57 protein-coding genes (1 of these 57 only partly in view) are annotated in these 55,815 nt (G+C 59.2%); 24 read left to right on the top strand and 33 right to left on the bottom strand.

What is annotated here, in order from left to right; translation table 11 throughout:
• Nucleotides 1-258 precede the first annotated feature (258 nt).
• Nucleotides 259-1,095: an alpha/beta fold hydrolase gene (locus BLS26_RS23580; protein WP_092515008.1), complete on the bottom strand. Its 837-nt coding sequence runs from the start codon at nucleotides 1,093-1,095 to the stop codon at nucleotides 259-261.
• 140 nt (nucleotides 1,096-1,235) lie between these two features.
• On the opposite strand from BLS26_RS23580, the gene BLS26_RS23575 reads away from it, so the two are divergent.
• The 3 genes from BLS26_RS23575 to BLS26_RS23565 all read left to right on the top strand — a co-directional run bounded on the left by BLS26_RS23575 (nucleotide 1,236) and on the right by BLS26_RS23565 (nucleotide 4,242).
• Complete coding sequence (locus tag BLS26_RS23575; protein WP_092518455.1) at nucleotides 1,236-2,147, top strand: AraC family transcriptional regulator; 912 nt, start codon at nucleotides 1,236-1,238, stop codon at nucleotides 2,145-2,147.
• Between the two features lie 308 nt (nucleotides 2,148-2,455).
• Nucleotides 2,456-3,502 carry an NADP-dependent oxidoreductase gene (locus BLS26_RS23570; protein WP_092515007.1) on the top strand — a complete coding sequence of 349 codons (1,047 nt, stop codon included), beginning with the start codon at nucleotides 2,456-2,458 and terminating at the stop codon, nucleotides 3,500-3,502.
• On the top strand, nucleotides 3,499-4,242 hold the full coding sequence (locus BLS26_RS23565) for an SDR family NAD(P)-dependent oxidoreductase (protein WP_092515006.1): 744 nt from the start codon (nucleotides 3,499-3,501) through the stop codon (nucleotides 4,240-4,242). The genes BLS26_RS23570 and BLS26_RS23565 overlap by 4 nt, the downstream gene beginning before the upstream one ends.
• Nucleotides 4,243-4,355: 113 nt before the next feature.
• Here BLS26_RS23565 and BLS26_RS23560 read toward each other — a convergent pair whose 3' ends face one another.
• Together BLS26_RS23560 and BLS26_RS23555 are read right to left on the bottom strand one after the other, a co-directional pair.
• Complete coding sequence (locus BLS26_RS23560) at nucleotides 4,356-4,571, bottom strand: hypothetical protein (RefSeq protein ID WP_092515005.1); 216 nt, start codon at nucleotides 4,569-4,571, stop codon at nucleotides 4,356-4,358.
• 136 nt (nucleotides 4,572-4,707) lie between these two features.
• Complete coding sequence (locus BLS26_RS23555; RefSeq protein ID WP_092515004.1) at nucleotides 4,708-5,310, bottom strand: TetR/AcrR family transcriptional regulator; 603 nt, start codon at nucleotides 5,308-5,310, stop codon at nucleotides 4,708-4,710.
• A gap of 170 nt (nucleotides 5,311-5,480) precedes the next feature.
• Here BLS26_RS23555 and BLS26_RS23550 point away from each other — a divergent pair, with 170 nt between their 5' ends.
• From BLS26_RS23550 to BLS26_RS23525, 6 genes are all read left to right on the top strand, one after another.
• On the top strand, nucleotides 5,481-5,873 hold the full coding sequence (locus BLS26_RS23550) for a nuclear transport factor 2 family protein (protein ID WP_092515003.1): 393 nt from the start codon (nucleotides 5,481-5,483) through the stop codon (nucleotides 5,871-5,873).
• 524 nt (nucleotides 5,874-6,397) lie between these two features.
• On the top strand, nucleotides 6,398-7,183 hold the full coding sequence (locus tag BLS26_RS23545; protein ID WP_157676565.1) for an enoyl-CoA hydratase/isomerase family protein: 786 nt from the start codon (nucleotides 6,398-6,400) through the stop codon (nucleotides 7,181-7,183).
• Nucleotides 7,184-7,315: 132 nt separating this feature from the next.
• A complete protein-coding gene (locus tag BLS26_RS23540; RefSeq protein WP_092515000.1) occupies nucleotides 7,316-8,107 on the top strand; it encodes an SDR family NAD(P)-dependent oxidoreductase in 792 nt (263 codons plus the stop codon).
• Between the two features lie 276 nt (nucleotides 8,108-8,383).
• On the top strand, nucleotides 8,384-8,683 hold the full coding sequence (locus BLS26_RS23535) for a putative quinol monooxygenase (RefSeq protein ID WP_092514998.1): 300 nt from the start codon (nucleotides 8,384-8,386) through the stop codon (nucleotides 8,681-8,683).
• A gap of 7 nt (nucleotides 8,684-8,690) precedes the next feature.
• A complete protein-coding gene (locus tag BLS26_RS23530; RefSeq protein WP_092514996.1) occupies nucleotides 8,691-9,860 on the top strand; it encodes an OpgC domain-containing protein in 1,170 nt (389 codons plus the stop codon).
• Between the two features lie 43 nt (nucleotides 9,861-9,903).
• Nucleotides 9,904-10,641, top strand: coding sequence for an SDR family oxidoreductase (locus BLS26_RS23525; RefSeq protein WP_092514994.1), 738 nt, complete (start codon nucleotides 9,904-9,906; stop codon nucleotides 10,639-10,641).
• Nucleotides 10,642-10,725: 84 nt separating this feature from the next.
• Here the strand turns inward: BLS26_RS23525 and BLS26_RS23520 are convergent, their stop codons facing one another.
• Nucleotides 10,726-11,214, bottom strand: coding sequence for a helix-turn-helix domain-containing protein (locus tag BLS26_RS23520; RefSeq protein ID WP_197681271.1), 489 nt, complete (start codon nucleotides 11,212-11,214; stop codon nucleotides 10,726-10,728).
• A 343-nt stretch (nucleotides 11,215-11,557) separates the two neighbouring features.
• The gene (locus BLS26_RS23515; protein ID WP_157676564.1) at nucleotides 11,558-12,481 is read right to left on the bottom strand and encodes a helix-turn-helix transcriptional regulator; all 924 of its coding nucleotides are present in this window, start codon (nucleotides 12,479-12,481) and stop codon (nucleotides 11,558-11,560) included.
• 66 nt (nucleotides 12,482-12,547) lie between these two features.
• Here BLS26_RS23515 and BLS26_RS23510 point away from each other — a divergent pair, with 66 nt between their 5' ends.
• Complete coding sequence (locus tag BLS26_RS23510) at nucleotides 12,548-12,937, top strand: hypothetical protein (RefSeq protein WP_092514988.1); 390 nt, start codon at nucleotides 12,548-12,550, stop codon at nucleotides 12,935-12,937.
• Nucleotides 12,938-12,991: 54 nt separating this feature from the next.
• Here BLS26_RS23510 and BLS26_RS23505 read toward each other — a convergent pair whose 3' ends face one another.
• Nucleotides 12,992-13,693 carry a TetR/AcrR family transcriptional regulator gene (locus BLS26_RS23505; RefSeq protein ID WP_092514986.1) on the bottom strand — a complete coding sequence of 234 codons (702 nt, stop codon included), beginning with the start codon at nucleotides 13,691-13,693 and terminating at the stop codon, nucleotides 12,992-12,994.
• Between the two features lie 76 nt (nucleotides 13,694-13,769).
• Between BLS26_RS23505 and BLS26_RS23500 the strand changes: the two genes are divergently transcribed.
• The 3 genes from BLS26_RS23500 to BLS26_RS23490 all read left to right on the top strand — a co-directional run bounded on the left by BLS26_RS23500 (nucleotide 13,770) and on the right by BLS26_RS23490 (nucleotide 19,517).
• Nucleotides 13,770-15,926, top strand: a complete 2,157-nt coding sequence (locus tag BLS26_RS23500) for an alpha/beta hydrolase fold domain-containing protein (protein WP_092514984.1) — start codon at nucleotides 13,770-13,772, stop codon at nucleotides 15,924-15,926.
• Nucleotides 15,927-16,021: 95 nt separating this feature from the next.
• Nucleotides 16,022-17,206: an ABC transporter substrate-binding protein gene (locus BLS26_RS23495; RefSeq protein WP_092518453.1), complete on the top strand. Its 1,185-nt coding sequence runs from the start codon at nucleotides 16,022-16,024 to the stop codon at nucleotides 17,204-17,206.
• A 940-nt stretch (nucleotides 17,207-18,146) separates the two neighbouring features.
• Entirely contained in the window at nucleotides 18,147-19,517 is a 1,371-nt protein-coding gene (locus BLS26_RS23490) for an MFS transporter (RefSeq protein WP_244541664.1), read from the top strand.
• Between the two features lie 113 nt (nucleotides 19,518-19,630).
• Here the strand turns inward: BLS26_RS23490 and BLS26_RS23485 are convergent, their stop codons facing one another.
• The 9 genes from BLS26_RS23485 to BLS26_RS23445 form a co-directional block, all read right to left on the bottom strand.
• On the bottom strand, nucleotides 19,631-20,407 hold the full coding sequence (locus BLS26_RS23485) for an SDR family oxidoreductase (protein ID WP_092514980.1): 777 nt from the start codon (nucleotides 20,405-20,407) through the stop codon (nucleotides 19,631-19,633).
• Between the two features lie 44 nt (nucleotides 20,408-20,451).
• The gene (locus BLS26_RS23480) at nucleotides 20,452-21,654 is read right to left on the bottom strand and encodes a CaiB/BaiF CoA-transferase family protein (protein ID WP_092514978.1); all 1,203 of its coding nucleotides are present in this window, start codon (nucleotides 21,652-21,654) and stop codon (nucleotides 20,452-20,454) included.
• A 60-nt stretch (nucleotides 21,655-21,714) separates the two neighbouring features.
• Nucleotides 21,715-22,677 (bottom strand): 3-hydroxyacyl-CoA dehydrogenase NAD-binding domain-containing protein, encoded by a 963-nt coding sequence (locus tag BLS26_RS23475; protein WP_092514976.1) that lies wholly within the window; start codon nucleotides 22,675-22,677, stop codon nucleotides 21,715-21,717.
• A 9-nt stretch (nucleotides 22,678-22,686) separates the two neighbouring features.
• Nucleotides 22,687-23,451, bottom strand: coding sequence for an acetoacetate decarboxylase (locus tag BLS26_RS23470; protein WP_092518451.1), 765 nt, complete (start codon nucleotides 23,449-23,451; stop codon nucleotides 22,687-22,689).
• Between the two features lie 222 nt (nucleotides 23,452-23,673).
• A complete protein-coding gene (locus BLS26_RS23465) occupies nucleotides 23,674-24,096 on the bottom strand; it encodes a phasin family protein (protein WP_157676563.1) in 423 nt (140 codons plus the stop codon).
• Nucleotides 24,097-24,231: 135 nt separating this feature from the next.
• Nucleotides 24,232-25,878, bottom strand: coding sequence for a fatty acid--CoA ligase (locus tag BLS26_RS23460; protein ID WP_092514972.1), 1,647 nt, complete (start codon nucleotides 25,876-25,878; stop codon nucleotides 24,232-24,234).
• Nucleotides 25,879-25,897: 19 nt separating this feature from the next.
• Complete coding sequence (locus tag BLS26_RS23455; protein WP_092514970.1) at nucleotides 25,898-26,488, bottom strand: GNAT family N-acetyltransferase; 591 nt, start codon at nucleotides 26,486-26,488, stop codon at nucleotides 25,898-25,900.
• Entirely contained in the window at nucleotides 26,485-27,564 is a 1,080-nt protein-coding gene (locus BLS26_RS23450; protein WP_092514968.1) for an alpha/beta fold hydrolase, read from the bottom strand. Before BLS26_RS23450 ends, BLS26_RS23455 begins: the two co-directional genes overlap by 4 nt.
• 15 nt (nucleotides 27,565-27,579) lie before the next feature.
• The gene (locus BLS26_RS23445) at nucleotides 27,580-27,981 is read right to left on the bottom strand and encodes a hypothetical protein (protein WP_157676562.1); all 402 of its coding nucleotides are present in this window, start codon (nucleotides 27,979-27,981) and stop codon (nucleotides 27,580-27,582) included.
• Between the two features lie 200 nt (nucleotides 27,982-28,181).
• Between BLS26_RS23445 and BLS26_RS23440 the strand changes: the two genes are divergently transcribed.
• Nucleotides 28,182-29,465 (top strand): alpha/beta hydrolase, encoded by a 1,284-nt coding sequence (locus BLS26_RS23440; protein WP_092514957.1) that lies wholly within the window; start codon nucleotides 28,182-28,184, stop codon nucleotides 29,463-29,465.
• Nucleotides 29,466-29,590: 125 nt separating this feature from the next.
• Here the strand turns inward: BLS26_RS23440 and BLS26_RS23435 are convergent, their stop codons facing one another.
• Entirely contained in the window at nucleotides 29,591-30,226 is a 636-nt protein-coding gene (locus tag BLS26_RS23435; RefSeq protein WP_157676561.1) for a TetR/AcrR family transcriptional regulator, read from the bottom strand.
• Between the two features lie 323 nt (nucleotides 30,227-30,549).
• Here BLS26_RS23435 and BLS26_RS23430 point away from each other — a divergent pair, with 323 nt between their 5' ends.
• The 5 genes from BLS26_RS23430 (at nucleotide 30,550) to BLS26_RS23410 (ending at nucleotide 34,833) form a co-directional block, all read left to right on the top strand.
• On the top strand, nucleotides 30,550-31,677 hold the full coding sequence (locus BLS26_RS23430; RefSeq protein ID WP_092514953.1) for a Re/Si-specific NAD(P)(+) transhydrogenase subunit alpha: 1,128 nt from the start codon (nucleotides 30,550-30,552) through the stop codon (nucleotides 31,675-31,677).
• Nucleotides 31,678-31,688: 11 nt separating this feature from the next.
• A complete protein-coding gene (locus BLS26_RS23425) occupies nucleotides 31,689-32,006 on the top strand; it encodes a proton-translocating transhydrogenase family protein (protein ID WP_092514946.1) in 318 nt (105 codons plus the stop codon).
• 53 nt (nucleotides 32,007-32,059) lie between these two features.
• Complete coding sequence (locus BLS26_RS23420; RefSeq protein WP_092514944.1) at nucleotides 32,060-33,457, top strand: NAD(P)(+) transhydrogenase (Re/Si-specific) subunit beta; 1,398 nt, start codon at nucleotides 32,060-32,062, stop codon at nucleotides 33,455-33,457.
• A 192-nt stretch (nucleotides 33,458-33,649) separates the two neighbouring features.
• Nucleotides 33,650-34,198, top strand: a complete 549-nt coding sequence (ppa, locus tag BLS26_RS23415) for an inorganic diphosphatase (RefSeq protein WP_092514943.1) — start codon at nucleotides 33,650-33,652, stop codon at nucleotides 34,196-34,198.
• Between the two features lie 53 nt (nucleotides 34,199-34,251).
• Nucleotides 34,252-34,833 (top strand): adenylate kinase, encoded by a 582-nt coding sequence (locus BLS26_RS23410; protein ID WP_092514942.1) that lies wholly within the window; start codon nucleotides 34,252-34,254, stop codon nucleotides 34,831-34,833.
• Between the two features lie 525 nt (nucleotides 34,834-35,358).
• On the opposite strand, the gene gor is transcribed toward BLS26_RS23410, so the two are convergent.
• From gor to BLS26_RS23375, 7 genes are all read right to left on the bottom strand, one after another.
• The gene (gor, locus tag BLS26_RS23405; protein ID WP_092518449.1) at nucleotides 35,359-36,747 is read right to left on the bottom strand and encodes a glutathione-disulfide reductase; all 1,389 of its coding nucleotides are present in this window, start codon (nucleotides 36,745-36,747) and stop codon (nucleotides 35,359-35,361) included.
• Between the two features lie 158 nt (nucleotides 36,748-36,905).
• Entirely contained in the window at nucleotides 36,906-37,622 is a 717-nt protein-coding gene (locus BLS26_RS23400) for a glutathione binding-like protein (protein ID WP_092514941.1), read from the bottom strand.
• A gap of 262 nt (nucleotides 37,623-37,884) precedes the next feature.
• Entirely contained in the window at nucleotides 37,885-38,949 is a 1,065-nt protein-coding gene (locus BLS26_RS23395) for a mandelate racemase/muconate lactonizing enzyme family protein (RefSeq protein ID WP_092514940.1), read from the bottom strand.
• 37 nt (nucleotides 38,950-38,986) lie between these two features.
• Nucleotides 38,987-39,733, bottom strand: a complete 747-nt coding sequence (locus tag BLS26_RS23390; protein ID WP_092514939.1) for an SDR family oxidoreductase — start codon at nucleotides 39,731-39,733, stop codon at nucleotides 38,987-38,989.
• A 17-nt stretch (nucleotides 39,734-39,750) separates the two neighbouring features.
• A complete protein-coding gene (locus tag BLS26_RS23385; protein WP_092514938.1) occupies nucleotides 39,751-41,301 on the bottom strand; it encodes a sodium/solute symporter in 1,551 nt (516 codons plus the stop codon).
• Complete coding sequence (locus tag BLS26_RS23380) at nucleotides 41,298-41,558, bottom strand: DUF485 domain-containing protein (protein ID WP_092514936.1); 261 nt, start codon at nucleotides 41,556-41,558, stop codon at nucleotides 41,298-41,300. The genes BLS26_RS23385 and BLS26_RS23380 overlap by 4 nt, the downstream gene beginning before the upstream one ends.
• A 13-nt stretch (nucleotides 41,559-41,571) precedes the next feature.
• Nucleotides 41,572-42,627 carry a hypothetical protein gene (locus BLS26_RS23375; RefSeq protein ID WP_197681270.1) on the bottom strand — a complete coding sequence of 352 codons (1,056 nt, stop codon included), beginning with the start codon at nucleotides 42,625-42,627 and terminating at the stop codon, nucleotides 41,572-41,574.
• Nucleotides 42,628-42,807: 180 nt separating this feature from the next.
• Between BLS26_RS23375 and BLS26_RS23370 the strand changes: the two genes are divergently transcribed.
• From BLS26_RS23370 to BLS26_RS23355, 4 genes are all read left to right on the top strand, one after another.
• Nucleotides 42,808-43,359: a VOC family protein gene (locus tag BLS26_RS23370; RefSeq protein ID WP_092514934.1), complete on the top strand. Its 552-nt coding sequence runs from the start codon at nucleotides 42,808-42,810 to the stop codon at nucleotides 43,357-43,359.
• Entirely contained in the window at nucleotides 43,352-44,470 is a 1,119-nt protein-coding gene (locus BLS26_RS23365) for a S9 family peptidase (protein ID WP_092514932.1), read from the top strand. The genes BLS26_RS23370 and BLS26_RS23365 overlap by 8 nt, the downstream gene beginning before the upstream one ends.
• A gap of 56 nt (nucleotides 44,471-44,526) precedes the next feature.
• Nucleotides 44,527-45,186 (top strand): TetR/AcrR family transcriptional regulator, encoded by a 660-nt coding sequence (locus tag BLS26_RS23360; RefSeq protein ID WP_172804673.1) that lies wholly within the window; start codon nucleotides 44,527-44,529, stop codon nucleotides 45,184-45,186.
• 142 nt (nucleotides 45,187-45,328) lie between these two features.
• Nucleotides 45,329-46,123 carry a helix-turn-helix transcriptional regulator gene (locus BLS26_RS23355; RefSeq protein WP_092514930.1) on the top strand — a complete coding sequence of 265 codons (795 nt, stop codon included), beginning with the start codon at nucleotides 45,329-45,331 and terminating at the stop codon, nucleotides 46,121-46,123.
• Nucleotides 46,124-46,137: 14 nt separating this feature from the next.
• On the opposite strand, the gene BLS26_RS23350 is transcribed toward BLS26_RS23355, so the two are convergent.
• The 3 genes from BLS26_RS23350 to BLS26_RS23340 are packed head-to-tail and all read right to left on the bottom strand — an operon-like array spanning nucleotide 46,138 to nucleotide 49,018.
• Complete coding sequence (locus BLS26_RS23350; RefSeq protein ID WP_092514929.1) at nucleotides 46,138-47,088, bottom strand: MBL fold metallo-hydrolase; 951 nt, start codon at nucleotides 47,086-47,088, stop codon at nucleotides 46,138-46,140.
• A gap of 5 nt (nucleotides 47,089-47,093) precedes the next feature.
• Complete coding sequence (locus BLS26_RS23345; protein WP_092514928.1) at nucleotides 47,094-47,294, bottom strand: hypothetical protein; 201 nt, start codon at nucleotides 47,292-47,294, stop codon at nucleotides 47,094-47,096.
• Nucleotides 47,291-49,018, bottom strand: coding sequence for an FAD-dependent monooxygenase (locus BLS26_RS23340; RefSeq protein WP_092514927.1), 1,728 nt, complete (start codon nucleotides 49,016-49,018; stop codon nucleotides 47,291-47,293). Before BLS26_RS23340 ends, BLS26_RS23345 begins: the two co-directional genes overlap by 4 nt.
• Before the next feature lie 258 nt (nucleotides 49,019-49,276).
• Between BLS26_RS23340 and BLS26_RS23335 the strand changes: the two genes are divergently transcribed.
• Nucleotides 49,277-49,975: a glutathione S-transferase family protein gene (locus tag BLS26_RS23335; RefSeq protein WP_092514926.1), complete on the top strand. Its 699-nt coding sequence runs from the start codon at nucleotides 49,277-49,279 to the stop codon at nucleotides 49,973-49,975.
• A gap of 184 nt (nucleotides 49,976-50,159) precedes the next feature.
• On the opposite strand, the gene BLS26_RS23330 is transcribed toward BLS26_RS23335, so the two are convergent.
• From BLS26_RS23330 to BLS26_RS23300, 7 genes are all read right to left on the bottom strand, one after another.
• Nucleotides 50,160-50,825, bottom strand: a complete 666-nt coding sequence (locus tag BLS26_RS23330) for a glutathione S-transferase family protein (RefSeq protein ID WP_157676560.1) — start codon at nucleotides 50,823-50,825, stop codon at nucleotides 50,160-50,162.
• A gap of 9 nt (nucleotides 50,826-50,834) precedes the next feature.
• Nucleotides 50,835-51,815 (bottom strand): 3,4-dihydroxyphenylacetate 2,3-dioxygenase, encoded by a 981-nt coding sequence (hpaD, locus tag BLS26_RS23325; RefSeq protein WP_244541663.1) that lies wholly within the window; start codon nucleotides 51,813-51,815, stop codon nucleotides 50,835-50,837.
• 158 nt (nucleotides 51,816-51,973) lie between these two features.
• Entirely contained in the window at nucleotides 51,974-52,231 is a 258-nt protein-coding gene (locus BLS26_RS23320; RefSeq protein WP_092514923.1) for a DUF2798 domain-containing protein, read from the bottom strand.
• 157 nt (nucleotides 52,232-52,388) lie between these two features.
• Nucleotides 52,389-53,429, bottom strand: a complete 1,041-nt coding sequence (locus tag BLS26_RS23315; protein ID WP_092514921.1) for a carbon-nitrogen hydrolase family protein — start codon at nucleotides 53,427-53,429, stop codon at nucleotides 52,389-52,391.
• Nucleotides 53,430-53,634: 205 nt separating this feature from the next.
• Nucleotides 53,635-54,591, bottom strand: a complete 957-nt coding sequence (locus BLS26_RS23310) for a helix-turn-helix domain-containing protein (RefSeq protein ID WP_092514920.1) — start codon at nucleotides 54,589-54,591, stop codon at nucleotides 53,635-53,637.
• A gap of 223 nt (nucleotides 54,592-54,814) precedes the next feature.
• Nucleotides 54,815-55,261: a hypothetical protein gene (locus BLS26_RS36905; protein ID WP_244541662.1), complete on the bottom strand. Its 447-nt coding sequence runs from the start codon at nucleotides 55,259-55,261 to the stop codon at nucleotides 54,815-54,817.
• Nucleotides 55,262-55,683: 422 nt separating this feature from the next.
• Nucleotides 55,684-55,815 carry the final stretch of a DUF6616 family protein gene (locus BLS26_RS23300; RefSeq protein WP_092514919.1) on the bottom strand. Its footprint extends 222 nt past the window's final position, so 132 of the gene's 354 nt are visible here — the last part of the coding sequence; its start codon lies off the right edge, out of view — the gene reads right to left on this strand; the stop codon is at nucleotides 55,684-55,686.

Raw genomic sequence — 55,815 nt, 5'->3', positions numbered from 1 at the left:
GTGTCGCGTTCCTCATGCGCTCCGTGAACGAATTGCAATGCGACGGCCTGGATGAGCGCCTCAGTAGCTTCCATTACTCGCCTTTTGAAAGATGGTCCGTCTGTCATTTGGTCTACGGAACCGCCCCTATCGGGATGCCGGTCGTGGAAGCAATTGCGCGGATGCAGCCCGATCGCTTCGTCAAAGACAACACGATCATGGAGATCACCCGTGATCTGAAAGGTGTGACAGCAGTCCGGCAGGAACATCGCAACGGGACTAAAGAGCGCCGTAGTCGCTTGCAAGCCATCGTTCAATCTCGGCGGCATAGGCTTCCGGTGCATCCTCCCACACGAGGTGGCCACCATCGAGCTCAACATAGCGATTCCGCGGAAGGCGAGCCGCAAGAAATCGGCCATTCTCGGGCGGCACAATCGGGTCGTCTCGGCCAGCCAAAATCAGAACCGGGGTTTTGATTCCACCCATAATCCGCTCGAGGCGCGGCAAATCGCGGGGATAAGCGCGAACGAAATTGGTGGCATCTTCGAAGCGCTTCCCGGCGGAGGCCTGCCGGTAGTCATCGAGGACTGCCGGAGGGGGAGCAATTCGCGCCGATTGCGAGACGAATTCCGCTCCGATCGGAGCGCCATCGATCTCGGCAAACGCGCCGGGCTCGGAAGCGATTAGATCCTTCAACTGTCCTGCGGCGAGGTCTGGTTTGGTTGCACCACCGCCAACCACGAGACTCTCAAATAAGTCAGGCCTCTGCGCCGCCGCAAACAGCAGAGACGGCGTACCGATATCGGGACCAATCGCATGCATACGACTGATACCAAAGTGTACGGCAGTCCGGAGGATGAAATTAGCCATACCTTCGGGTGACATCACGTCAGGGCGACTGTCTGAGAGTCCGAAGCCCGGAAGATCGAGCGCAATTAGCGGGCTCCGGCGTCCGAGCACGGGAAGCAGATCACGAAAGGCGTAGAGGCTTTCCGGCCACGGGCTGGTGAGCAATATAGGAATGCCCTGGTTCGTTCCCGATCGAGCCAAGCGGATGCGCAAGCCGTCAATCACGGTGAGCTCTACTACCCCAACATCGGGGAGATCTTCATGCATGTCTGTTTCTCGCGTGCAAATGTTGGCTGCAACTTCTCGTCTTCATCGAACGGAGCAAACAATCGGAACACTTCCGAGAAAGATTGACCATGCGCATATGGGGCAATAACATAGCAAATCGTCTCACAGTGAACCCCATCATGGATGCATTGAACGACTGGATAAGGGCAATTCGGGCTGAGGGCGTGGTGCTAGTGCGTACCCGCGTAGCTGGCTCTTGGGGGTTCTCCGTCCCTCCGCGTGACGCAGTGGTGTTTCATTTCGTCGCGAATGGACATGCGTTCGTACGCCAACGTGACGCTGAAACAGTGGAATTGCGCTCCGGAGAGCTGGTTTTGTTTCCGCGGGGTAGTGCACATGAGGTGGCGCACTCTGCGCGCGGCAAGACAGTGCCGGTGGATGCATTTTTGGCCAAGCGGGACGGCGTTGCTGATAGGGATGCAAAGGCAACTACGCTGATCTGCGGTCAATACAACCTGGATCAGCACCTCGCACTTCCGGCCCTGCGCGCACTGCCACTGGCCGTATCGCTGCACGCTGGTATCGAGCCCGGACGTTCACCGTTGGGCGACACGCTACGTATGCTTAGCGACGAAGTGGAGACGCCTAATTTCGGCAATGAAATCGTGGTGCGGAGCCTGATAGCATCCTTGTTCGTCTATTTCATACGAGAGTGGGCTGAGGCATCGTCGTCCGGAGCGGGCGACTGGTTTTCGGCCATGGGCTCTCCGTCCCTTGCGCAAGCCCTCACGCGCATGCATGGGTCACCCAATTGCGCCTGGACAATAGAGGAGCTGGCGCGAGAAGCCGGTTTGTCGCGCGCCGCCTTCGCCCGCCACTTCACGGCCTTGATAGGCGAGCCACCGCATAGTTATCTAACGAGATGGCGCATGGGAATTGCCGCACAGTTACTCAAGGAAACCGATCTGCGGGTCGCTGAGATCGCTCCGCGTGTCGGCTACCAATCGGAATTTTCGTTCAGTCGCGCTTTCAAGTCGGTTCGGGGCATCTCGCCGATTCACTATCGCCGCGCGGCACCAAATCCTGGATAAGCGGCACCGAAAACAGGAGCAGTCGCGCGGCCGAACCGAGAATCCTACGGGTCCGCCACGTGCGTGAGCACCGATATCACCGTAGAACACGATCCGGAGCGGCGCGCAGCGGCTTTCCGAAAAGATCCCGCTCAAAAGCGGGGTGACGATTCATCCCAATCTCATCGCGGCGCCGCGCTTTCGATCAAATGCTCGAGGTGGGGCAAAATGAGACGAATTGCCATGCTATTGCGCCTTATGCTCATGGCTACTCTTCCAATCGATGGCTTCAATGACCAGAGGACAGAACACCAGAGAATTCGCAAACAATGGCAACGATCAAGGGACGTCAGATCGTGCTCGCGGCGCGTCCGCGAGGGACCCCTCGCCCGACCGATTTTCGGCTGGAGGATGTCACCCTCCGTGAGCCGAGCGAAGGCGAAGTCCTGCTGGCCACCGAATATCTTTCACTCGATCCCTACATGCGTGGGAGGATGGACGATCGCAAATCCTACTCCCCGCCGACTCCCATCAACGGTGTGATGGAAGGTGAGGTTATCGCCCGGGTCGAGCAGTCCCGCGATCCACGATATCGAGCGGGCGACCGCGTGGCGGCGCGGTTGGGCTGGTGCACCCACGCAGTTTCCGATGGCTCCGGCCTGACCCTGCTCGATGAACGGTTCACCCCGATCACGACAGCTCTTGGGGTGCTCGGCATGCCCGGACTCACCGCCTATGGGGGCCTGCTCACCATCGGCAAGCCCAAACCCGGCGAGACCGTCGTAGTGGCCGCGGCGAGCGGCCCGGTAGGCTCTCTCGTTGGACAGATCGCCAAGATCAAGGGCGCAAGAGCGATCGGGATTGCGGGAGGCGCCGCCAAATGCGCCTACCTGAAAGACGAACTCCGCTTTGATGCCGCCATCGACCATCGACTGCCTGGCTTCGCCGAAGACCTCGCTGCCGCCTGTCCGAACGGAATCGATGTCTATTTCGAACTCGTCGGGGGCGCTGTCTGGCAGGCGGTACTGCCGCTGCTAAACGAACATGCCCGCGTGCCTATCTGCGGCCTTGTCGCTCAATACAACGGTCTCGAAAGCGGCGACCGGCCGGATCGTCTTCCCGCTATGATTGGTGAAATCCTATCCCGCAGCCTGATGCTGCGCGGATTCATCTTTCGCGAGTTCTGGGATCAGCGCCCGGCCTTCCTGCATGAGGTGGGTGCATGGATCTCGAAGGGTCAAGTGCAATTTCGCGAGGATATTGTCCAGGGGTTCGCCAACGCGCCTAACGCCTTCATCGGGCTGCTCGAGGGCAGAAATTTCGGAAAGCTGATCGTCGACGTTGAGAGACCCGATCGAGAACGGAGAGGTGCATGAACAAGAAACCATCGGCGATCGTCGTCGGCGTTGGGGCTGAGCAGGGGCTGGGCGCCGCCCTCTGCCGCAAGTTTGCCGCGGAGCAGTACCACGTCTTCGTCGGCGGGCGGACCGCCGCGAAGCTCAGGCAAGTCGTCGGCAGCATCAAGGCAACCGGCGGCAGCGCCGAGCCAGTCGAGGTGGACGCCGCACGAGAAGAAAGCGTTATTTCTCTTTTCGATCGGGCTTTCACAGAAACAGATCACCTTGCTGCGCCAGACCTGGTCGTTTTCAATGCGGGCAATAACCAGCGCCTCGACTTCCGCGAGCTGTCGGCTGAGCTATTCGAGGACTTCTGGCGGGTGGGCTGCTTTGCAGGCTTTTTGATCGGGCGAGAAGCAGCACGTCGGCTCGTTCCATTGGGGCGTGGCACCGTGTTGTTTACAGGAGCATCCGGCAGCATCCGGGGCAAGCCAGGTTATGCTCACTTCGCCGCCGCGAAGGCGGGTCTGCGGATGATCAGTCAGAGTATGGCGCGCGAATTCGGACCATTCGGAATCCATGTCGCGCATGCGGTGATCGACGGCGGCATCAACGGCGATCGCCTGCGTACCTTGCAGCCTGCACGGGTCGCCGAGAAGGGTGAGACCGGCCTGCTCGGACCCGATGCAATCGCTGAGGCCTACTGGTGCGTCCATCGGCAACCCGCGACGGCTTGGACGCAAGAAATCGATCTGCGCCCGTCCGGCGAATCGTTCTAGTCGGTGCCGATGAACCGAACATCGAGAGGCATCCATTGAACAAAACTGCGAACTCAGGCCAGAACAGCCTCGTCACGATGTCCGGCGCGCCGCAATTTCTGTAGCGTCCCTTGCTACGGACGCATGAATGCAAAGTCCGCGTCGGGATCGCAGTTGTCGGCGAGAAAGCGTAACTCCGACTGCACGTCGGCCACGCTCCGCGTCTCCAGATAGGTGGAGACGACCAGGCCCAACAGCGATCGGCAGAGCGCGTCAGCATCCACGCCTTCGGCTTCGGCATCCGTGAGAGCCGCAGTAAAATGACGACTGGCGATGTCGGCCGCAGACATGTGTCCCCCTCCTCTACTGGATATATGTGCAGGTATCGTCCACTTACTGCTGCTACACCTGAACAAGCTCATCGGTCCAGCCCTGGCACATCATGCGACTGGGCTTGCCAACTTATGAAGTCGTCGCGAGTGCGAACTACCGAATCTGGGCCTCAATCAGCACTGTCGCTGTATCGATCAGTTCGCGTTTCAATCCATCGGGTCCGAGCGTAGCAGCGTGACCGTAAGCGCCGTTAATTAGCAGCGCAAGTTGATCTCCAAGTCGTTGGGGATTGCGCGCGCCAAGAGCGCGAGCGATCGCACGCAAACGTTCGCGCATTTCTCGCTTATTGGCGCAGGCAATGGCTGTGCCTGGGTGTTGGCGATCCGGGAATTCGTTGGCCAAGTTGATAAACGGGCAACCGCGGAATTGCGGGCTGGCGATCTGTTCGCCGATGCCTTCGAGCAAAGCCCTCACCTGTCGGGACGGTGTGTCAGCGTGACGCTCCAAAGTTTCGTCCCACCAGCGCCAAAACCGCTGATTCTCACTATCCGCAAAGGCCGCGATCAGTTCGTCTTTCGAGCTAAAAGTCCGATAGAGCGAGGACTTGGATACGCCGGCGTGCGCTATAACAGCGTCGATGCCGACGGCGCGGATTCCTTCCTGATAGAAGAGCTCGGTCGCTGTTTCGACCAGACGGGCTCGTGCGGAAGGTTCATCTCGCCGCGGCGCGCCTCGCCGTCTTTTTTTAATGCTCATGCTTGCGCTTTCTCTGCGGAGCCGGCCGCTTGACAAAAGAACAGATCAGTACCTATAAACGAACCGACCTGTACCTATAAAAGAACAGGTAAGTACCTAATTTGGGATCGCACCTTTACTGTGGCAAGGCGGGAGCTGGCAAGCCCTGGCCGTGAACGGAGCACTGTGACATGACAACCTCAAATTCGACCGAAGCCAACAAGACACTCGTTCTAGAGGGGCTCAAGGGCGTTTTCATCGAACGCGATCCCGCTGTGATCGATCGCGTCTTCAGTCCCGATTATCGCCAACACAACCCGCAGATTCCAAACGGTCCCGCAGCGATCAAGGCTTTGTTGGGAAACTTGTCGCGTGACTTCAAATACGAACCCGGCCTAGTGATGGCGGACGGTGATTATGTCAGTATTCATGGCCGTTATACGGGGTGGGGTCCGAAACCCATGATTGCGGTCGATATCTTCCGGGTCGCTGGCGGCAAGATTGTCGAACATTGGGACGTGATGCAGGAAGAGGTTCCGGCTGCGCAAAGCGCCAATGGAAACAGCATGTTCATTGGGTCGTGAGACGCGGCTGTTGCCTGCAAGGCATTCAGTATCGCTTCACGTTCAGCCTCGCATACACGTAATTCTTGTCACGTAAGCAAGCTCAGGCTTTCTCGAAATAGCTTAGCATTTAGCGGCCGGCAGAATGCAAGAACGCTGCCGGTCGCCGCGCCCTGTCACTTTTTCTTCTATCCGGCGATGCGCGGACATGTCGACGCCCGGCGTAGCGATGCAGCCCTGCCCGCCATCCTTCGGCGACGATCGAGCCGGCGAAACTTCAAAAAAGCGAAAACGCAACGGTTCGAAGCCGGCCTCTCGGTTGGGCCAATCGGCCTACGGCTAGGTCTGGCCAAAACTCAACGCAAGATCCGTTCAAAAATTTAGTCTTGTTATTAAACTTTATTTAGTCTTATTATTGAACTTAGAAGGGCGGGGCTTGCTCCGGCGAATTGCGCAAGGGCATGTCCCCTGCGCGCGGAAGCTTTGCTGTCGCGACGCGCTCGCTCATCGACGGGCGATCCTCAATAATCTTCAGGGAGTTACGAATGTCGATCGAGCAGGTACGCACCGCGCGCAAAGAGGGGCTTCTGATCGTTACGCTGGCAAATCCGGACGGCAACCGTATGAACCGCGCCGTGCTGCGCGGACTTCAGGAAGCTCTCGCGCAGGCCAGGAAACCCGATGTGCGCGCCGTTCTCGTGAGGGCGGAGGGAGCAGTTTTCTCCCTCGGAGCGGACGTCAACGAAATGCTGTCGGAACCCGGCGATGCGATGCTGTCCGCCGTCAGGGAATATGTCGAGCTAATACAGGCGATTGAAGCGCTTCCATTACCGACGATCGCTGCAGTTCATGGTGTATGCTCCTCCGGCGGATTGGAGTTTGCGCTCGCATTCGATCATCTTTGGGCAGCCGCAGGCACCAAGATCGGTTTTCTCGAGCCTCTGCTGGCGATTTTCCCACTAGCCGGCGGCGCGCAGCGTGTGGCTTCCCGAGCCGGTCACGTCCGGGCGTTCGAAATTGCGACGGCCGGCGCGCTCTACGATGTAGAGACGTTCGAGAAGTGGAACATCGTCAATCGCGTGTTAGCTGCCGATGTTCTCGAAAGTGAATCAGAAGCTTTCGCGACCCGGTTGGCGGCGGGCCCGACAAAGGCGTACGACGCCGTAAAGGCCATACTTCGCACATGGGAGAAGGAAGGCGTCAGGGCTGCCGACCGGACGACCCTTGAAATGGTCGGTCCGGTCATGGCGAGCAACGATGCGACTGGCGCAATCAAGTCCTTTGTCGCAAACGGGCCGAGCCGCTCGCCACGCGTTTTCTCCGGAACTTGAGAGCTCTCTGCGCAAGACCTGGCAGAACAGCTTCCAGCGCCGCACCTGCCATGTAGCGGTGATGTCGTAAGTCCGGCCGCCACGCGCCGATAATCCGCCGGACAGCCGGCTTTGCAGGATGAAGGATCCGCAATGATTACGAAAGAACTGTTCGATCTGAGTGGAAAGGTGGCGCTGATTACCGGAGGCTCGCGAGGCCTCGGCCTACAAATGGCGGAAGCCCTGGGGGATATGGGCGCAAAGGTCGCGATCAGCGCCCGCAAGCAGACCGAACTCGATAGTGCATCGTCCTATTTGGCGGCCAAGGGCGTCGAGGTCCTGACCATCGTCAATGATCTCAGCGATGCCGCCTCCAGACCTGATGAGCAGCTAGTGAGCAGCGTTCTGGATCGCTTCGGCGCGGTCGACATCCTGATCAATAATGCCGGAATGGTCTGGGGCGGCGCGGCGACAGATCTTACGCCCGAGAACTGGCGCAAGGTGATGGCATTGAACGTCGATGCCTGTTTCAGGGTCGCCCAGACCGTGGCACGGAAATCGATGATCCCGCGAAAGTCGGGCAAGATTATCAACATCTCCTCGATTGCGGGACTTGGCGGCCCCCGGCCGGACGGCGAGATTTTCGCGGTCGCCTACAACACTAGCAAAGGCGCGCTCATCACGCTGACCCAGGCGCTGGCGACCGAATGGGGCAAGTACAACATCAACGTCAACGCGCTATGCCCGGGTTATTTTCCGACCAAGCTGTCGGCCGGCCTGGCCAAGGCCGCGGCCGGGATCGCCAAGGTCACTCCGATCGGCCGGGTTGGCGGCGAGCATGACATTAAGGGGGCCGCGGTCTTCTTTGCATCCGAGGCCTCGCGCCATATCACCGGACAGGCGCTGGCGATCGATGGCGGCGGATCGGTGGTCATCCTGAATTGATGACCGATGACCGGACCCTTGCTGCAAGGAAGCCGTGTCCAAGCCTCCTAGGCCTGCCTCCATGCCTGTGAGGCATTTGCAATGTGCAATAATGGGATTAAACGTAGGTTCAATAATGCAACTAGCAGTGGAGCTTTCAGATACCGAGACTCCGCTGGCAAAAGCCGAAGTCGTCTGGTTGAAGAAAAATCGATCGTCCATCATCGACGATCCGGTGACTTCAGTCCGATCGGATCCGAAGCGCACTTGCCAACATAGGCTTGATCGGAGGATTTCGTGATTTACGTCATTGCCACGCTGACCGTAAAGCCTGAAAAGCGCGCCGAACTGATCGCCGGCGCGCAAGCCTGTGTTGCGGAAACCTGCAAGGAAGCCGGCAACATCGCCTACGACATGCATGAAAGCGTCACCGAGCCGACGAAGATGGTATTCGTCGAGAAATGGGAAAGCCATGAGGCGCTTCCTGCACACGAGGCCAGTGAGCACGTAAAGGTGTTCCTCCGTACCGTGGCCAAATGTCTCGCGGCTCCGCCAAGGATCGAAATCATCACGCCCGCAAAAGTCGACATCCGATAGATCCGTGATGCAAGTCTCACCCCAGGTCCAACTGCCCCCGCAAGGGCGCGACTATCGGCTCGATATGCTTCGCGGGATCGCGAACTGGGCCATCTTTCTCGATCACATTCCGAACAATGTGGTCAACTGGATCACGACACGGAACTACGGATTCGCGGACGCTGCCGATCTGTTTATTTTCATTTCGGGATACACCGTCGCGTTCGTCTATGGGCGAATGATGATCGGCCGCGGCTTCATCATTGCCGGCAGTCGCGTCTTCAAACGGGCTTGGCAAATTTACGTCGCACACCTCGTGTTGTTTGTCATCTATATCGCTGAGGTCGGTTATCTCGCGAAGAAATATAACGATCCGAAGTTGCTGGGCGAATTCAACGTAGCGGGCTTCATGCACGACCCCGCCGAAACGCTATATCAGGGTCTTATCCTAGCGTTCAAACCGGTCAACATGGACGTGTTGCCGCTCTATATCGTTCTGATGGTGGTGTTTCCGCCAGTGCTGTGGGCGCTGCTGCGCAAGCCGAACCTGACGCTGTTCGCGTCCCTTGCCCTGTATCTCGCGGCCCGCCATTTTGGCTGGAATCTGGCGGCCTATCCTGCAGGCTCCTGGTACTTCAATCCGTTCACCTGGCAGTTCCTTTTCACGATCGGCGCATGGTTTGCGCTGGGCGGCACCAGGCAGTCCATGCCGCTGGTGCAATCGCGCTGGCTTACGATCCCTGGCGCTGTGTATCTCCTGTTTGCGTTGTTCGTCACGCTGGGCGGACGCTTCCTGAACATGCAGGACATCCTGCCCCATTGGCTCTACGTCGCGTCTATTCCGAACGACAAGACCAACCTCGACCCGTCCCGCATCGTTCATTTCCTGATTGTCACGTTCTTCATCATCAGGTACGTGCCGCGTGATTGGGCCGGATTTGACCGACCGATCTTCCGGCCAATGATCCTTTGTGGGCAGCAGTCACTTGAGGTCTTCTGCTACGGCATCTTCCTTGCTGGCGCAGCACACATCATTCTTGTTGAAGTTTCGGACGCCATCTGGATGCAGGTGCTGGTGAGCGTCGTCGGGATCGCGTTGATGACAAGCCTGGCCTACTACCGCTCATGGTCGAAGAAGCTGGACAAGCCGGCTCAAAAGGCCCTCCCCGCGGCGTCTCCCAATATCGCCAATGCGTGACGATTGACCCGTCGAAGTATCGAGCTGCCAAAGGAGTGATGTCATGTCCGGAATAAAGGGTAAGGTCGTCGCGATCACCGGAGCGAGCAGCGGAATCGGTGAAGCCACTGCGCGTCACCTCGCTGCGCAGGGCGCCAAGGTGGTGTTGGGCGCGAGACGGGATGACAGGCTGAAGGCGGTCGCCGCAGAGCTCGAGAAGGCGGGCGGCGAGGCCGAGCCGCTGAAGCTTGACGTCACCAGGCGCGACGACGTCGCCGCGTTCGTCAAGCGGGCGCAGGACCGGTTCGGCCGGCTCGATGTTCTCGTCAGCAATGCGGGCCTGATGCCGCTTTCGTTGCTTGACGAGTTGAAGGTCGATGAATGGGACCGCATGATCGATGTCAACATCAGGGGCGTGCTTCACGGCATCGCGGCCGCATTGCCGGTCTTTCGCGCAGCCGGATCGGGTCATTTTGTTAACGTGTCATCGGTCTCCGGCCTGCAGGTAGCGCCGACCACGGCGGTCTATTCGGGCACCAAGTTCGCGGTCCGAGCGATTTCCGAGGGCCTCCGGCAGGAAGCCGGCAGCAAGATTCGCGTCACAACGATTTGCCCGGGGGCAGTGGAAACCGAACTCGCTGAAACCATCAGCAATCCCGATCTGAAGAAGCGAATCAATGCGTTTCAGGCGATCGCAATTCCACCCGCGACCATTGCCCGCGCGATCGCATTTGCCATCGAGCAGCCCGCAGATATCGACGTCAACGAAATCGTGGTTCGGCCCACCGCACAGTCAACATAGACACCAACAGTCGGTCTCGACGGCAGGCCTGGCGCTGATCCGATCGTTTCTTACGGTGTTGAGTGGAATGAAACTCCTGGAAGCTCAGACTTTCTTTGACCGCGAGATCGGACGCGTCGGCGATTTTTTGGCTTGGCGCGCCTTCAAGGTGAGATTGGCCAGTGTGAGCTTTCTTCCCCGTTCAGAGCGCACCTCAATGCGAGCAACGGGTGATTGGTCCCGGCCGTCCAACATGTTGGCTGGATAATTTCCTTTCGGAAACAGCCACCGATCCCCCCATTGCCGCAACGCAATGATTGTCGCAAATAGATCCTCGCCTTTCTCCGTCAAAACATATTCGTGACGTTTGGCATCACTGTGAACAGGCCGCCGCTCCAGAACGCCCCCATCTACGAGCTTTTTGAGACGGGTCGTTAGAAGATTGCGGGAGATTCCAATCCGCTTCTGAAAATCATCGAATCGGCGAATTCCGCCGAATGCTTCCCGCAGGATAAGGAGGCTCCCCCATTCCCCAATTAGATCAACAGAACGTGCCATCGGGCAATTGGCGTCGGCCCAGCTTTTTCGTTGCATGGGCGCATATTACGCGAGACCAAGCGCGAACATAAACTCTAAAATTTGGCCTACGATTCAATCATTTGCGTCTTGCAAGTTTAAGGTTGCAGGCTGTCTAGCTCGGTTTGGGCGTCTTTTCCTTTTTAGGAAGCGCAATGTCGAACCCCATGGTCAGCGAAAGACAGCGCGATCAGTCGGCGACAAGCATCTCTTCCTGGAGATCCTGAACTGCACCGCGGAGGCGTCGATATCGTCAGTCGCACACCACGAGTTCACCGGAACCCGGGGTAGCTCGCGCCGAAAGCTATCACTCGCCCATGCGGCCTGCCGTTGCGTCACGCGAGGACCCCACTGGCTGGCCTCAAGACGCGACGCTTCGACGAAACTCGGTCGGCGTCAGTCCAAACTTCCGACGAAAGGCGGTCGCGAGATGCTGTGGCTGGCTGAAGCCGCAATCCAAGGATATTTCCGTGACGTTCTTCCGGCTATCCCGCAAGTCGCGCGCGGCCCTTTCGAGACGCATATTTGTGAACATTTCATTTGGCCCGACACCGGTCGAAGCCCGAAACAGGCGTCTAAAATGTCGAGGACTCAGGCCCACCAGAGCCGCAATGCATTCCAACGTAATGTTCCTGGCTATACTAGCTTCCATAAATTCCATGACCTTGGAAATTTCAATCCTGGTTAGTCGCGTCGGCGATTCGCGCTGAAAATCATCGAACAGTCTGTGCAAGAGAACCAATGCCTGTATGGCCCACGACTCGATGTATAAGTTCGAGAGTTCGTCTGTTCGGGTCAGCTCGGCTCTCAAGCGCTTAACCGCCGCCGCCAACGCAGCATTGTCGAAACCAATCCGCGAATCGAGCCGTTGCAGCTTGAGGATTTCCTTTCCATTCCCGAGGAGCCGTTCCTTGTCAATAAATGCAACCCAGTACAAGCAACGGCCCGAAATTTCGACTTCTGTTTCAATGGTGCTGCAGGCCTCAACGAATGCGAGTCTTGTCGCCCCGTCCAACGGGCGATCGATCCGTCCGCCATCAAGTGCGCCGTGGCATGCAACAACGCCCTGCTCAAAATAGAAGAGAGCGTCTCGATCCTGCCTGTAGCGCCAATCGACCGATCCCGTGCCGCGCCGCTCGATCCACTCGATCGTCACAGCTGGCCCCGACAGTGCCTTCTTCTGAATGAGAGGCGCACCGACATCCCGGAAAAATTCATGTTTCTGCGTCCGGTTTGCGAACGAATTGTCCGCCTCACGAACGCAGCCCCGCGTTGCGTTTGCCATGCTGGTCCTCATAAGGCGTCGCTGACCGATAAGCGACCAGCTTATAACATTTGTGGAGGGGACCCAATGCCGATCATGGTCTGCGAGACCGCACAACGCTTAGAGTCGACGACGCGCAAGACACTCGCGAAATCCATTACCGAATCCGTGCATGATGTGATCGGTTCCGATCTCAACTTGATCAGCGTCGTTTTTCACGAACTTGGGCAGGACCAGATCTGGCTTGCCGGGCAGCCTTCACAAGACGTTTTGATCCTCTGCTATATTCGCGCGGGGCGTCCCATGGCGCTCAAGACCGAGCTGGCGCTGCGCGTGTCAGCCGCGTGGCACAAAGAAGTCGGAACGCCTGAGGACGCGATCGAAGTTGCCGTCATCGAAGCTCCCGCCGCCCAAACGGTCAGGGGCGGCCAGCGCCTTCCTGAGCCGCCGCACAGCAGCACGGCCGCGGTCGCTTGAACCATGGCTCGTCATGGCTCGTCCGGCAGCCGGCGCTGTGCGTCACGTTCGCGCTCATCCGGTCGGCGCCTTCGCTTCGCGCAGCTTCGTCAACGTCTGGCTGGAAAGAGGGCACGTCAGGGCGGCCTCGAGCGTATCGAGCATGTTCTCGATCGTGAAGGGCTGCCCCCACAGCCGGCTGTTCCTGGTGTTGTGGGATTCCAGCGCGGCTTCATGCGCGGAAAGGATCGAATTGGCATAGATCGTAAACATCGACAGGCGCTGCTCGATGATCGCGGCTGGCAGTGGCAGCATCAGCTTCAGATAATTGAAACAGGCGACATAGCCCGAGTTCCAGCGGTTGTTGAGCGCGGCACGCAGCGTCTTCGGATCGGACGCCTGAAGGTTCGAGGTGAAGCGGATATAGCCGCGCCAGCGTTCATCCTCGCCGAGTTCGATCACCGGCATCATCAGCACCAGCATCACCTCGCGGATACTCTTGGGTCCGCCGCGGGCCTCGATTTCGTCCAGCATATCCCTACGGCGCTGGTCGAGCACGGTGGCACCATCGACCACCATCTGGCGGATCAATTCCTCCTTGGAGCCAAAATGATAGTGCAGCGCCGCATTGTTGCGTTGTCCGGCGGCATTGACGATCTCCTGCAAGGTCACACCGTCCACGCCGCGGCGCGCGAACAGCATCTGCGCTGCCGCTTTAATCTGGTTCCTGGTTTCTTCCGAGGTCGCGCGCGCCCCCGGTCGTGACCTGCTTGACATCCAAATCACTCCTGTCCTAATTTAAGCGAAATCACTTAATTAAGTCCACTCAATAAAATTCGGGCGGAGACCATCCATGCGCGTACTCATTGCAGGCGGCGGCATCGGCGGACTGACTACTGCGATTGCGCTGCGCCATCAAGGCATCGAAGTCCTCGTGCTCGAACAGGCCAAGGTGCTGACCGAGATCGGCGCCGGCATCCAGATCGCCGCCAATGCGGCGATTGTGCTGCGCGAGCTCGGCGTGGAAACCGCCATTCGCGCGGTCGGCGTCAAGCCGCTATCCTACGATTATCGCGATCTGCGCAGCGGCAAGATGCTCTACCAGGCGCCGCTCGGCGACGAGGCGGCGGATCGCTATGGCGCGCCGATGTACAACATTCATCGCGCCGACCTGGTCCAGATCCTCTCCGAGGCCGTGCCGGTGGAGGCCAAGCGGTTTGGCGCCCGCGTCGCCGCGGTGTCGCAGGATGCCGACGGCGTCGACGTCACGCTGCAGGACGGCTCGACCGTGCACGGCGACGTGCTTGTCGGCTGCGACGGCATCCACTCAGTGGTGCGCCACCATCTGCGCGGCGAGGAGCAGAAGCATTTTGCCAACATCCTGATGTGGCGCTCGCTGATCCCCGCGGAGCAGCTTGAGGGCCTCAATCTGGAAGAGCGCGGCAATTACTGGTTTGGCCCCGGCCGCACGCTAATCACCTATTGGGTGCGGCCGAAGAACCTCTACAGCATTCTGGCCTCGGTGCCCGCGAGCGAAGTGACGCGTGAATCCTGGGACGAAAGCGGCGACATATCCGAGATGCTGCGCTCCTTCGACGATGCCGAGCCACGCGCCCGCGCGATGCTCGAGGAGTGCCGCAGTGTCTTCATCACCGGCATGTATTACCGCGACCCAATCGATAGCTGGAGCTCCGGCCGCATCACGCTGCTCGGCGATGCCGCGCATCCGATGGTGCCGTTCCTCGCCGCCGGTGCCGGCCAGAGCATCGAGGATGCCTGGACCCTTGCGCGCGTATTGGCGCGGCGCCAGGACGACGTGCCCGGCGCGCTCAAGGAGTATGAGCGCCGACGTTTGCCGCGCACGACGCGGATCCAGGCCGGCGCACGCGCGGTCGTGAAATTGATGCACGAGACGGAAGAGAACCGGCTACGCGATCGTAACGGCCGCTGGAAAGGAATGGCGCGGATCGATCCGCTGGCAGAAACGAGCTGGGGCCTGGCCTGGGATTATAATGTCGTGAAGTCGGTCGAGGGGCCGCCCGGCGAAGTTCTCAATGTCACCGGCTTGCGCGAAGGCAAGCGATTGCAACGCCCGGAGAGCCAACGCGCCCTCGATCTCTGGAAATTCGCGTTCCGCCCCGAGGACGTCGCGCGCGGCCATGACGGGCTGCGCGAAGCCTATGACCGCTTCCTCAGCACCAATTTTCCTTTGCCTGACGGCGTGAGTGCGGTCGAGGACGAGCTTGGCGACGTCAAGGCTTGGCGCGTCGCGGCACTGGATGCGCTGCGCGGCAATGTCGTGCTGCATTTCCATGGCGGCGGCTATCTGATCGGATCGGCGAAGGGTTCGCTCGAATATGCCAGCCGGCTGGCCGCGGCGGTCGACGGCACCTGCTACACCGTCGATTATCGGCTGGCGCCTGAACATCCCTATCCGGCGGCGATCGATGATGCGGTGGCGGCCTATCGCGCTTTGCTTACGCGCGGTATTCCCGCGAGCTCGATCATGGTCTCCGGCGAATCCGCCGGCGGAGGCTTGGCGCTGGCACTTGTACTGGCTCTGCGCAATGCCGGCGATCCCTTGCCGGGGGCGATCTTTGCCGCTGCGCCGTTCACGGATCTGACGCTGTCGGGACCGAGCATGCGCGCCTTCAACGGCGACGATCCCGCCGCCAACCGCGACCTGCTGACGTTCATGGGCGCGTCCTACTTCCAGGGCCACGAGCCGACCGATCCGCTGGTGTCGCCGCTGTTCGGCGACCTGGCCGGTCTACCTCCGCTGTTCGTCACGGCAAGCCAGGGCGAGGTGCTGCTCAGCGACGCCACGCGGCTCGCCGAACGCGCGGACAAGGCCGGCGTCGACGTGACGCTACGCATCGTCGAGGACTCCGTCCACGTCTACCCGATCTTCCCGTTCCTGCCCGAGACAAAGGCGACGATGGACGAAGTCGCGGCCTGGGCCCGCCGAAACTTGCGTCGGAACGATACGAGGACACAGGCCGCCGAATAGGTCGCGATGGGTACCGAAACGAGCGCGGAGCAAATCGCGCGGCAAGGGAGAATGCAATGAAGGTAGGACTCATACGGGCGGCCGTCACGGCCGCAATGCTGACGGCTGCCGGCACGGTCGCGCCTGCGCAAACGCAAGGCATTTCCGACGGCACGGTCAAGATCGGTGTCCTCACCGACATGGCCGGCCTGTTCTCCGATATCGCCGGCGCCGGCGCGGTCACCGCAGCGCAGATGGCGATCGATGATTTCGTCGAGAACGAGAAGCCCTCGTTCAAGGTCGAGTTGGTCTCGGCCGACCACCAGAACAAGCCGGACATCGCCACCGGCATCGCACGGCAATGGTACGATACCGGCAACGTCGACATGATCACCGACGTAATCAATTCCGGCGTAGCGCTGGCCGTCTCGAGCGTCGCGGAAAGCAAGAACCGGATGTTGATCGTTACCGGCTCGGGCTCGACCCGGCTGACCAACGAGCAGTGTTCGCCCAACGCCATCAGCTACACATGGGATACCTATTCCTACGCCAACGGCCAGTCGCGCATCGTGAAGTCGCTCGGCCTCGACACCTGGTATTTCGTCGCGGTCGACTATGCGCTTGGCAAGTCGTTGGTGGCGGAAGCGTCCGATGCGATTGCCCGCTCCGGCGGGAAAGTGGTCGGCACGGTCTACCACCCGATCAGCACCACCGATCTATCCTCGTTCCTTCTGCAGGCGCAAGCCTCGAAGGCCAAGGTGATCGGGTTCGCCAATGCCGGCGCAGACCTGTTGAATTCGATCAAGTCGGCACAGGATTTCGGCATCACGCCGGGCCAGACCATCGTGCCGCTGGTCGGCACCATCACCGAGGTCAATGCGCTTGGTGCCGCGGCGACGCAGGGCATGATCCTGGTCGAGCCGTTCTACTGGGACCTCGATGATCTCTCGCGGCAGTGGAGCCGGCGCTTCTTCGCCAAATTCGGCAAGATGCCGAACTTCGTGCAAGCTGGCGCCTATTCAGCAGTGACGAGCTACTTGAAAGCCGTGCAGGCGGTGAAGACCGACGAAGCGGGCGCAGTCATGAAGCAGCTCAAGTCTACGCCGATCAACGACATGTTCGCGCGCAACGGCAAGATCCGCGCCGACGGCCGCATGGTCCACGACATGTACCTAGTGCAGGTGAAGACACCTCGAGAGGTCAAGGAGAAGTGGGACTATTACAACGTGAAAGAGATCATCCCGGGCGATGAAGCTTTCCAACCACTCTCTACCAGCAGATGCCGGCTTGTGACCCAATGATAAGCTTGGGGTTGTGGGCTTGAACTGACCGATCTAGCGGACTCTTGATTGCGGCAACTACGGCTACGGCGTACGAATGCCAACCAGAGGGCGCGCTCAGGTGTGGGCAAAGACATCAATGAATGAAATGATTGTCGCGTAGACGTCAGTGATGCCTCTGAAATTCACTCGGAAGTGTCAACTGTTCTCGACCTGAAGCTTCTTATCGTGAAGCCTGACGAAAACCGGACTCTCTGCCATCGAGAAATGGGATGGCACCTGAATGGTGGCAGCTTCTCGGCCCAAGTGCACGGGGTACGTCCGGGCCAAGCCGACTTTCGCTGCAGTTTTGCCACCGAGGGCAGCGAGTGCGATCGCGATTGTCGCGATTTAGTCCAGGGAGAAACGCGCCGGTAGGGCGGCAGAAGCGTCGTTTCTGCCTAGCCGCCCGATGCCTGCGCGCTCCGCCCGTGCAACGAAATCGGGATTGGCAAGGACCATCTGGCTGCGGGCTGCCAGATCGGCCACCCCAGGTCAGCGCCGATCTGGTCGCGCAAACGACCGGGCCGGCTCAGTATCAGCGATCGCTTCCGGGGCAGCGCTCGCCCTGTCCACAGTGCCTCCGCGCCGGGCATGTTGCTAAACAATCAAGCGACTGATAGATTAATGACGACCTTTTGAACTTGGCTGGCCATTTGGCCTTGGTTCTTGCGCGAAAGTCGATCACGATGCGGACGATGCCGACCGTGTGCCCGAGGGCGCTCAAAGGATCTGGAGCTGCGCGCCCGGCGCGACCGGCCACGATCCCGAACGGCCCTCGTCCAACATTTCAGATTTTTGTTACGCGGAACGTCAGCCGCCGTGATTCTCGCGGCGCAACCGGCGTCAAGGAGTAAGACAGCAAATACATTCCAACTCGGAGCAAAAGACTCCGCGGGAATACAAACGAGGGGAGTAAACAATGGCTATGCACGCAACCGGCGTCCGTACGGTTCCTTCTGCTGACAAGGAGCCAATTGCCGTCACAAGGCTGTTCTCCAAGATAGGCTGGCGGATTCTACCCTTCCTGATTCTTTGTTACATGATCGCGTTCCTGGATCGCATCAATATCGGATATGCCCAGCTTCAAATGAAGCAGACGCTGACTTTCAGCGATGCGACTTACGGCTTCGGCGCGGGCATATTCTTCGTCGGCTACTTCCTGTTCGAAGTACCCAGCAACCTGCTGCTCGAGCGCATCGGGGTTCGCAAGACCCTGCTACGCATCATGTTCACCTGGGGCATTGTCGCTTGTGCAATGGCATTCGTGCAGACGCCGGTGCAATTCTATATCGCACGGTTCCTGCTTGGCGTGCTCGAAGCGGGCTTCTTTCCGGGCATCATACTCTATCTGACATACTGGTACCCCTCAGCGCGGCGCGGCCAGATCATCGCGATGTTCATGACCGCAACGGCCATCGCGTCCGTGATTGCCGGCCCGCTTTCCGGCGCAACGATGAAATATTTCAACGACATCGAGGGTTGGCACGGCTGGCAGTGGCTCTTCATTTCCCAAGGCGTGCCAGCGTCAATCCTCGGTCTCGTCGCTTACTTCTATCTTCAGGACAAACCTGAAGACGCCAAGTGGCTGAGCACCGAGGAAAAAACAGCGCTGCGCTTCCAGCTCGACCACGATCACAAGGACGTCGAGACCGCTCACCACGCCGGGTTCTTCCAGATGCTGAAAGATCCGAAAGTCTACGGCCTCGCCTTCACCTACTTTCTGCTGCTGGGCGCGACCTACACCATGGTGTTCTGGATTCCCTCGCTGATCAAAAGCTGGGGCGTCGCCGATCTGTTGCACGTCGGACTGCTCGCCACCTTGCCGCAGATTGCAGGCATCATCGGCACGATTCTGATGGGACGTCACTCGGACAAGACCAGAGAGCGGCGATGGCACTACGCCACCTGCGTAGCCGTCGCGGCAGTCGGCTTGTTGGCCATCACATTTTCCAACGGCAATTTATTGGCATCGATCATAGGCTTGACGCTCGCCGGCCTCGGGTTCATTTCGGCGACGCCTTTGTTCTTCACCACCATCACCGAGTACCTGTCCAAGGCGAGCGCCGCCGGCGGCATCGCGCTCATAAGCAGCCTCGGCAATCTGGGCCCGGCCGTCGCACCTTCCCTCACGGGCTACATTTCCGCGACGACGGGCAGCTCGCTCTACAGCACCTATCTTATTGTGGGAGCCTACCTGCTGTCCGGCTTGCTGTTGCTGATAATCGTAAAGGCTGCGGACCCAACCGAGGTCCTGAACGAACCAGCTATCGAGACCGGATTGACGTCTTAAGGCAGACACCCCCCAATGCTGATGGTTCAAGGTCAAAAAACGGCGCCGCATCATTCGGCGCCGTTTTTTGGAGGGGTTCTCGAAGTCCGCACTCGCTCCTCTCGGCAGGAGCCTTACGCCGTCGTGGCCAAACCACCGTCGACCGGAATGACCGCACCGCAGACGAAGCCGCTGGCTCGCGAGGCGAGGTAGATCGCAATGCCCGCGAGATCGTCCGCATGTCCCATGCGTTTCATGGGCGCATCGTCGACGACTTCCTTGGCACCATGCTCATCGATCGCATCGGTCATTTTCGACGGGAAGTAGCCAGGCGCAATTGCGTTGACCGCAATGTGCTTTGGCGCGAGAAACTTTGCCATGATGCGCGTCAGGTGGTTCACGCCTGCTTTCGACGCCGCATATGAGTAGGCTTCGAGATGCGACGTCCGGATGCCCTCGATCGAACCGATGTTGATCACCCGCGAGTAGGAATTCGCCGATCCTGCCGCTTCCAGCAGGTCGAGCAGACTCTGGGTCAGGAAGAATACCGACTTCACGTTGAGATCCATCACCTTGTCCCAACCATTCTCGGGGAACTCGGCGAAGGTCGCGCCCCAGCTTGCGCCGGCATTGTTAACGAGAATATCGAGCTTCTTCTCCCGCTTGTGCAGCTCGCCGGCCAGCCGAGCAATCTCTTCCATCCGTGACAGATCCGCCGGGATCGCAATGCATTCGCCGAACTGCGACAGCTCCTTTGCAAGCGCCTCGCAGGCCTCGGCGCGCCGGGCGGTGATATAGACCTTGGCGCCGTTTTCGACGTAGGCGCGGGCGATCATTTCGCCGAGACCGCGACTCCCGCCGGTGACCAGGGCCACCTTCCCCCGGACCGAGAACAGCTCTTCGATTTTCATGCGTCGCTCCTGATGAAACAAAAATGGTTCTGGATGGTCGTTGCTCAGCCGATGGCACCGGCAGCCCGCATCTGGGCGATCGCCGCCGCGTCGTATCCAGCCTCCTTCAGCACCTCGTCGCTGTGCTGGCCTACCGAAGGCGGCATCCTTGGTTGCGCCTTGTCCACGCCACGCAGGGCAATAGGGCTATTGATCGTCCTGGTTTCGCTGTCGACGAAGGGTATAAGAATGTCGTTGTCGAGGAGCTGCTGGTCCGACGGAATATCCTCCGGCGTGGCCACGACGTCGAACACGATCCCTCTTTCCGTCAGGCGCTTTCGCAATTCCGGGCGATCGAATTTCGCGAATTCCTTGTCGAGCAAGGCGATCAATTCGTGAGATCGCGTCAATCGGTCCGCCTTCTTGGCGAAGCGCGGGTCCTCGGTCAGATCCCCGCGATCCAGGCATTTCATGAATTCCGGCCACTGCTTTTCTTCATTGAGAATGGTCAGGATCAGCCAGCGACCGTCACGGCACTTGTAGTAATTGGTCAGCGCATTGAATGCGACTTCGCGCGCCGGACGGTCCGTGAAGGTCGCGCCGCACAAGGCCGCCTGCGCGTTGTAGCCGTTGGCCCAGAGCCCGTTCGCCACCAGCGACGACGAGACCTCGGTGCCTTTCCCCGTATTCTGGCGCTGATAAAGCGCCATCACGATGCCCGAATAGAGCGTGAAGCCGGCAGAGTGATCGCCCATGCCGTTCGCGGGCCGCACCGGCACCGCTTCCGACGACGCGCGAACGGTGTCCATCAAACCCGACCGCGCCCACCATGCCGTGACATCGAAGCCCGGCTTGGTCGCCTCGGCGCCGTTCTCACCATAGCCGGAGAACGACGCGTAGATCAGCCGGTCGTTCAGCGCCGCCAGCGCTTCATAGCCGATGCCAAGCTTCTTGCGGACCGCGGCGGGATAGTTGGTGATGAACACATCGGCTTGCGAGGCGAGACGCTGGACCGCGGCCCTGCCTTCGGGCTTCCCCATATCGACCGCGAGGCTGCGCTTGTTGCGCGAACCGAGCATCCACGCATAGTTCTGGTCGCTCTTCGGATGGCCGGGAAGCTTGGTGAGATGCCGGTAAGGATCCCCTGCCCCCGGCGGCTCGATCTTGACAACATCGGCGCCGAAGTCGGACAGAATCGTGGCCGCTGCCGGCGCTGCGATGAAGCTGCCGCAATCGATCACCTTCAAACCCTCGAACAAAAGTCCCATCTCGTTCCTCCCGTTGGTCGTGCTCCGGCGCCGGCCTGGACGACGCGATTGCAGCCTGCGTTATTTGCCCGCCTGCACGTCCCTAAGCGCGCGGATGATCGCCAGTTGCTTGGCGTCGCGTTCACTCTCGAGCTGCTCGGGAGGTTGCGCGGCAAAGGATGCCTCGGCCTGCGCGATGATCTTGTCCTGCGCCGCCTCGTCCAGATCGACAGCCGCCATGTTCTTCCAGGCCTCGTTGAGACCCGGACCGAACTGCTTGAAGAACGATTTGAACCCACCCGCGCCGCCACCGAGATGGAACGAGCGGAACGGGCCGTCCGCCGCCCAGCGCAGGCCGATCGAACTGGTCACGATGTCGTCGAGTTCATCGACTTTGACGACGCCCTGGATAACGAGGTAGCAGCATTCCCGGAAAATCGCCCGTTGCAGGCGGTTGGCAACGAAGCCGGGCATTTCCTTGCGCACGACGCGCGGCACCTTGCCGAGTGCGGCGTAGAACGCGACCGCGTCATCCACCGCCTCCGGGCTCGTCTTCTCGCCGGGCACGACTTCGACCAATGGTATCAAATGGGGCGGGTTGAAGGGATGCCCCACCAGCAGCCGCTCGGGCCGGGACATCTTCAACGCCTGCTCCGTCGCAGTCTTGGCGGAGCTCGACGAAAGCATCAGCGCGTGCTCTCCAACGACCTTGCCGATGCGCGCCCATAAGTCCTGTTTGAACTCGATCCGCTCCGGTCCGTTTTCCTGAACCAGATCGGCGCCTGTCACCGAGCGTTCGAGATCGGCCTCGAAGCTCAGCCGCTTTTCCAGGTTATCGGTCGGCAGCCCTAGCTCCCCAAGCGTCGACAGATTGTTGCGGATATAATCGCGGACGATGGTTTCGACATCCGGGCGCGGATCGTTGACAACCACCGCCAGACCGTGCGCCAGAAACAGCGCCGTCCACGACGCGCCAATGACGCCGGCGCCGATCACCGTAACCTTCGAATATCGGTTCAGAATATCCTGTTGAGCTGTGGCCATGATATCAGCCTATTCCCCTGGACCGGCCGAAGGCGCGCTGTCGGTGAGATAGTCGTAGATGACAACGGCCGGCGAAAGCGTGAGATCGGTCAGGATATGCGTGGCCGAAATGATCTCGCGGACGGGAAGATCCGCAAGCGGCGCCAGCACGTGCTCGAACAGTTGCAGCCGGGCCGGTCCGCGCCACGCGCCCTTCACGGAGATGTTGGTGATCTCGGTGCGAACCAGTTCGCAAATGCGCGGGCGTTTCGTATAGCTCGGAAGAATTTTCAGCATGAAGGTGGGGACGCAGATTTCCTGCCGCGCCTTCTCCAGATCCATCGGCTTGTGCTTGTAGCCCATCGTCGCACGGGCGACGCTGAGCGTGCCGTAATCCAGCGTTCCAACCAGCGTATCGGAATCGACGAACAGCTTCGCCGAACCGAGCTTCTTCGGGAAAGCACTGAGTTCGCGGCCAGCGGCAATTGCCGGCAGGTTGTCGAGATACATCCCGATGATGTATTCGCCGACTTCGTCCTTGTGCCGCACGACCGCCGCCTGCCCACATTCGACATATGAGCCATAGCCGGTGGTGTCGGGCATGTTCATCACTTCGAAGCGCACCAGCGGCTCGTCGACTTCCAGGGGTTCGGGAACCTGCTTGAGGAGAGCCTCCCGGTCCGTCCGGTAGGTGATGTTTAGATACTCGCGCGATGTGAAGCGATGCGGGCCTGGAACAAAAGCCGGAGCTCCCGTCGGCGTCGTGTACTGCTTGAGCACGTCCTCTTTTTTCATCTTGGTGCGCACCCTCAGGTTAAGGCGTTTGAACGTTTCATGGCGACGGCCCTGGCAACATGGTCAGGGGCTCGACGACTTGCAGTACGGACCTTTGGGCTCGTCTCCGCAAGCCGGCTCGCGAAAATCACGTACTTCGCTTCAGAGGCTCCTTCCGAGTCACGGTCCTTCCGCATTGCAGCAGACTCTTCGTGTCCCCTTCCAACGGCGGGCAACCACGGTTCAGGCTCTTCCTGACTCCACGGCCGCCCGCGCCTCGGCAACGCTCTCACGCATGCGCTCAAGAATAATCTTCGGCGCTTCGCTGCCTGACGTCCGGACCAGTTCGGCGACATCCTTGGTATTCCTGACCGTCGCCTCAAAAACGCGTCGCACCAACTCCGCCTGCTTGGCTGCGACTTCTGTGGGTGAACCGACCGGCTTGAAGTCAGCGATCTGTTGCCGTGCCTCCCGCGCCACCTCCGTCAGGATCTCCTGCTGCTTTGCGAAGACGGCACGCCCGCCGTCAGACAGGGTTGAAGCAGATTTTTGCAGTGCCTCAATGTTCTTGCGATGGATGTCGAGAAACGCGTCATAATCGATCTTCGGCAAATTAATCTGCTTGGCCATGTCGGCGAACATATCCATGACGGTCTTGTCGGCCATTTTACTCTCCCGGTTCCAGATTGTTTTCTGCGTGCCGCGTCTTTGCATCCTGTCGTGATCCCGGCCTCAGTTATAGCCAGGGTCACGTTTTATTAATCGAGCAATAGCTCAAACAGATGTCCATTTCTTGAACTCTCAGCCGTCGCCGTATTTGGCGCGCAGCACCTTCTTGTCGATCTTGCCGACGCTTGTCTTGTCGAGCGCGTCGACAAACATGATCTTGTCTGGAATGGCAAAGCGCGAAATGACACCTTTATCGGCATACGCTTTGACGTGCTTTTGCACGGTTGCATTGTCGACACTGCCGGCTTGCCGTGCGACCAGGATGGCGAGCGGTCGCTCGCCCCATTTTGCATCCGCAATGCCGATGATCGCCGCCTCGCTCAAGCCTGGCATCTGGAGCAGGATGTCCTCGAGCTCTATCGACGAGATCCACTCCCCCCCCGTCTTGATCACATCTTTGATGCGGTCGGTGATCTGGACGACGCCGTTCGCGGTCATGGTGCCGATGTCGCCGGTATGCAGATAACCGCCTTCCCAGAGCTTTTCCGAAGAAGAAGGGTTATTAAGATATCCCATCGTGAGCCACGGTGCGCGGACGACGATTTCTCCTGCGGTTCGCCCGTCGTGAGCGACATCTTTCATGTGGCCATCGACGATGCGGAAGTCGACTAACGGCACCGGCGTCCCGGTTTTGGTGCGAAGCTCGACCTCTTCGTCGAGGTTTCCGGTCAGCTCATGCTCCCTTAGCTGCGCTATCGTCAGGATGGGACCGGATTCCGACATGCCGTAACCGGCAAAAATATCGATACCGCGCTGCATCGCAGCCTTGGCCAGCGCCTTTGAGAGTGCTGCACCGCCGATCACCATTTTCAGTTTGGAAAGATCGACGTCCCCGCTATTGGGTGCGGACAACAGCATTTGCAGGATCGTCGGCACACAATGGCTGAAAGTGACGCCCTCGGTCTTGATCAGGTTCAGGAGAAGTTCGGGCTGATACCGGCCGGGATAAACCTGCTTCACACCGGCGGCCGTCGCCGCATAGGGCAGTCCCCAGCCATGGACGTGGAACATTGGCGTGATTGGCATATAGACGTCTTCGCGGTGAAATCGTCCCTGCACTGCCGGGGACCCGAAGCCAACCAAGTCGATCAGGGTATGTAGCACGAGCTGACGGTGGCTAAAATAGACCCCTTTCGGAACGCCCGTCGTTCCTGTCGTATAGAACATGGTTGCGCGGGTATTCTCGTCAAAATCAGGAAACTCGAAGTTAGCTCCGCTGGCTGCGAGCAATGCTTCATAATTCCCGGCAAATCCATCGCTTATTTTCGGGCTGCCGTCGTCGTCGGTCATCACGATAATGCCTTCGACGGTTTCGAGCTTGTCGCGCAGCTGTTCGACCAGCGGCAGGAACTCGACATTGACCAGCAACAGCTTTGGCCGCGCGTGGTTCAGAGTGAAAAGCACCTGCTCGGGCGAAAGCCTCACATTAACCGTCTGCAGGGTCGCCCCCATCATCGGAATCGCGAAATAGCACTCAAGGTAGCGGTGGCTATCCCAATCCAGCACTCCGACGACGTCGCCGTGAACGACGCCTTTCAAGGCGAGTGCAGTTGCCAGGCGGCCGATTCGCTCCTTCAAGTCGCGATAGGTATATCGGCCGACGTCCCGATAGACGATCTCCCGATCCAGAGCATGCAGCATTGGCGCGTGCAGCAACTGCTTGATCAGCAACGGATACTTGTAGGCCGAGGGCGTCCATTCGATCAGTGAATCCGGCATCTGGGTGTCTCCGTTGCTTCTAGAACGCGTCGGTCAATCCATACGCTTCCATTTGCGATTGAACCCTCGCGACGTCATGACTAAGAAGAACGATGTCGTGCTTTCCGCCATCGGCATCTTTCACGTGATTGCGCATCAGCGCCTCGCCGCGAAACCCGAGACCTTCAAATACGGCAATGGCCGATTGTTGATCGATGGTCATCTGTGCGACGAGCTTTTCGAGCCCTTTGGAAAGAGCCATTGCGAACCCCTCCTGGATCATTACCCGGCCGAGCCCAAGCCCTCTCATGTCACGGCTGACGATCACACGAAGCTCGCCGACATGGGGTGACCACGAAAGGGGGTCGACGATAAGCGCGGTGCAGCCTACCACCTTGTCACCGCTCCAGGCCAGCAGGCTTGCCAGTCGCCCCTGCTCGATTAGTTCGGACCAGGCTGCCACTACCTTCGCCTGCCGGATGTCCCGGCGCATGAAGAGAAGGTCCTTCTCCGGCAGCGACCGCGCGAAGGCGAGGACGTCCTGCTCGTCGCCAGCCGACATCATGTCCAATCGAACGTCGACACCATTGCAGTCGACATTTTGCGGATACGTTCGCTGCACTTCGCTCATGTTGAACGCTCTCCCAGCCATTGATCGAGTTTAGGCCACATCCTCTTGACTGCGTTCGGTCCAGCGACCAGGCTCACGTGCCCGCCCTTTAAAATAACCTCTTCCTTGTCTTCCGATCCGACCTTGAACATCAGTTCCTTGGCACAGTCATAGGGAACAATATGATCATGCTCTGCAACGACATGCAGCAGAGGGACCTTGATCGCGCTCAGGTCGACCCGTTGCCCCCGGAGCTCGAGAGTGCCTTTCACCAGCCGGTTCTCCCAGAGCAGTTCCTTTGTCACTTGCCTGAAGTATTCGCCGGCAAGGGGAAGGGTGTCGCTACCCCATCGATCGAACATGCGGTAGGATTTGACGAATTGATCGTTCCACATGTTGTCCCACAGCCGCAGCGTCCCCGCGATCTTCTGGGTGGGTCGCTGCATGTCGAATCCGGCAGCTACGACGTCGGATGGAATAATTCCGAGGGTATCCACCAGACGATCGACGTCGAAATATCGGCGATCCGTCCAGTTTTGAACAAGTTTCATCGGCTCCCAGTTGATGGGAGTCGTAAAGCAGGCCAGATTCTTGATGGGGCCATTGGGGTGCAGGGAAGCATAGATCACCGACAAAACGCCGCCCATGCAATAGCCGATCAGCGTGACGTCTTCGGTTTGCGAGCGGCTCTGGACACGCTTAATGCAGTCTGGAATGAAATCCAGAACGTAGTCTTCGAGCCTCAATCGCTTCTCTTCCGGCCGAGGAGGATCCCAGTCGATCACATAGACATCGTACCCCTGCCGAAGCAGGAACTCGATTAAACTCTGTCCCGGCGCAAGGTCAAATACGTACGCTTTGTTGGTGGTTGCCATAACGAGCAAGAGCGGCACCCGATAGACGTCGTTCGTCACCGGACGGTAGTGATAGAGATTCAACGTTCCGCGCTTGTAAATGACATTCTTGGGCGTGAGACCGACAGCCGGCGCCGGAGAGGCGAAATATTCAAGGCCTTTGATGTTTCGCTGGATCGCCTTCTCGATCTCGCTCTGGAAACGTTGAGCAATCCCCCCTTCTCCCTCGCCGACACGATTCATGAGACGAGCCCTGCTTTACGTGCGCTGGTCGGGGTGAACAACAGCTTGATTTGCGGCCTCGGGCGGCTTGCGGTTTCGTGTCGGCCGGATCGAGGGCGCCGCGCCGGCCGGATCAAGCCCGGTCGAATCTCGCAGCAACGACAAGACCTCGTCTAGGCGCCCCTCGATCGATTGCATCCTATCGCCGAGCGCGGTTATGTCGGCACGGCTCGGAAGATTGAGCGAAGACAGGTATTTAGCGCTGATCTCCGCGAAGAAATGTTGCGTAGCCGCAGACAGATTGCCCGCTTGATTCATCGCTTTGCTGAATTCCGGCGTACCCATGGCCTGGCCACCCAGGGAATTTCCGGCTGTTTCCCATTGGCTTAGGAAATCACGCCAAACGCCAGCGATGTCGAAGTTCGGTCCGTCGCTCAACTTCGTACTCTCCTTTTTTCGGAGAGATATCCTTCTCTCCCCGAATCCTTCCCGAAATCGCTTTTAATCGGCACACAAAATGCCGCTCGCCGGCTATGCAGCGCTTATTTATTAATCTATCGTTCGCTTGATTGATTAGCAAGAGCGGAAATTGCAGGCTCGATTTTGGGGCCCCGGGGCCAGAGACTGGATTTGCAAGAATGAATGCCAATCGTATCGATGTCTCAACAATGGGCATGCCTGGCGCAATGAAGACACCGCGCCCCGACCCCGAGGCGCGAACCTTTCTCCGCATTTTCAATCTCGTGGCTTGGCGCCCGTTGCGATCATACACGCTGGCCCAACTTCGATTACGTTGGCGATATTTCGCTCTCGCGGTCGGCCGGCGGGATCCTGTGGGACACATCGACCAAGTCGTCATCGACAGTCCTTCCGGGCCAATCAAGCTGAGGATCTATTTCCCCGCAGGAGGAGACGGCCGGGCGCGCCCTGCCTTCGTGTGGTTTCACGGCGGCGCGTTTCTGATCGGTGAAGCGGGCACGACGGATTCCATCTGCCGTAGCATCGCCAATACCGCAGGATGCGCCGTGGTAGCCGTGGATTATCGACTTGCGCCGGAGCACGACCTCTATGCGGGACGCGAGGACGGCATGACCGCGATCGAGTGGATTTTCAAGAACGGGCCGCAGTTCGGAATCGACCCAACGAGCGTTGCGATAGGCGGCGACTCCGCGGGAGGCAATTTGGCCGCCGCTCTGGCGCAGCAATTCGGGAAGCGGGGGCTCCCCGCCCTGCGCCTGCAAGTTCTGATTTATCCCGCAACAAATTTGGCTGACGAGCCCGCGTCGAAGGCCGACAACGCGAGCGGCTATCTGCTTACGGCGGAGGTGATTGATTGGGTCAGATCGGTCGTCGGGGACAACGTGAACTATCGAGATTCTCGCCTGTCGCCCGCCTATGGCAAGGATTTTAGCGGACTGGCGCCAGCGCTTGTTGTCACTGCCGGTTTTGATCCTATTCGCGACGATGGTTTGGCTTACACGCAATTGCTGCGGGAGGCGGGAGTGCCGGTGGAATTGCTGCACTACCCGGGGCAATTCCACGGATTTATAAATTGCGACACCGTGTTAAGTGCCGCTCGGGACGCCCTTTATCGTATTGGTTCCGCGCTCGGCGCGGCACTAGCCGACGGTGACGGCAGGCGTACGTGCCCAAACCGCACGTTGGAGATGATCAACGCGCGTCAAGCCCGCATGCCATTGCCGACCTTCGCTGCGGACACCATTACAGCGACGTTCATGGCGGTCGAATGGTTTGAATATCAGAGAAACAGGATATTCAAGATACTCGCGCCGGCTACTGCCAATCTGGTCGACGCAAGCTGGCTGCTCAACGTTGCGGCAAATATCCGGGGGACCCGCACGGTTTCAACGATCGAGGCTCGGGAAACGTTCGGAAACGGAGCGAACCATTGGGCGGCGTAATCGCGAATAGAGCGTTGCGATGCCGCAACTCCCTGGCTCCGATAGGTCAGAGTTTCGGAAAACAAACGGGCATGACTATCGGAACCGTGAGCAGCACCGAAATTCGTCATTGCGCGATCCATATGTCAACTGCGCTTTTTCCCCTTCGAATGGCTCGACTCAGCACCACGAACCATAAGCGCGATCTGCCGTCCGACCTCCTCGATCTTCAAACGCCCGCTCGATTCGAACCAGAACACAGTCCAGTTCATTGCGCCAAGAAGAGCGAGCCTGAACGCATGACGGTCACACCTACTCGACAACGGCAGATCGTCGATGAGCCCAGCAAAGATCTGCTCGTACTCGTCCCTTTGGCGAACCAGTTTTTTGACTCCCGGAAACGTGTAGTAGCGCGGAGGCATAAGGATTGCGCGGGTCACGCTTCCTCCGAGCAAAACATGACAATGCGCAACGATCGCCTCCTCGAGGCGTTGCCACGGCTCCGAGATGCCAGCAATGGCGGCCTCCACCTGTTGCCGCATTGCGGTGAGGCTTTCCTGATGGACGGTAAAGAGCAGATCCTCCTTCGATGGAAAGTGATAGTAGAGAGATCCGGACAGAACTCCGGATGCCGCGGCGATGTCCCGTATCGAGGTGCCTTCAAATCCTTTGCTCGCAAACAACTCCGATGCAGCGGCGATGATCTGCTTACGACGGTCCGGCCCCTTTCGTGCCTTTTTCACTTTTGGAGCACGACCTTTGGCTGCGATCCTTCTCGCCATTGCAATTCTTTCAACAATCGGGGTTGCGTTCTGAAGCGAAATAATTCTGACCGCTTTAGCAGTTCGCGGAGACCGGGAAAGCTTAAAGTACATCGATTTCGGCCGACGAGCTTGTTGCAGACTAATAGAATGTCATGCGGGCCGGTTCAAGTTGGACTTTACGGCCGGGCGATCGCACCGGAACGAGCCTTGCAACCCCGCCTGCGACGGAATGCAACGCAACGAAATGCCTTTGAAATAAGCGATCGGAACAGCATTTTTACGGCGACTCAAATGCTTCCGCGGGTTCCTGAATCAGCATTTCCAGCGCCGCCGGAGGCCCCATGAAGATTGCCGTTGCCAAGGAAATCGATCCGTCGGAACCGCGGGTCGCCGTTTCGCCCGACACCGTGAAAAAGTTCAAGGCGCTGGGCGTCGATATCGCGATCGAACCGGGCGCGGGCATCAAGTCGGGCCTGCCGGACGGAGACTTCACGGCGGTCGGCGCCACCGTCAGTGCGGATGCACTCAAGGATGCCGACATCATCATCAAGGTGAAACGGCCGGAGGCCTCGGAGCTTGCACAATACAAGCGCGGCGCGCTGGTCATCGCCATCATGGATCCCTATGGCAACGACGCAGCGCTGAAGGCGATGGCGGATGCAGGCATCTCGGCGTTTGCGATGGAATTGATGCCGCGCATCACCCGCGCGCAGGTGATGGACGTGTTGTCGAGCCAGGCCAACCTCGCCGGTTATCGCGCCGTGATCGAGGCGGCGGAAGCTTTTGGCCGCGCTTTTCCGATGATGATGACCGCGGCCGGCACCATTCCGGCGGCAAAGGTCTTCGTGATGGGCGTCGGCGTTGCCGGTCTGCAGGCGATTGCGACCGCGCGCCGGCTTGGCGCGGTCGTCACCGCAACCGACGTGCGGCCGGCGACCAAGGAACAGGTCGAATCGCTCGGCGCCAAATTTCTCGCGGTCGAGGACGAGGAATTCAAGAACGCCCAGACCGCCGGCGGCTACGCCAAGGAAATGTCGAAAGAGTATCAGGCCAAGCAGGCCGCGCTCACCGCCGAACATATCAAGAAACAGGACATCGTGATCACGACCGCCCTGATCCCGGGCCGGCCGGCGCCAAAGCTCGTCAGCGCCGAGATGGTGAAGTCGATGAAGCCCGGTTCGGTGCTGGTCGATCTTGCCGTCGAACGCGGCGGCAATGTCGAAGGCGCCAGGGCCGGTGAGGTCGCGGACATCGATGGCATCAAGATCGTCGGCTATACCAACGTGGCGGGTCGCGTCGCGCAATCCGCCTCGAGCCTGTATGCACGCAATTTGTTCAACTTCATCGAAACCCTGATCGACAAGGCGAACAAGACGCTCGCCGTGAATTGGGACGACGATCTGGTCAAGGCGACCGCGCTGACCAAGGACGGCGCCGTCATCCACCCGAACTTCCAGCCGAAAGCGTAAGGAGAGAAGCCATGGAGCACCTCGCCCAAGTCGTCGATCCCTTTGTATTCCGGCTTTCGATTTTCGTCCTCGCCGTGTTCGTCGGCTATTTCGTGGTCTGGTCGGTGACCCCGGCGCTGCATACGCCGCTGATGTCGGTGACGAATGCGATCTCTTCGGTGATCGTGGTCGGCGCGCTGCTCGCGGTCGGTGTCGGCATGATCTCGAGCGGCTCGGGCTGGGCGCGGGGCTTCGGCTTCATCGCGCTGATCTTCGCCTGCGTGAATATTTTCGGCGGCTTCCTTGTCACCCAGCGCATGCTGGCGATGTACAAGAAGAAGGCCAAGTAGATGAGAGCGATCGGCGCGCACCTCGCGGTGACGAAGACAATGGGGACCTCTAGATGAACGCCAATCTGGCCGCAGTATTCTATCTCATCGCCGGCGTCCTGTTCATCCTGGCGCTGCGCGGGTTGTCCAGCCCCGCCTCGTCGCGCCAGGGCAATTTCTTCGGCATGATCGGCATGGCGATCGCGGTTGCGACCACGCTCGCGGCGCATCCGCCGGCGGACGGTCTTGCCTGGATCCTGGTCATTCTCGGCATCGCCATCGGCGGCGGCATCGGCGCCGTGATCGCGCGCCGGGTGCCGATGACCTCGATGCCGGAACTGGTCGCCGCGTTCCACTCGCTGGTCGGCATGGCCGCGGTGCTGGTCGCCGCCGGCGCGTTCTATGCGCCCGAGGCATTCGACATCGGCACGCCTGGGCACATCCACGCCCAGAGCCTGGTCGAAATGTCGCTCGGCGTCGCGATCGGCGCCTTGACGTTTACCGGCTCGGTGATCGCGTTCCTGAAATTGTCGGGCCGCATGAGCGGCGCACCGATCATCCTGCCGGCGCGTCACATCATCAACATCGCGCTCGGGCTGGCGCTGGTGTTCTTCATCGTCGGCCTGGTGATCTCGGGCTCTGCGCTCGACTTCTGGCTGATCACGATCCTGGCGCTGGTGCTCGGCGCGCTCCTGATCATCCCGATCGGCGGCGCCGACATGCCGGTCGTGATCTCGATGCTGAACTCCTATTCCGGCTGGGCCGCAGCCGGCATCGGCTTCACGCTGGGTAACTCCGCGCTGATCATCACCGGCGCGCTGGTCGGCTCTTCCGGCGCGATCCTGTCCTACATCATGTGCCACGCCATGAACCGGTCCTTTATCTCGGTCATCCTCGGCGGCTTCGGCGGCGAAACCGCCGTGGCCGGCGGTGGCGGCGGTGAACAGAAGCCCGTCAAACTCGGCTCGGCCGACGATGCGGCGTTCATCATGAAGAATGCGCAGAAGGTCATCATCGTGCCCGGCTACGGCATGGCGGTGGCGCAGGCCCAGCACGCGCTGCGCGAAATGGGCGACATCCTGAAGAAGGAAGGCGTCGAGGTGAAGTATGCGATTCACCCGGTCGCCGGCCGCATGCCCGGCCACATGAACGTGCTGCTGGCGGAAGCCAACGTGCCCTATGACGAGGTGTTCGAACTCGAGGACATCAACTCCGAATTCGCCCAGGCCGACATCGCCTTCGTGATCGGCGCCAACGACGTTACCAACCCGGCGGCCGAGGACGACAAGACCTCGCCGATCTACGGCATGCCGGTGTTGCAGGTCTGGAAGGCCGGCACCGTGATGTTCATCAAGCGCTCGCTGGCGTCGGGTTATGCCGGCATCGACAATCCGCTGTTCTACCGCGACAACACCATGATGCTGCTCGGCGACGCCAAGAAGGTGACCGAGAGCATCGTCAAGGCGATGTAAGCGGCCAATAAATCACTGATCGGTCACCCGCGTTTCTGTATCGCGATACAATTCATGCCAGCCAGGATAGTCCAGATTTCAAATCAAACAGTCGAAATAGTCGCAGATGACACAGCGACAGATTTTCTGTCGCGCACCTATCTGCAGGTGCAGGCGCGAGCAACATGACCTCGGGATCGGGAGACCGGAAATATGCAGATAGATGCGATCCATATCGGCCATAATCCACCTGATGACGTCAACGTTATCATCGAGGTTCCGATCGGCGGCGAACCGATAAAGTATGAGATGGACAAGGCATCCGGAACGCTTGTGGTCGACAGGTTTCTGCACACGCCGATGCGCTATCCAGGCAACTATGGCTTTGTGCCGCACACCCTGTCTGACGATGGCGACCCGATAGACGTGCTAGTGGCGAACACCCGTCCGATCATACCGGGGGCCGTTATAAACGTTCGTCCGATCGGCGTCCTCAAGATGCAGGATGACGGTGGCGGGGACGAGAAGATTATCGCCGTCCCGGTCCCCCGACTGACCAAGCGTTACGAGAGTATTTACAGTTACAACGATCTACCGACCATTACGCGCGAGCAGATCCAGCATTTCTTCGAGCACTACAAGGACCTGGAGCCCGGGAAGTGGGTCAAGCTGATCGGCTGGGGCGGCCCGGAAGAAGCGCGTCGGCTGATCGTGGCGGCCATCGAACGAGCGGGGAAACAATCTCACTACCCAAATCGATAGCGAAGCGACCGCCCGTTCATTTTGCGCGTTTCAGTCATTGGGAGAAATTTGAAATGAGATTGGTATTGCTGGGAGCACCGGGATCTGGAAAGGGAACGCAAGCAGCGCAAATCGTCTCGCGCCTCAAGATTGCCCATCTGTCTACTGGGGAGATGCTGCGCGCTGCCGTTGCATCGAAAAGCCCAATCGGCCACGTCGTGGAATCCATCATGGAACGGGGCGAACTCGTATCCGATGAGATCGTCGTTGGTATCGTTGCGGAACGCCTGCACGGTGAAGATGTCAAAACCGGATACGTTCTGGACGGCTTTCCGCGTACCGTCTCTCAGGCCGTTGCACTGGACAAGGTTCTCGCAGATCGCGGCGAAAACCTGGACGCCGCGGTTGAGCTTAAAGTTGTGGCGAACGACCTGATCGATCGGATCATGGCGCGGGCCTCACAAGCCAAGGCCAAGGGCGGAAAAGAACGTGCCGACGATAACCCAGAGACATTTGCGCTAAGGTTGCAGGCCTATGAAGCGCAAACCGCACCACTGGTCGACTATTATCGATCCAAGAGCGTGCTGAGAAGCATCGACGGGATGCAGGCTGCAGACGCCGTGGCTGCCGCGATACGCAACGCGATCGGAGCGTGAGGCGGGGACGCCGGACGACATGCCTCGGAATCCGCTTCAATTCAAACGGTTTTCCGTTCTGACTCCGTTCAATGACGGGGCTCTGCCGACGATCTTGTAATCGTCTCCTTCCGAAGACGGTTCGTTTTGCGGGTGGTCGATGCTCAGCAAACCCATGCAACGGCGTGGAGCAGAGGCATTCCGCAGGCCACGATCGCCCCCGCAAGTGGCGCCACCCCCAATCGATCGCCGGGAACGACCAGGCGCCCGATGGGCGGCTGTTTTAGACGCCGGAGTCGTCGACGCGACAGATAGAGCATGACAGCGGTGATCGCTGCATCCCGACGGCCATACTTATCGCTGGCTCCGCCCGACGCACACAATCCTCCGCACTCGTCGAATTTCAGATCCTGCCCGGCACTCGTGAAATCAATTGCTCGCCCTTGCGGACTAGCGCCAATGCTTCAGAACCGAACGCGACTCCACCGATGCTAAATCACCACTTCTTTCGCTCATAAATGCCGGCTGACGCCAACCCGGCCTACGTTACTCCGCCGCCGCTTCCCGCACGTGGCGCGCCGATGGCGTCCGCATAGTCACCAGCTCTTCGGCCGCCGTCGGGTGCAGCGCGAAGGTCGCATCGAAATCGGCCTTGGTCGCCTTCATCTTCACGGCGATGGCGACCGCCTGCACGATCTCGGCCGCAGAGTCGCCAACAATGTGGCAACCGAGCACGCGATCGGAGATGCAGTCGACCACGAGTTTCATCAGCACGCGGGTGTCGCGGCCCGACATCGTCGCCTTGATCGGGCGGAAGACGGCCTTGTAGATGTCGACCTGGCTGAACTGGGCGCGCGCCTCCTGCTCCGTCAGGCCGACGGTGCCGACTTCCGGCAGCGAGAACACGGCGGTCGGGATGGTGGCGTGGTCGACAGCGACGTTCCGATTGCCGAACACGGTGTCGGCGAAGGCGTGTCCCTCGCGGATCGCGACCGGTGTAAGGTTAACGCGGTGGGTGACGTCGCCGATCGCGTAGATGTTGTCGATGGACGTCTTCGACCAGCCGTCGACCTGAATGCCGCCGTTCTTCGGGTTGATGGCGACGCCGGATTTCTCTAGCCCGAGATTGGCGACGTTGGGGTGCCGGCCGATCGCAAACATCACCTTGTCGCAGGCGATGCTCGACCCGTTCGACAGATGCGTGATGAACTCGCGGCCGTGCTTGTCGACCTTATCGATCGTGCAGCCGGTCAGGATGTTGATGCCTTGTTTTTCCATCTCGGCGCGGACGTGCTTGCGGACGTCCTCGTCGAAGCCGCGCAGGATATTGTCGCCGCGATAGATCACGGTGACGACGGCGCCGAAGCCGGCGAAGATGCCAGCGAATTCCAGCGCAATATAGCCGCCGCCCTGGATCACTATCCGCTTCGGCAGTTCAGGGAGATGGAACGCCTCGTCGGATGAGATCACGTGTTCGATGCCGGGGATCGCCGCGCCGTGATTGGGCGCGCCTCCGGTGGCGATCAGCACGTATTTCGCAGTTACGGTCTGGCCGGTGGCGAGCCGCAGCGTGTGGGTATCCTCGAACACCGCGCGCGACTTGACCACCTGCGCGCCACTCCTCTCCACATTGGTGGTGTAGGCCGCCTCAAGCCTGGCGATCTCCTTGTCCTTGTTCCTGACCAACGTTGGCCAGTCGAACCTAACCTCGGGAATGATCCAGCCGAAGCCGGCAGCATCCTCGATCTCTTGCTGAACGTGCGAGCCAATTACGAACAATTTCTTCGGCACGCAGCCGCGGATCACGCAGGTGCCCCCCATCCGATACTCTTCGGCGACTATCACCTTGGCGCCGTGACCGGCGGCGATGCGGGCGGCGCGAACTCCGCCCGAACCGCCCCCGATGACAAACAGATCGACGTCAAACTCAGCCATTTTCACAACTCACATCAATACACGCGGCAGGAAATGATGCCGTTTGCAAAGCCAGTCCTGACTTCCCTCCGGACGACATACTTGTAAAAAAAGCCTGCCGTCCTTGCGGACGGCAGGTACAGTCAGGGAGGAACACGATATGTTGAAACACTGGCCGGCTAACCGCCGTACATTGCATCGGTGCGAGGGAACTGTCCGCTTCCAAAGAGCAAATCATGGGATCCAGCATCGGCAAGAATGCCGCGCTGCTCGCTCTCTGACAGTGGTTTTAATCCTCGAACAACGGCCGGCCGCGCGTTGATCGAATCGAACCATCGGTGCACGTGCGGGAAATCTTCGAGCTTCTGCCCGTGCCTCTCGTGGCGACGGACCCACGGGAAAGTCGCTATATCCGCGATACTGTAATTATCACTAGCCAGATAGGCTGATTTCTCCAATCGCCGGTTCATGACTCCGTAAAGACGTGCCGATTCCAGTGTGTATCGGTCGATCGAATAGGGATGTTGCTCCTTTGCGTAGTGTCTAAAATGATGCGCTTGACCCAGCATTGGTCCGACACCGCCCATTTGAAACATGAGCCATTGCAAGACAGAATATCGCCCGCGCATATCGGATGCGAAGAACTGACCCGTCTTTTCAGCCAGGTAAAGCAGGATCGCTCCCGATTCGAATACGCTAATCGGCTCGCCGTCTGGGCCGTCGGGATCGACGATAGCGGGAATCTTGTTGTTCGGGCTTATCTCCAGGAACTCCGGAGCGAATTGCGCGCCTTTGCCGATGTCTATCGGACATACCTCGTACGGAAGGCCCGTCTCTTCCAACATGATAGACGCTTTGTATCCATTCGGCGTGCCCCACATATACAACTGGATCATAAGCGATTTCCTACGGCTGCAAGCACGGCGTGGCAGATTGATTCACGTGTCTGTTTTGCAGAGCGCGGACGCATCGCTGAAATACCGTCCGCACCTTGGACCGTAGTTTCCATTTCCCGGCATTTAACCGTCGGAGATAACACGATTGCTTCCTCTGCTCCTTCGCGGAGAAAGCGTCGCATCTCTGGGCTTCCCAGTCTGTCCTCAACTCAAAGGACAACAACCAGAGCAATCTGGATTTCCCATCCGATGAGGATGCTCGTCACTGACGGCGCGAACGCTGCAACCGAAGACCATGACCACATTCCGTACCGGGCGTTACCTGCCCTTGCGCGTCACAAGTCGGCCAACCTTCGAAAAGGGGCTCGATCAAGGGAAAATCCTCCAGTTGCCGAATACTGGTACTTGAGGCAGCAACGTGAACGAACAGGCCGGGCAGAAAGTGCGGCGATACAGCGACGTTAAACGCCTCGGCAAGAGTACAAAGCTTCATGATCGGAGTGATGCCGCCCATCATCGCCAGATCGGGTTGAACAACGGCGGCCAGCCCTTCGCAGAAGTAAGGCAAAAACTCTGCAACTGTTTGCAGATGCTCTCCGGTGGCGATCGCGACGGGCGCATGCGCCGAGAGCGCGCGATACGCAGACAAGGCTTGCGCCGGCAAAGGTTCTTCGACAAAGGAAACGTTGTGGTCGAGAGCCAAGAGTAGAAGTTGTTTTGCGCTGACCAGATCACATTTCTCGTTAGCATCGACCATCATCGCCACGCTGTCGCCGATTGTATGGCGAACAGCTCTCAGGACCTCGGAATCGCGCGAAATCTTCCCCTGCACGCGTGGCTTGACGGCCTGAAATCCCCGCTCGACGTACCCGTCTGCGACATGCGCCGCTTCAATAGCGGTTTGAGTCGCTGTAAATCCTCCGCTTCCATACAGCCGTATCGGCCGAGGAACGCCACCAAGCGCGGAAGCAAGAGGTACCTCCAATCTCTTGCTGTACAGATCCCATGCAGCAAGGTCGATTGCCGCCAAGGCAACGAGATTTGGCCCATATCCCGTCCGATTGAATGTTGAGGCCACGGTCCCCCACAACGCGCTGGGATGTACGAGCTGCTGTCCGCACACGATCTTGTCGAGTTGAGTGCGCGCACATTCCAATACTACGTTTCCTCCGCCACCGAGAGCGTAGGTAAAGCCGAGACCGGTTCTTCCTTCCTCATCGCTGATGTCGACAATAACGACGTCAACCTGTGCGACACCTGATCCCCCGACAGGCTTGTCGAGACGGAGCTCGAGAAGCTCTGCTTTCGCGCTTACAATTCGATGCATGTCAAATCAATCCGGATCCGGCCCTCGATGCCTGCTTTCAAAACTCGCTCCAGCCACCATCGACGACCAGTTCATGTCCTGTCACGAACGAAGATGCGTCACTCGCCAAGAACAATACGGCCTCAGCGATCTCCAACGGCACACCGAGGCGCTGCATTGGAACGTCTTGCGCGATTTTCTCCCGCAATCGCACCAAAGCGTCCCCGTGAATACCCATCTTTGCGTGAATGCCGCTGTCGATCGGTCCGGGGGCCACTGCATTGACGCGTATGCCGCGTCCGACCAACTCGGCGCCTAGTGTTCGCACAAGGGACCTAAGCGCTGCTTTCGTCGCAGCGTACACCGACATTCCGGGTCGGCCCATCTCATCGAGGCAAGAGGTGGTAATCACAACGCTCGCGTTTGACCCTAAAAGTCCCAACATTTGCTGAAACACAAAAAAGGGACCTTTGACGTTGATGGCAAAGTGGTCCTCGAAAAATGCCTCGTCGACGCCATTGAATTCACCTGGGCGACTTATTCCGGCATTGAGGAAGAGGATATCCAGTCGATCGGTCCAACGACCAACGTCTTCAGCCAGGCCTCTAATCTCGGGAACGCTTCGCAGATCGGCGCGAAATGCCTTGGCTTGTTCACCCAAAGCCGCCGAAGCCTCCCTGAGGCGCTCGGCCTCTTGGCCGCAAATGGCAACTCGAGCGCCTTCGGCGATCATCAAGCGCGCTGCTGCGAATCCTATGCCGGTCGTACCGCCGACTATGAGTGCGGTTTTGCCCGCTAGGCGCATCTATCAGTCTCCAGTAATTAGGCGGGTGAACCGTCTCGCTCAACCAGGTCGGCTGCGTGAGGTCCCGCGCGTGTCGGAACGGTTTCCCGGGCGCGCTGGCACCATGAAACAATGATCGCAACTAGGAAGGAGGCGGGAATTGACACGAGACCTGGGTTGCGCAGCGGAAACCAGACATCCTGAGGCGACTTCAGGACGTCAACCTGAATCGACGGCGATCCGTAGATCAGAACCAGCGTTGCTACCGCGCCGAACAGGATGCTGATAGCGGCCCCCGCTGTTGTCAGACCGCGCCAGAACAACGCCAGAACGAGTGCGGGAAAGTTTGCCGATGCGGCGATCGCAAACGTTAGGCCCGTTAGAAAAATAACGTTCTGCTGGCGCAGTGTGATAGCGAGCGTGACAGCCACGGCACATAGAATGAGTACGGTCACGCGCGCTACGGCGATCTGGCCCCTTTCGCTCGCGCTACCGCGACAAATGACGCCGTTCCACAGGTCATGGGCCACACTGGCGCTTGCGGACAAGGTAAGGCCTGCGACCAAGGCCAAAATCGTTGCGAATGTGACGGCGCCGACAAAGCCGAGCATGATCGGCCCGCCGATCTCAGAAGCCAGGATCAGCGTAGCCATGTTTCCACTTGGGTCGGCCTTCGCAACAGCCTCGCGCCCTACTATCGCGAGGCAGCCGTATCCAAGCACGAAAGTTACGAGCAGGAAGAGGCCAATCCAGATGGTCGCATAGAAGACAGAGTTTCGAGCCGCCCGCGCATCGGGGACTGTGAAGAAGCGCATCACGACGTGCGGCAGCCCGATAAGGCCGAACATCAGTCCCATAGCAAGGGAAAGGCCTTCCCAAGGCGAACTTATCATTGCACCGGGAGCGAGGATGGCATCTCCATAGCGAGCAGAGGCCTCTCGGAAAGGTCCGATCGGATCGAATCCATACCGGGTGAGAACCAGGACAGCTAGACAGGCGCCGGCCATCAAAAGCAGTACTGCCTTAATGATCTGCACCCATGTCGTCGCGATCATTCCTCCAAACAACACATAGACGACCATGATCACGCCGACTGTGACGATGGCGGTATTGTCATCGAGACCGAATATCAATCGAATTAGACCTCCGGCTCCGATCAACTGCGCAATCAGGTAGCAAGGCACGAGCAAAAGCGTTGTAATGCTAATAGCAAGACGAATAGGGCGCTGTTCGAGACGAGCGGAGACGACGTCGGCAAGCGTGAAGCGCCCGATGCGACGCATGGGTTCTGCGATCAGCATCACTAGGATCGGCCAGCCGACGAGACCGCCAACCGCGTATATCAAGCCGTCGAATCCGCGCAACGAGACCAAGCCAACGACGCCAAGCAAAGTCGCCGCACCCATGAAGTCGCCGGCAAGCGCCAGACCGTTCTGCCCGGCGGTCACGGAGCGTCCGGCAACAAAGAAATCCTCCTTTGTACGCGTGCGTCGCATCGCCCAGAGCGTGATCGACAGCGTTAGGATCATAAACAATCCAAAAACCACAATGGTGGTCGTGTTTAGAGGTGCCAGCCCCGCATTGCTCATGGCGTTTCCCCCTTACCCGTCTTACGATTTTCGATGATCACAAAAATGGAGCTGGCCAAGATGCAAAATAGTAAGAGACCCGCGGCGAGGACCAAAGCAAGACTGACGCCGGGAACGATCATTGTGCCGAGCAGCGGCTTTGCCAGCGCCACCATCAGAATGAAACCGAAGTAGGCAATAACGATTGAGAGGCTGAGGAGCAACGCCAGCCATGTTGGCTTGACAATAGCGGTGGTAGGGGGCTCGCCGTAATGCATGTCTCACTCCTTGTTAGTCGATGGGTGAGCTGACAGCCGCGTGAATGGCCATGAGTTCAGGCAGCGTTTCGGGTATGCGGCGGCCACAACCGCATTCGGTCGCAACGCCAAAGCGCGGCGCGAAGTTGCGCGCGGCAGCGATGCGCGCCTGCGTTCCTGCGACGCCGTCCGCCGCATGGACGAGGCCAAGATAAAGTTCCGTCCGCGCTTCGATAGCGAGCTTCTTCAGTGGCGCGAAATATGCTTCGTCCGCGCGCTCCTTCGGCACTGGAAGGTGCAGCCAATCGAGAGATCGGGTAAGACCGTTCAAAATGCCGTTCGTGACCGCAACAAGCTTCGATGCGTCGGCCGGTTCCTTGAAATGCCGGCCACCGCTGTCACCGTAGCAGAGGTGGAAGCCGAGTTCGACGGGAAGCGGCACGCTGTTGCCAAGGCGGATCAGCCGCGCGATCAAGTCCGTTTCCGGGTGGTCGAATGAGTGCGGCAACACGCCTTCGAGGATCGCGAACTCGATCGCAGTGTCCCACTGAATAGCAAGTTCGTTCGGCGGAATGTACGCCACGATTGCATCCAGCTCGTGGAGCATCGCCGCCTCATAAAGAGGCTCGATAGCTCGCTGGAATTCCGGGAAGACGAAGATCGTCACCGGCGCAACCGGTGTCGGTAGGCAGACTTGAAATCGGGTCCGGTCTGCAATTACCCCGGATCGCTTCAGCGCTCTGAAGGTCCTATAGGATTCTCGCGCTGCGCTCGCGTAACCAAGCGGAGGGAAGACGATATCCCCTGCGCTCTTCCCGGCCTTTATCCGGAACTTTGGTCGGCGCAGATAGCCCGCGTCGAACATCTCCGACTCGAGCGCATCGACCGCTTTGAACACGCCTACCTGCCATTGCGTCCAATTGATCCGGCTGCCCGTCTCGCCGTCCGGGATGCGCCTGAGATGGCGACCGAGATGTTGCGCTGCAAACGTGAAGACTGCAGCGGAATCGGCCAGCGGCATGCTGCCAACCAGCAGTGCACCGCTGACGTTCGCCTCCGATGCCGGCATGCTCAAAGTCGCTGTGTTCACGCGCTTCGTCCCCGCTTCCAACACGATCCCGTTTGCCCTCGTCAAGAAGCCTAGGCGGCGCAACCACGGGCGACTGTCCTCCGCTCAAATGACAGACGAAATGCCCAGCCCAATGCTCAATGGGACAGCGCGCGGCGCGCTGCCGTCCGCCTATTTTCTATTGAAAGGGAGCGTTGCCTCATGGCCACCGGTTTGGCGCCAGACAGCATCAACAAGCTGCACCATTTTGCGTATCGATGCCGCGATGCGGAAGAGACCCGCGCCTTCTATGAGGATCTGCTGGGTCTGCCGCTGGTGCATCTGGTACAGGCAGAAACCGTACCGAGCGTGGGCGAACATTGCCCGTTCGTGCACATCTTCTTTCAGATGAGGGACGGTTCGTATCTCGCTTTCTTCGATCTTGGCGACAACATCGCGTCCGAGCCGTCTCCCAACACGCCGTCCTGGGTCAACCACATCGCTCTCGAGATGGATTCGGTAGATGAGGTGCGTGCCGCTCGCGACCGGCTGGTTGCCGCCGGTCTGGACGTGAAAGGCGTGACCGATCACGATTTCATCAACTCCATCTATTTCTTCGATCCGAACGGCGTGCGCCTCGAATTAACCGTGCGCACGAAGGACGACGAACACATGGGTGAAGCTGCCAAACACGCCCATAAAAGTCTTGCTGCCTGGACGCGTCAAAAAGCGGAGCGCCTCTCTGCAACCGAAGGCAGGGCCGCCCGTGCTTGAGCGCGTTTTCGCCGAGATTGATGTCAAGCCGGGCGCGAAAGAGGAAACGCAATCCGGCATCCAGATGATGCGGCCTCGCATCTATGGAATGCTGGAGCGCGAGCCAGGCGCAAAGGTCGGCGTGATCTTGATGCATCCCGCCAGCAATTTCATGAACCATCACATGGTGCGCGCGCTGTCGGAGCGCGGCATCGCGTGCATGGGATTGAACAATCGCTACGTGAACAATGACTCGGTCCTGCTGATGGAACGAGCGATCCAGGATCTAGGCGCCGGCGTGAAATGGCTGCGCGCACAGGGTTGCGACAAGGTCGTGCTGCTCGGGTATTCCGGCGGCGCGGCGCTTTCGGCATTCTATCAAGCGCAAGCCGAAAAACTAACTGTGCAGGCGACGCCTTCGGGCGATCCGGTGCCGCTGGTGCCCGGCGATCTGCCGCCGGTCGATGGCCTCGTGTTTTGCGCTGCGCATGCGGGGCGTTCGCGCTTACTGCTGGAATGGATCGATCCGTCGGTGACCGATGAGAGCGACGCCGCAAGTCGCGATCCGGCGCTCGATATGTACGATCCCGCCAATGGTGTTCCGTATTCGCCGGAATTCCTGTCGCGGTATCGCGCCGGTCAGTTGAAGCGCCGCGACGGGATTGAGGCGTGGGTGTGGGAAAAGCTGCGGGCGCTCCGGGCCGTTCCTAATGGCGCTACCGACCAGGCGTTCGTCGTCCATCGGACCTTCGCGGATCCCCGTTTTCAGGACATGACCATCGATCCCAGCGATCGAAAGCCCGGTGGCATGTGGGGCAACGCCAAGGGCGTAAATTATGCTTCGAATGCGATCGGTCGATATACGAGTCTCACCGCGTTTCTCAGCCAGTGGGCATCGGTATCGCAGGCCGACGGTCCGGATAACGCTGCGAAGACTTCGTGCCCGGTACTGTACGTCGATTTCACCGCCGACGAAGCCAGTTTTCCCTCAACGCGGGATCTGTGGTTGAACGCTCTCGGTAAGCGAGCGGCCTTCCACGCGGTGAAAGGCGCCGACCACTACATCAAGGGTAGGCCCGAACTGCTGGGCGAAGCGGGCGATGTGATCGCAAACTGGGTCAAGCGGCTTTGACGCGCGCCCGCGCGCTGCACGGTAGCGCGCGGGCACGATTCATGTTTACATCGTGTATGGCCGCGAAGGAAGACTCATCGATCGTGCGACTGCGTCCCGGGCGACCGCGCCTGGATGAGACAAATGATCGCATCCTGCAGACCGCGATGACGGTGATTCGAGAGGTCGGCATCGCCCGGATGTCGCTTGACGAAGTTGCCGCGCGCGCGGGCGTCAGCAAACCGACCATCTACCGGCGTTGGTCGGGGAAGACCGATCTCGCGGTTGCGGCGATCGTCGAGGCGTGCCGCCCCGAGGGGCCTCCGGCGAGCGGTCGTCCGCTGCACGATATCGTGGAGTTGCTGAGCTATTTCCGAGCTCATTTCGAGGCGAACATCCAGCTAACGACCCTTGGCAGCCTGCTGCAGGAGAGCAACCAAACACCCGATCTGCTCACGGCGTTTCGCGATTCCGCGATCCGGCGTTTCCGAGCGCACTTCATCGAACTGGTGGAGGGCGCGCGTCGCGAAGGCCTAATGCGAGATGATGGCACGGTCGCAGTCACCGTGGAGATGCTGATCGGCGCGTACTACGCGCGCGCGATCGTCGGCGACTCGTTTTCCGATCAGTGGCCGCTGGAGCTCCTCAATGGGTCAGGGCTGCTGACAGATTTCGGGCGTCGAACCCTTGCGGCGATGGGTGAGCAACGGCCCCTGCTGGCCGCCCACAAGCGATAAAACCAGCAACTTATTGTAATCACAAACGAATTCTGATCATGCAAGATGCTTGGCCTGTTTCCAAGGAAACAGACCTTGCCATATCTAATTACGACACTGTATCGTATCCAAAATATAACCACGATCGACAAGGAAAGCCTCCATGAACATCGTCAACGCGACGACCGTGTTCGATGCGCAATTGGCAACCCGCGCGGAGGTCGCACGGCTGATCGAAACCATCGGTCGGCCGGAATTCCCTGACACGGTAATGGAGGTGATCGGTCGATTTCTGCCGGTTGCCCATTTTGCGGCTTTGCTCCTGGACGCCAAATCTGATGTGCAGGTGATCGCAGCCGCGAGCCGGTCGCGCGACGACACGTCGTCGATGATAGCGCAAGCCTATGCCCGACAGTATTTTCGTAACGATCCTGCGCGCGAGAATGGCAGGGGAAATTCCCTGACCCAGCACGTCGCATTGACCCACCTGCGGTCGCGCGACCTCAGCCATTCACCGTATCGGCGCGAATGTTACGACAAGCCAGGTATCATCGAGCGGCTGTCGGTCACGTGCGGAAAAGGCGGCTTTGTCGATAGTTTGAATTTCTATCGGACCCTACACGAAGGGCCGTTTAAGGAGGCGGACTACGATGTCGCCATCGAAACGACCGCGCTGCTGATACCCTTCATTCGGCGCCACCGAGCTATCGTCGAATCGCCAGCCACGAACCGGGCCGAGACGCTGGAGCGGTTTTCCAAGCGTCTCCACGGCCTGCCGAACCGGCTCGCGCAGCGCGAGATCGAGGTATGCGCGCGCGCGCTAATCGGCATGAGCGTCGAAGGCACAGCGCTCGATCTCGGCATTCGACCTACATCCGTTACGACATATCGCCAGCGGGCGTATCACAAGCTCGGAATCTCGTCGCAGAACGAGCTGTTTGCGCTCGTTCTGCACTGAGACACCGTTCCGCTTCAATCGTGTAGCGCCTTCCAAAGTTCCTGGTCACGTTCAGCTGTCCACGGCACCGGCGAATCTATGCCGCGGGCCTCATCGAAAGCGCGTGCCACGTCGAACGGCAATGCATGACCGAAAATCGCCCAGTCACCGAAGCGCGGCTTCAACTCCGCGACCGCGCGCTTGTACGTCGCTACGAGATCGAGCCCCTGCTCGACCGAACCGCCGACCACTTTGCGCAGCGCGACCAGGAATCCCTTCATGTCCGCGATCGACGCCTGCACGGCCGTGGTTCCCGTAAGCGCAGCGCCACGACCGGGCATCGCAACTTTCGCATCCAGCGTCGTGAGTTCGTCGAGGCGGGCAATCCAGTCCGACAGGAAGCCTTCGCCGGTATAGGGCGTCGCGCGCTGCTCGAGCAGATCGCCCGTGAACAGCACGCGCTCCTCGGGAAGCCAGCAAATCGAATCGCCCGCAGTGTGACCGCGTCCGGCCGCGCGCAGCCGTACCTCACGGCCACTGAACCAGAAGCTCATCTCCCGATCGAACGTCAGATGAGGGGTCGTCAATCCCGGGATTTCCTCAGCGCCCTTGAACAGCCTCGGAAAGCGCCGCATTTCGACTTCGAAATCGAACTGCCCGGTGGTGCGGATCATCTCCAACGTATCGCGCGACGAAATGATCTCAGCGTTCTCGTAGGCCGACGCACCGAGCACACGCACGGCATGATAATGCGTGAGAAAGACATGTCGCACCGGCTTGTCGGTAATGGTGCGAATGTCTGCGATGAATTCGCGGGCCATCCGCGGCGTCGCGCGTGTATCGATCACCAGGCACGATTCATCGCCGACGATTAGGCCGACATTCGGATCGAAGTCGCTGACGTAACCGTATACGTCGGTCGCAAATTCGACGAGCTTCGCTTTCTGGTCGGCCGTGTCGGTCGCGGAAGCAAATGTCGTACTCATGTTCGTTATCCTGTCTTTGTGCTATTCGGTTCGGTGTTCATTGCCTTGTCGACGATCGCCTGAAGCGCGGTCGCCCCCACCTCGCGACCAAGCAAAACGCTGATGCGTGCGAGCAAGCTGGGCGTGTCCTGCGGACCGCTGGCGTCGCAAGCACGGACCAGAATTTCGAATATCTCGTCACCCTCGATCTGAGACAAGACGCTCATGCTGCGCGCTCCAGCGATCCACTAGCGCGCAAGAAATCCGGCGTCGGCGGCACCTGCAACTGCCGAGAGCGGGCGATCACATGCCCATCCGGCCGCAGCAGGTAGGTTGCACCATCGTCGGCACCATAGGTCTTGAACAGCGCCCCGTCCGGATCGACAAAAACCGGCAGCGGCAGATTTTTCTCGGTTCGAGAGATAACATAGCTACGAAGCTCCACCCCGGCCGCAAACGATGCCGATTCTACTTCGCGGGGCAGCTCGGCATGGTCGGGCAGGAAGTGAAGCGCAACAAATGCACCGTCGACAAGTTCGAGGAGAAGTCCCGCTGTCCCGTCCGGGCGAACAATTCGGCCGTTCACAAACGGCGACCCGGGCGGTAGTCCGTCGCTACCGCTCCAGTCGCCGCCGATATTAAGCGGCGAGGCCGGATAGGACTGCGCCACCGCAAGCCGCCCGGTGTTGACCATCGGCCGCACTTCGGGAAAACGCCGCGCGAGATCGAGCACCGCATCACGAAAAAGCCGGCGCGCCGGCGTATCCGGCGTCAGGAACAGCGCGCTGCGGTTGGTAACCTCGATGTTCTCGACCGCGGCGGCATAACGTTCGCTGTGATAGGTCTCCACAAGCGAACGGTCGGCATGGCCTTCTAGAACTAGCGCCAGTTTCCATCCGAGATTATCGGCATCGGCGACACCCGAATTGCCGCCCCGTGCGCCGAAGGGTGGGACCTGATGCGCCGCATCACCGACATAGATCACACGACCGTCCACGAAGCGATCAGTCAAGCGGCGCTTGTAACGCCACACCCCGGCCCACACCATCTCGTAGGCAATCCCTTCGCCGAGAGCCCGCCGCAGCCGGCGGTGGATTTCATCCATCCCGCCGGCACGTTCGATGTCGGCATAATGGCTGATCTGGCAATTGAACCGGCAAACGCCATCGGCCAGTTGGTGGTTCAACACGATGCCACCGTCGTTGAAGTCTGCGTCGAGCCACATTCGCCGTTCGGACGCGGATTTTGTGTTTGCACGGATATCGGCGATACACCAAACGTCTTCGAACAGGTGGGTATGCGAAGGAACATTCAAGCTGTTGCGGATGAAACTGTTGCCGCCGTCGCATGCGGCCACCCACTCCGCCTCAAGCTCGTATGCCCCTTCCGGCGTATCGATCTTCAGAGTAACGTGATCATCGTGCGACGATACCGCAACGACACGACTCTTCCAGCGCAGATCGATGTTGTCCAGTTCGGCGATACGCTCGACAAGATACTGTTCGACAAAAAACTGCTGCACATTGGTATACGGCGGAATGAAAGAGTCATCGGCGCCCTTCGACAGGAACGAATAGACCTCGTCCTCACCCTTGAAGACGCGACCGCTGCTCCAGCCCACGCCCTTCTCGACCACGCGTCGCGCAACACCGAGCCGTTCAAAGATCTCGAGCGTGCGCTCGACGTAGACCACCCCCCGCGATGATAGGCCAGACGCGCCGACATTATCATCTTCGTCGATGATCACGACGGGAATGCCGCGCACCCCAAGATCCAACCCCAGAGTTAGGCCGGCTAAGCCTCCGCCAGCGATCACGACGGGATATCGTGGCTGCCGACCCGACTTCAGCTCGGGCGGAGTGCGGAACGGGTAGAACGGCAGCTCATAGCCGTCCATTGACCGCGGCTGATAATGCGATGTGCTGTCGCGCGACGCCACCTGACTGTTCATCCTAGCTGGTTAAAGTGTGTCTTTTCAACCATTCCCGGCCGGGTCACGTCTGTCCTTTGGATTGAGGACAGACTGCCTCAACGCAGCGTGCGACGATCAATTTATTAGGACGACGGAAGCTGAGGTGTCACTCAAGAAGCCGATGACACCGGGTTGAGTATTGGCCTCGGAAGCCAGCAGCCCGTATGAACCTAAGAATATATACTTTCGGCGGGTCCACAGCGGCCATCATAGGCCCGAGCAAGGTTCGGTATCTTCATGACAAAGACATTGCGTTTATTCGACCTGGCAGGCGCGGAGCTCGATCGCCGTTTCAGCCCCTATTGCTGGCGTATCCGGCTCGCGCTCGCGCACAAGAACCTTCCCGTCGAGACGATCCCCTGGCGCTTCACTGAAAAGGAGGAGATCTCCCCGTCCGGACAGGCCCTGGTACCGGTCCTTGTCGATGGCGATCAATGGATCGCCGACTCCTGGACGATCGCGAACTATCTTGAGGACAAATATCCGAATGCTCCGTCATTGTTCGGCGGGCCGGCCGGACGAAGTCTGTCGCGTCATTATTCGGACATTGCCGACGGTCTCGTCCGAGCGATGTTCCCGTTTGTCGTGCTTGATGTCCTGCAGCATGTCGCGGAGAAGGATCGCGATTATTTTCGCGCAAGCCGCGAGAAGCGTGCCAACGCGAAGCTTGAAACCGTCGTTTCCGACCGCGATAAGCGCCTGCCCGATTTTCGCGCGAGCTTGGCCGCTCTGCGATTCACGCTGAAGTCGCAACCATTCTTGGGCGGCGATCAGCCTCTGTACGCGGATTACGCGGTTTTCGGTCCGTTCCAGTGGGCGCGCTGCGTCAGCCCTTATGCGCTTTTGGAGAAGGACGATCCGGTCAGGCACTGGCGCGACCGCTTGCTCGATTGTTTTGACGGATTGGGTCGCCAAACGCCTGCCTACGACGCTTGAGGAGCCTCGGACGTTCTGCTCATTGGCGGCATCGAAGGAGCGGGTCGTTGCGGCGACCCGTGTTCCTGATCGTGCTTCGCTGGCCTTGCTGGCTTTGGGATGTGGATAGAGCCGGCGACGCAGGCTCCTTTTGGTCTGAGCTCGGCGGTTGCGGTCGTCCAATTTAGGTTTGGAGCGAGCCGGATCAAGCCGACCTCAGCGCCTCCGGCGTCAATCCCTCTCTTGCCAACGCTCGCTGGGTTGCTGGTCGAACAAGAATGCGGTCCGCCAGACCTCGCCAGTTTGGCATTTCTTCGACAAGCTCGATCACATCGTCACGTTGGCTCCAGATCCAGAACACCAACAGGTACGGATCGCAGACACTGTACTTCTCCCCGAGCGCCCAAGAACGTCCGGCCAACCTGCGATCGACTTCTGCGAGAGTTTCTCGCAGAAGCGGTATTCCGGCTCGTCTTACTGCATCGATCGGTCCGTTCGCTCCAGCGAGTACCGCCGTTCGGAACAAAGGACGAAAGGCAATATGGACCGTGCTTGACAGAAAGTTCATCCATTCATGTGCCCGAGCCCGTGCGAGCGTGCCGGACGCGGGGAGCAGTAGCTCATGAGCCGCGCGGTCGCCAATGTAGCTTAGGATCGCGTGCGCTTCAGTGAGCACCTGGTCGCCGATCATGAGCGCTGGAATCTTTCCCCAACGATTGATCTGACGATAACTCTCATCCTTGTGCTTGTTCTCGCGGATCCTGACCTCCTTTGTGGCAAATGGAATTCCGGATTCTTCAAGCGCGATATGGCAGGCGAGCGAACATGCTCGAGGACTGTAGAACAAGGTCAACGCCGGGTCGTTTGACACGTCTATCTCCTAGTGGGCAACGATTGGCTGCGGCGCGACGGCCGGTTCGCCGACGGGCACATTCGGAAACGCCGTGCCTTGTTCGAACCAGCTGCGGGGCGCCGGCATGCCCCACAAGGTCTGACGGCGCGCGTCGCGGAGTTCCCATCGCTTGGGAACGAGGTCCGGATCGACCGTCAAATAATCGCTGCAAAACAGCTCGATCCGATGGCCGTCGGGGTCCCGCAGATAGAGAAAGAGCGCATTCCCTATGCCGTGCCGTCCGAGTCCGCGCTCTATATTTGCCAAATAGCCGTTGGCCGATAGGACGTCGCAGATATGCACGAGATCGCCCACTCCTGTTACCCACCCGGCGAAATGGTGAAGCCGAGGGCCGCGCCCATTTGTGAAGGCGATATCATGAACCCCGCCCTTGCGATGGAGCCACACCGCCCATAGCGCGCCAGCCGCTTCTTCCGATTCCGTATATTCAGTCAAACGGAAACCGAGGTCGCTCCAGAAATCATATGATTTCTGCACGTCAGGTGAATAACAATTGAAATGATCGAGTCGCTGGATATATGCGCCCCGATAGGCGCCGTACTCCTGCAGTTTGCACGGAACGAAGTCCATCGATGCGTAGAATTCCAGCGGCATGCCGAGGGCGTCGCTCGTCTTCAGGGTCCGTCCCTGACCGTGTCGTTCCACGAATTCTGCCGGAAGTCCCTTCATTGAAAACCAATGACGGGCGCGATCAAGATCATCTTCGCTCGCTACCTTCCACGCCAGCACCTCACAGGAGGGTTCAGCCGTACGCTTGAGCACGAGTGAATGATGGGTTCGACATTCGAGGTTGCGCAAATAGAGGGTATCGCTATCTCGCTCGGTAACGATATAGCCGAGTTGATCGACGTAGAACCGCCCGGACACTTCGACATCCCTGACGCCGAGAACGGGATGGCTGCATCGAATGATGTCGAATGGTGGTTTGGTGATGTTCGGTCGAATCACGTCAAATCTCCCCGGGCCGTTGCCTGCGCCTGTTAAACTGTTGAACTCGCCGCTTCACCGGCACGGACTCGAGTGAAAAGCCGCTAACCCCCTCGCGCCAATCTGACACTTCCCCCGCCGAGTTGCGCTCGATTTGTGCGAGGCGGTTCCGGTCGCGATCACTTGGTCGTGTCGACGTGCGCTCCCGCTTCTTCGGAAGTCAAAAGATCGGTCAACCTTCTAATGACGGGCGCCGCGAGCAGCGCGATTGGCAGCGCCACTAGCCATGCGCAGACCCACGACGAGAGCCACCGCAACACGAAAGATCCCTCTGCCAGAAATGGTAGGCTGGCCACGGCCGCCGTGATCGAGCAGGTAATGTTCGATTGGATGGCGCCATAGACATAGTGGCTGTTGTGTCGTGGTACGCGAAACATAATGACCTCCCTGCCTCGTGTTGTCAGAAGTCGTGACCCAGCCGGGTATGAAAAATGGCCTCCGACAAGATGCCGGAGGCCAAAGGAAGTGCCCGGGAGGTTAAGTCGGGCGCTTCTCGAGATTCAATCGGGAGATGTTGAGACTAGGCGACCTACGTTACTCGGCTGCCTCGAGCGTTTCCGCGGGCTCTGCGCCTTTGGGCTGTGCGTCGGCAACCTTGCGCGTCGCCTCGCCGAAGCCGATGACCGGACGGCGCGGGTTACGGTTATGCATGAGTGCGAGTGCATCGGGCCTGGCGTAGTGACCGGCCGGATCAGCCGCACTCTTGGAATGCAAGATCAGGCCGAGGTCGATATCTGCAACTACCAGGCCTTCCCTGTCGGGTGGGAGGTTCTCACCGAATTCAGCACCGTTCGGCCCGAAAATTCGGCTGAAGCCGCCGCCAACTTCGAGGAATTTCTGGTGCAATTCGCTCTGCACCAGCATGTCGTAGATTGCTTGATCGATAACTGAGCAGGACGACAGGACGAAGCATTGCCCTTCTACGGCGTAGATTTGGTTGACGTTGACGCTGACTTCGGGGCTGAAGGCCTTCGAGAGTTTCGCATAGAGGCTGAAAGCCGGCCACGCCGCGCAATGGATCTGTTCGTCTTGGGAAAAGAGCGCGTATTTCGACAGCGGCTGGAGGTGCTCCCAACAGCATAGCGCTCCGACACGACCGAAATTGGTCTGAGTAACAATCAAGTCGCTGCCATCGCCCTCGCCAAAGACACTGCGTTCGACGTGCGTCGGTTTCAGCTTACGGCGGCGCCAGATCACCTCGCCTTCGGGGCCGTAATGCCACTGAGCCATATACAGGCTGCCACCCGCACGCTCAGAGACACCGATCACGACGTGAATATTGTTGCGGCGAGCGGCGGCACGAAGTGCGTGGTCGTGCTTGCTGCCTGCAACGATGGAGTTCTTCATGTAGGGCGCGACGTACTGCATGTTGATGGCCGGTGGATTGAGCCAGATCCACCACGGATAGCCAGGCAACCAAATTTCCGGGAAGTTGACGAGCCGCGCGCCAGCCTTGCCTGCTTGGTCGATCAAGGCAATCGCCTTCTCGACGCCCGCATCAAGATCATTCAGACATGGCGCGGCCTGAACGACGGCGACTTTCACGACGGGGCCGATAGGTCCGGTTCCGGACATAGTTACCTCCTTGTTGAGCGAACGACGAAATATCGGGGATATTCATCCGTCCTGCTTTGCAGAAACGGCCAAAAAACTTGGAATTCCGGGACAAGACAGGTGGATCCATCTTTTTGACCGTGGTCGAAGCGGGTGAACGTCGCAAACCGACGGCACGCGCAGTTAGGTTTTCGAACCTAGCCCTGCATCTTGAGCGTCTGCGAACTCACCGGCATCGTTCCAAGGCAAATCTATAGTCACGCGGTGACTGTCCATAAGCACCACGAAAAACGCTGCTAAAATGGGCGCTATCGTTGAAGCCGTAGCAGAAAGCTATTTCAGTGATCGTGCGCGCAGTCGATTTCGGATCCAAGAGTGCACGACGACAGTGTTCTAGCCGACGAAGGCGGATATAGTCGCTTGGACTTACTTTCTCGTCAGAAAATAGCCTAGACAGCCCGCGAACCGAAATACCGAGCAGAACCGCCAACTGCTCGCGGTTGAATTCGGGATCGCTCAAATGTTCTTCCACAATTTGTTTGGCGCGCAGTAAGCAGGCCTCAGTCTGTGCAGAGGTTGACCGTTTCTGTCCTGGCGCGACCAAGCTCATTGCTGTTCGCAGAAAATCAACGGAATATTGCTCCAGTATCGCTCGGTTGACGCCCGCCTCTTCGGACGCATTGGGCACCTCCGAGAGGAAGCGCAGGATCGGTCGTGCCAACCCAAACGCTCCGTCCAATTTATGGCCAACTGCGGAGCCAATTTCGGAGTATCTCTCGCTGAATGTTCGCCGGGGCAACTGAAAGACAAGCGTCCGGAAATTCGATTCGGCTACAATCTCGTATTCAAGACTTGCATCGTAGAATGCGAGATCGCCTCGACAAAGTTCGACCCGGCGACCACTTTGAACGATCGAAGTTCGACCATCGATTTGAAGATTGGCGAGCACATCATCGTTGGGTGAACGCGCAAGCCGCTTGGAACTGCGAACCGCGCGGTGAGCAGACCCGGAAATCTCGCTTAGCCGGAATTGCGACGTGTCAAATCGAACGATATCCGCTTCAAATCGACTTCGTTCGCTACAATCGCAATCCAATCCGACGTAGACATCGCAAATCAAATCGGTCCAATACTCGAAGGCTTGAGCCTTACCGACACTTCTTGTTGAATATGCGATGTGCACTGCCCCGGCCCCACCAACGAATAATGAAAAGTGATCCCTCTCGCGATACGACCGGTGCGCCGGGCATTAGTGACTAACCCCACGTGCAACATGACACGATGACAACAGAGTAGTAGGAAGCCACTCAAACACTGTCCTATAAGCATAGGACAAAGAAAATGGGGGGGCATAGGCCCAAGAAGTGATTTCAAGCCTTGGCTCCCTCATTGGAGCTTATCTTCGTTCAACTGTCGGCCGTGGATATCTTCGGTGAACACCTTATCGAGAGTGCCGTCCGTGAGCTCGCGCCTTGGCGGTGCGGCGAAGCAGGCGGGGTCCGGCGCTGCCTCAGAGGTGCCGCCGACGGACGACGCAACAGGGGCGCTGCGGGCCAGGTAAAGTCCAATTGAGATATTCCCGTCGTGGGCTGCGGATCGCCAGGCCGGGCTTCCATGATGGTGAGCACGGCGCGCCCCTTTTCGGTGATACGCCACCCGCCGTTCAACCGCTCGATGAGAGTCTGTGAAAAGATGTCCAGGTCCGGAACGCGCAAGGCCAAGCGCCTGGTTCGCTCGGCCCAATCTTGGCCGCTAGTCGCCAGAATGGCCATGTCATGCTTGAGGTTCGTCATCGGCGCGAAACCATCCGGATAGCTTGCTAATATCTTCAGCACCGTGACCTGAAAGTTCACCGCCTCCGCGCTCCTCGCGCCGTCACCACGTCGTCGGCGGGCAGGAGGGAACCTCCCGACCGAGATGCATGAATCCGTCGGACGATGTGTCACCTCGAGCCGCGGCTTTTAGAATCTTCAAAGCCAGACAAAGTGCGCGCGCCGATCTCATGATGGGAATTGCTGTCGCAGACCTCGTTGGCGGTGGCGCGAAAACGCGCGGTGGTGAGAGGACCGAGCATGGGAGGAGCCCCAAAGGAAACTCATCGTAGCGCAATCGGTCCGACACTGAATTCAAATGTGTTAAGCGATGCCAAAATCCCATCAACTCTACCCAACGTCAGCACGCAACGCCCTGAAACGTTCGCTAGGCCCCTGCTGGCTGGCGGAATCGAGTTCGTGACGGGGGCCCTCGGTGATCGGCGAGGCCCCGTTGGAGGTGCTCAGCCGGGACGAGCCAGCTTGGCGTTACCCAACAGCACATCCGCAAAATCTTCCGCAGGGCCGCCAACATTCACCTGCTCAAAGTAATTGTACCAACCGGATGCAGTGATCTGACGCTCAAACTCGCGCTG

Source organism: Afipia sp. GAS231, assembly GCF_900103365.1.
Classification (GTDB): domain Bacteria; phylum Pseudomonadota; class Alphaproteobacteria; order Rhizobiales; family Xanthobacteraceae; genus Bradyrhizobium.
The sequence above is the reverse complement of the archived record's forward strand: the minus strand, read 5'-3'. Positions and strand labels throughout refer to the sequence as shown.

What these genes read in the sequence shown, in the direction of transcription:
- BLS26_RS23430 (WP_092514953.1), top strand. Translation starts at nt 30,550, where the DNA reads ATGAAGATTGCCGTTGCCAAGGAAATCGATCCGTCGGAACCGCGGGTC.
- BLS26_RS23510 (WP_092514988.1), top strand. Translation starts at nt 12,548, where the DNA reads ATGCCGATCATGGTCTGCGAGACCGCACAACGCTTAGAGTCGACGACG.
- BLS26_RS23450 (WP_092514968.1), bottom strand. Translation starts at nt 27,564, where the DNA reads ATGAATCGTGTCGGCGAGGGAGAAGGGGGGATTGCTCAACGTTTCCAG.
- BLS26_RS23500 (WP_092514984.1), top strand. Translation starts at nt 13,770, where the DNA reads ATGCGCGTACTCATTGCAGGCGGCGGCATCGGCGGACTGACTACTGCG.
- BLS26_RS23525 (WP_092514994.1), top strand. Translation starts at nt 9,904, where the DNA reads ATGTCCGGAATAAAGGGTAAGGTCGTCGCGATCACCGGAGCGAGCAGC.
- BLS26_RS23385 (WP_092514938.1), bottom strand. Translation starts at nt 41,301, where the DNA reads ATGAGCAATGCGGGGCTGGCACCTCTAAACACGACCACCATTGTGGTT.
- BLS26_RS23490 (WP_244541664.1), top strand. Translation starts at nt 18,147, where the DNA reads ATGGCTATGCACGCAACCGGCGTCCGTACGGTTCCTTCTGCTGACAAG.
- BLS26_RS23545 (WP_157676565.1), top strand. Translation starts at nt 6,398, where the DNA reads ATGTCGATCGAGCAGGTACGCACCGCGCGCAAAGAGGGGCTTCTGATC.
- BLS26_RS23530 (WP_092514996.1), top strand. Translation starts at nt 8,691, where the DNA reads ATGCAAGTCTCACCCCAGGTCCAACTGCCCCCGCAAGGGCGCGACTAT.
- BLS26_RS23425 (WP_092514946.1), top strand. Translation starts at nt 31,689, where the DNA reads ATGGAGCACCTCGCCCAAGTCGTCGATCCCTTTGTATTCCGGCTTTCG.
- BLS26_RS23470 (WP_092518451.1), bottom strand. Translation starts at nt 23,451, where the DNA reads ATGAAAAAAGAGGACGTGCTCAAGCAGTACACGACGCCGACGGGAGCT.
- BLS26_RS23480 (WP_092514978.1), bottom strand. Translation starts at nt 21,654, where the DNA reads ATGGGACTTTTGTTCGAGGGTTTGAAGGTGATCGATTGCGGCAGCTTC.
- BLS26_RS23505 (WP_092514986.1), bottom strand. Translation starts at nt 13,693, where the DNA reads ATGTCAAGCAGGTCACGACCGGGGGCGCGCGCGACCTCGGAAGAAACC.
- ppa (WP_092514943.1), top strand. Translation starts at nt 33,650, where the DNA reads ATGCAGATAGATGCGATCCATATCGGCCATAATCCACCTGATGACGTC.
- BLS26_RS23455 (WP_092514970.1), bottom strand. Translation starts at nt 26,488, where the DNA reads ATGAGCGAAGTGCAGCGAACGTATCCGCAAAATGTCGACTGCAATGGT.
- BLS26_RS23380 (WP_092514936.1), bottom strand. Translation starts at nt 41,558, where the DNA reads ATGCATTACGGCGAGCCCCCTACCACCGCTATTGTCAAGCCAACATGG.
- BLS26_RS23465 (WP_157676563.1), bottom strand. Translation starts at nt 24,096, where the DNA reads ATGGCCGACAAGACCGTCATGGATATGTTCGCCGACATGGCCAAGCAG.
- BLS26_RS23410 (WP_092514942.1), top strand. Translation starts at nt 34,252, where the DNA reads ATGAGATTGGTATTGCTGGGAGCACCGGGATCTGGAAAGGGAACGCAA.
- BLS26_RS23390 (WP_092514939.1), bottom strand. Translation starts at nt 39,733, where the DNA reads ATGCGCCTAGCGGGCAAAACCGCACTCATAGTCGGCGGTACGACCGGC.
- BLS26_RS23315 (WP_092514921.1), bottom strand. Translation starts at nt 53,429, where the DNA reads ATGTCCGGAACCGGACCTATCGGCCCCGTCGTGAAAGTCGCCGTCGTT.
- BLS26_RS23580 (WP_092515008.1), bottom strand. Translation starts at nt 1,095, where the DNA reads ATGCATGAAGATCTCCCCGATGTTGGGGTAGTAGAGCTCACCGTGATT.
- BLS26_RS23340 (WP_092514927.1), bottom strand. Translation starts at nt 49,018, where the DNA reads ATGAACAGTCAGGTGGCGTCGCGCGACAGCACATCGCATTATCAGCCG.
- BLS26_RS23370 (WP_092514934.1), top strand. Translation starts at nt 42,808, where the DNA reads ATGGCCACCGGTTTGGCGCCAGACAGCATCAACAAGCTGCACCATTTT.
- BLS26_RS23550 (WP_092515003.1), top strand. Translation starts at nt 5,481, where the DNA reads ATGACAACCTCAAATTCGACCGAAGCCAACAAGACACTCGTTCTAGAG.
- BLS26_RS23515 (WP_157676564.1), bottom strand. Translation starts at nt 12,481, where the DNA reads ATGGCAAACGCAACGCGGGGCTGCGTTCGTGAGGCGGACAATTCGTTC.
- BLS26_RS23565 (WP_092515006.1), top strand. Translation starts at nt 3,499, where the DNA reads ATGAACAAGAAACCATCGGCGATCGTCGTCGGCGTTGGGGCTGAGCAG.
- BLS26_RS23555 (WP_092515004.1), bottom strand. Translation starts at nt 5,310, where the DNA reads ATGAGCATTAAAAAAAGACGGCGAGGCGCGCCGCGGCGAGATGAACCT.
- BLS26_RS23485 (WP_092514980.1), bottom strand. Translation starts at nt 20,407, where the DNA reads ATGAAAATCGAAGAGCTGTTCTCGGTCCGGGGGAAGGTGGCCCTGGTC.
- BLS26_RS23460 (WP_092514972.1), bottom strand. Translation starts at nt 25,878, where the DNA reads ATGCCGGATTCACTGATCGAATGGACGCCCTCGGCCTACAAGTATCCG.
- BLS26_RS23575 (WP_092518455.1), top strand. Translation starts at nt 1,236, where the DNA reads ATGGATGCATTGAACGACTGGATAAGGGCAATTCGGGCTGAGGGCGTG.
- BLS26_RS23335 (WP_092514926.1), top strand. Translation starts at nt 49,277, where the DNA reads ATGACAAAGACATTGCGTTTATTCGACCTGGCAGGCGCGGAGCTCGAT.
- BLS26_RS23560 (WP_092515005.1), bottom strand. Translation starts at nt 4,571, where the DNA reads ATGTCTGCGGCCGACATCGCCAGTCGTCATTTTACTGCGGCTCTCACG.
- BLS26_RS23350 (WP_092514929.1), bottom strand. Translation starts at nt 47,088, where the DNA reads ATGAGTACGACATTTGCTTCCGCGACCGACACGGCCGACCAGAAAGCG.
- BLS26_RS23440 (WP_092514957.1), top strand. Translation starts at nt 28,182, where the DNA reads ATGAATGCCAATCGTATCGATGTCTCAACAATGGGCATGCCTGGCGCA.
- BLS26_RS23570 (WP_092515007.1), top strand. Translation starts at nt 2,456, where the DNA reads ATGGCAACGATCAAGGGACGTCAGATCGTGCTCGCGGCGCGTCCGCGA.
- BLS26_RS23320 (WP_092514923.1), bottom strand. Translation starts at nt 52,231, where the DNA reads ATGTTTCGCGTACCACGACACAACAGCCACTATGTCTATGGCGCCATC.
- BLS26_RS23495 (WP_092518453.1), top strand. Translation starts at nt 16,022, where the DNA reads ATGCTGACGGCTGCCGGCACGGTCGCGCCTGCGCAAACGCAAGGCATT.
- BLS26_RS23355 (WP_092514930.1), top strand. Translation starts at nt 45,329, where the DNA reads ATGAACATCGTCAACGCGACGACCGTGTTCGATGCGCAATTGGCAACC.
- BLS26_RS23400 (WP_092514941.1), bottom strand. Translation starts at nt 37,622, where the DNA reads ATGATCCAGTTGTATATGTGGGGCACGCCGAATGGATACAAAGCGTCT.
- BLS26_RS23475 (WP_092514976.1), bottom strand. Translation starts at nt 22,677, where the DNA reads ATGGCCACAGCTCAACAGGATATTCTGAACCGATATTCGAAGGTTACG.
- BLS26_RS23360 (WP_172804673.1), top strand. Translation starts at nt 44,527, where the DNA reads ATGGCCGCGAAGGAAGACTCATCGATCGTGCGACTGCGTCCCGGGCGA.
- gor (WP_092518449.1), bottom strand. Translation starts at nt 36,747, where the DNA reads ATGGCTGAGTTTGACGTCGATCTGTTTGTCATCGGGGGCGGTTCGGGC.
- BLS26_RS23395 (WP_092514940.1), bottom strand. Translation starts at nt 38,949, where the DNA reads ATGCATCGAATTGTAAGCGCGAAAGCAGAGCTTCTCGAGCTCCGTCTC.
- BLS26_RS23435 (WP_157676561.1), bottom strand. Translation starts at nt 30,226, where the DNA reads ATGGCGAGAAGGATCGCAGCCAAAGGTCGTGCTCCAAAAGTGAAAAAG.
- BLS26_RS23520 (WP_197681271.1), bottom strand. Translation starts at nt 11,214, where the DNA reads ATGCAACGAAAAAGCTGGGCCGACGCCAATTGCCCGATGGCACGTTCT.
- BLS26_RS23420 (WP_092514944.1), top strand. Translation starts at nt 32,060, where the DNA reads ATGAACGCCAATCTGGCCGCAGTATTCTATCTCATCGCCGGCGTCCTG.
- BLS26_RS23540 (WP_092515000.1), top strand. Translation starts at nt 7,316, where the DNA reads ATGATTACGAAAGAACTGTTCGATCTGAGTGGAAAGGTGGCGCTGATT.
- BLS26_RS23345 (WP_092514928.1), bottom strand. Translation starts at nt 47,294, where the DNA reads ATGAGCGTCTTGTCTCAGATCGAGGGTGACGAGATATTCGAAATTCTG.